The following is a 57054-nucleotide window of genomic DNA, read 5'->3' on the forward strand; positions in this document are numbered from 1 at the left end:
CCATAACGTATCGGAAATGATGAACTCTTGAGTAGTAGCCATACCCCAAATTAATCCCTATTTGGATAGCCTCTTAGCAGCCGGTAGTAGCGGGGCATCGCATCACCCAAATAGTGGCTCACCCGGATTGGATGGCTCAACCGACCAGGAACTCAACACCCAGATTGTCAGGATGAAGGGTGCCAGCAGGCAAGCCACCTGAAACACGATGAGCACCACCAGCCACAGATTGGCCGCCAGCCGGGTCCAGGAAAAATCGTGATGCTCCTCATCGTGCCGAATTATCGCCCGGCCCCCGGCCACGGCCCGCCGCCAGATGAGGACATGCACCACGCAAAACCCAACGGGTATCAGCCCAACTAAAAGACCACCTAGTGCCTGGGTCAATACATTAGTAATCAGCAGGTAGCAGAGCCACCAGGCACCCAGGCTGGCGCCCGTCCAGCAGAGGCTACTGCGCAGCCACTCGCGGGTGGTGTGGGGGCGGGCAAAAAGATTTTGCATAGGTAAAATCTTGCTAAATAGACATTTTAAAACTGCATCCAAGGCGCGCCACCAGTCGTTGGGGAGGTAATGGAGTACCACAGCAGCAGGCACACCAGCTGGAACCCCAGCAGCGCCAGCAGCCACAGCACCGCGCTTAGTAGCAGCCAAATGTCGCTGGCGTCGCCCCCCCGGTGCAGGGCCCACCCACCGCGCAGCACCTGCCACCACAGCAGTAGGTGAGTAGCTACTGCCAGCAGGGCAAGTAAGCCCAACATTATACTAGTCAAACCACTATCTTCCAACTGTTGAGCCCATGTCGAGAGCAGCAAACCATAAGCCGCTAGCGACCATAGCGCACCCAAAATCATGGTATTGGTGAAGCTGCTACCAACCCATTCACCCACGCCGTTGGGGCGCCCCAGCAACCACCGCATCAGGGCTGTAGCTGCTGATAAGCCCGCTCGGCCGCGCCCGTGCGGTTCTGCCAGTCACGCTGGGCGTATTCGGCCCGGAATTCAACCAAGCGCTGGCGCAGCTTATTGTGGGCCGCCTCGGGGGTAATAGCATGGAAATAGCCATCCGGCCCCTCTTCCACCAGCTCCTTGGCGCGGTCGAGCAGCGCCGCGCGCGCGGCCACTACCGGCAGCACACGGGGCGGCATGGTGAGCAAAAAGCCGATATCGAGGCGGGGGAAGCGGGCTTGCAGGTTGTACTCGGCAATCCAGATTTCCCAGTTGCCGGCCGCCAGCAGCAGTAGCACCGCGTAGGCCGCCCACGAGTTGAGCCGCACCAGGCTGAAAGCCGAGCGCCGCTGCCAGATTTTGAGCAGCACCGTGCCCAGCCCAAACAGCGTCAGAAAGAGAAAGCCGTAGACCCCGATGCGCTTGTAAGCCAGGCCGGTAGCCTCAATGTAGTAGTAGTTGCGCAGCCCCACCGACACGGCCAGCACCACGTTTTGCACTACCCACAGCGTAGCGCCCCAGCGCAGCGCCGGCAACCCGCGCTGATAAAAATTGAGGTTGCGCCGGAAAAACCACAGCATGATGCCGGCCGCCAGCAAGATACTGAAAATCAGCACGTACGTACCCTCGTGCACAAACTGCGTGAGGTCGAAGCCCGGCGCGGGCGCGAAGCCAAACCACAGCCAATTGATATCCACCGCGTTCACCACCAGCAGCAGGGCGTTGAGCAGGCCAAAGCTCACCACGGCCGCCAGCCACTCCTTGCGCAAGTCGAGCGGGCCGCGGTCGGAGTGCCCAAAGCGCGGCTGCCGCACCCCAAACGAAGCCACCCGGTCGCGCTGCCGCCGCACAAACTCGCCGAAGCGCGACTCGTAGTCCAGGAAAAAATGCACCGGCACCGCCACCAGCGCGCCCGCCGCCGCCACCCCGCACAGCAGCATAAACAACAGGTGCGGCACCGACACCGCCGCCAGCAGCTCACCCAGCCACTCGCCCAGCACCGCCCACAGCCGCGCGCTCAGCGCCCCGTACTGCGGGTTGGCCACCGCAAAAAGGGCTTGAAAAACGACGAGCGCTAGCAGGGGCAGCCCCAGCATTCGGCCGTAGAACCAGCCGCGCCGCAACTTGCCGTCGAGGCCCTTGGGGGCGCGCAAGCTACTGATTACCAAGGCCACCGCAGGCAGCAATCCCACTAGCCCCGTGCCCACCGCCGACCCCACCAGCCGCAGCGCCGGCTGATTCACCAGCCCCACCAGCAGCAAGCCCGATGCCAGCGCCGCCCACCCGGCCGCGCCCGAGCCATACCAGGCCACCAGCCCACCACTCACCAGGCAGCCCGCCACCGCCACCCGGAAGCCGGCCGTGCGCCGCACCGGCGCGTAGCTGGGCAGCAACACCAAGTGCGCCCCCACCATAAATACCATGTATACCAGCACGTTGAGCCCCGCCTGCTCGTGCCAGAAAAGGTAGTCGCCCAGGGCCGTGGCCACCACCAGCAGGCTCCCCAGCAGGGTGGATATTCGGTAGGCCGGCGCGGCCTCGGCCTGGTTTTTAGTGGGCCAGAAATAGGTTATGTTCATTTGTAAAGAACTTTGTGTTGCAAAGTATAAAGTACTAAAAAAAGCCGCTAGGCTTGTCGGAAGGTCATACAGTGACTGGCAACCCGGCACGCAGCGGCCCCGGCCCTACCCGCGCAGCAGCTTTTCGAGCGCCGCCAGGTGCTCCTGGAAGGCTTGCTTGCCCTCCGCCGTGGCGTTGTAGGTGGTATTAGGCTTTTTACCGATAAACTGCTTGTTAACCAGCACGTAACCCGCTTTTTCGAGTGCCGCCACGTGCGAGGCCAGGTTGCCATCAGTGAGGTCGAGGCTTTCCTTTAAGTCGTTGAAGCTCACCGACTCATTAGCCAGCAGCACGGCCATCACCCCGAGGCGCACCCGGTGGTCAAAGGCTTTGTTCAGAGTGTGGATGGCGTACTTCACGAGGCCGTAAAGTTCGGGCTACTTGCGCGCTCGTAGCGGTTATACATCAGCAGGCCGTAGCCAATGTGCCCCAGCCCAAAGCCCGCTCCGAAGAGCAGCAGGCCGTAGCCGGGCAGTAGCAAACCCACTAGCCCCAGGCCTACCATGGTCAGGCCCAAGTACTTAATCTCGTCCAGGGTATACTTGCTGCCGTTGAGCAGGGCCAGGCCGTAGAATACCAGCAGGCCCGGCACCACTAGCTCGGGCGCGCCGCTCACAAACAATTTCAGGCAAAACAGGCCGCCCGCCACCAGCGGCAGCAGCAGGGCCAGGGCCAGCCGCCGGGCCGGGGCCGTCCACAGCGAGCGCAGGCCGTCGCGCCGGGTGCGGCGCAGCGTAAAAAACGCCGCCACCAGCAGCGCAGCCAGTATCATGGCCACCGCCAGGCCCAGCAAAAAAGGCAGCGCCGCCAGCCGCTCGCCCGCTGAGGTTTCGAATAGCCGCAGGTAGCCCTGCGCGCCGAATTCCTGCTGCAAGTAGTAGTGCGCCACGGCCGTGCCCGCCAGCGCCACCACGCCCGCCCCCACCCCACTCAGCCCGCTGAGCGAGATGAAGCGCGAGCTACGCTCCATAATGGCGCGAATTTCGGTGAGCTGGGCCAGAGGGTCTTGGGCGGCGGGCTTCATGCGGCGGGGTGAAGTACTTTGTAATGCAAAGCTAATACGTAACGGTCAGAATCAAGGTTAGCCGCCTACTTTTATTTCATGGAATTATCGCCCGACTTGCCGCCGGCAATCGCGTACGCTACCAACACAGCTAGCCCGCCCCGCCCCACCCTATTGCGCAACCTTGGCTTCTGGCTGCTGGCTATGCTGTTCGGGTTGGTGCTCCTACTGCTGTGGTCGGCGCTGACAACCAACAGCACGAATGGAGGCAACTATAATGACATCTTGCCCCTGGCTGGCCTAATCACCATCTTTTCGCTGGCCGCCCTGCCGCTGTTGCTACCGCTGCTACCTTGGGCGCTCACAGCCCCTTGGGCAGGGCTGCGTTGGCTACGGGTGTTTACGCTGCAAAGCCTCTCGCTGGGCGGCCTAACGGCGCTGGCCTACCAGCTGGCCGACGGTTTCGGCGATGCGGCTCCTCCGATAGGCACCATCTACTTTGTGGCGGGGCTGCTGGCGGCGGTAGCTGTATACTGGCCTTGGCTGCGCCGTCCTTAGTAGCCTTGGTTTCGTCCCGAAACTGCGGGTGTTGGCCGATACCAAGCGAACAGTATGGTGGGTTGGTACGTCTTTTGAATCGTCAATGCTGACCGGCACTCGCGCCGGCCACCTGTTTGCACGCTCTATGAAAAATATTCTGCTTTCCGCTACCCTGCTGCTGGCTGGCTTAGCCACTACGCCCGCCCACGCCCAGTTCAAGCTGCCCAGCAGCATCGGCGGCTTCAAGCTGCCCACTAAAACGACGACGACTACCACAACAACTACCACCACCGGCGTAGCCGGCCTCACCAATACGGAAGCGGCCAACGGCCTCAAGGAGGCGCTCATCCAGGGCATTTCGAAGGGCTCGGACCAGGCTTCGCAAACCGATGGCTTCAACCTGAACCGGCTCATCCGCATTCCCTTCCCGCCCGATGCGCAAAAAATGGCTAACACCTTGCGCAGCATTGGCTTAGGTAGCCAGGTCGATAAATTTGAGTTGTCGCTGAACCGAGGTGCGGAAGATGCCGCCAAAAGTGCCAAGCCGATATTCATCAGCGCCATTAAAAGCCTGACTTTCACCGACGTGTGGAATATTCTCACCGGCCAGAAAGACGCTGCTACCCAGTACCTCAAGCGTACCACCACCTCGCAGCTCACCACGGCTTTCATGCCCATCATGCAGCAAAGCCTCGACAAGGTGGATGCTACCAAGTATTATACTTCACTGTCAACTACTTACAATAAGCTGCCGCTCGTAACGCCGGTGCAAACCGACCTCAAGCAGTATGCCACCGGCAAGGCAATTGACGGCTTGTTCACGCTCATTGCCCAGGAAGAGGCCGATATTCGGGAAAACCCGGTAGCCCGCACCACCTCCTTGCTGAAAAAGGTATTCGGCATCGGCGGCAAATAATTGTGCGGTAAGCTTTAGCTTGCCGTGTAACCCGTTATGGCAAGTGGGTGTAGGGTAAGCTTTAGCTTGCCGCCTGACCCGCTGCCTGGCTACCAACGGCAAGCTAAAGCTTACCACACATTTCTTACGTGAAGCTGCGCCTGCATTTATTCGAGTTTGAGGACCTGCCGTGGTTTCCAGCTTCCATCCGAGCCGGGATGATGGACTACCTGCGCTTCATGATTAGTTGGCTGGGCACGTACCGCCCCGTGGCCCCGCTGCTGGCCGAGGGCCTGCGCCGCACCAACCAAACCCACCTGCTGGAGCTAGGTGCGGGTGCGGGCGGCGGCACCGAAACCGTGCTGGCTGCCCTGCGCGGCCAGGGTTTGCCCACCGCCACCATCCTGCTCACCGACCTTTACCCCCAGCCCGCCGCCTGGGTGGACGTGGCCCGGCGCACCCGCGGGGCCATCCGGGGCCACGCCGCGGCCGTGGATGCGCTGGCCGTGCCGGCCGAGCTACCGGGGTTTCGGGTCATTTTTTCGGCCTTTCACCACTTTGCGCCGCCCCAGGCCGAGGCGCTGCTGCGCAATGCCGTGGCCGGCGGACAGGGCGTGGGCGTATTTGAGGGCGCGGCCAAGAGCTGGCTTGAAATCGGGCTGGCCCTCACGGTGCTGCCGGTGGCACAGCTGCTGCTCACGCCTTTTTTCCGGCCATTTCGGCTTAGCCGGCTGGTATTCACCTATTTGCTGCCCATTATTCCGCTAGCTACCATGTGGGATGGCTCGGTATCTATTCTGCGCATGTACTCGCCGGCGGCGCTGCTGGCGCTGGCCCAGCGGGCCGACCCGGCCGGGCGCTACCACTGGCAGGCCGGGCAGCTGCGCCACTGGTGGGGCCCGCGCGTGACGTACCTGGTGGGCTGGCCCGCTACCCCCACCGCCTAGCCACGCTACCTTCGCCCGATGTTGCCGCCCGCCTACCGCCGAGCCTTTGCGCTGTTGCGCCTACCGTTTTCGCTGTTCCTGATGCCTATTTTCTGGTTCGGCCTCAGTGCGTTGCGCGAGCCGTTTAGCTGGGGGCGAGCGGCGGCGGCCTTTGCCATTTTGCACCTGCTGGTGTACCCGGCCTCCAACGGCTACAACTCGTATTATGATAAGGATGAGGGCAGTATCGGGGGCCTGAAAGCGCCACCGGCCGTCACGCCCGAACTGCTGCACCTGGTTTGGCTGTTCGAAACGCTGGCGCTGCTGGCGTCGCTGCTGCTGGGCTGGCCCTTTGCGGCCATGGTGGTAGTGTATATTTTGGTTTCAAGGGCGTATAGCTATGAGGGCATTCGCCTCAAGAAATATCCGCTGCTGAGTACGGCGGTGGTGGTGATATTCCAGGGCGCATTCACGTTTTTGATGGCGCAGGTGGGGGTGGATGCTACCAAGACGCAGCTCTTTGAGCCTACCAATTTGCTGCTAGCGCTGGTGAGCACACTGTTCCTTTGCGGCTCCTACCCACTCACCCAAATATATCAGCACCAAGAAGATGCGCGGCGCGGCGACCGCACCCTGAGCTTGCGGCTGGGCATCAGGGGCACGTTTGTATTTGCGACGGGCGGCTTGCTGGCGGGCGCGCTCACCATGGGCGCGGCCTACTGGTTGCGCGGAGAAATACAAAACCTGCTCATTTTTTTGTTGGCCACGGGGCCGGTGGTGGCGCTGTTCAGCCGCTGGGCGTGGCTGGCGTGGCACAACCCGGCGCTGGCCAACTTCGAGTGGACCATGCGCATGAACAAAGTATCGTCGGTGTGCCTGAGCCTGGCTTTTGTGGCCATGCTGATACTGCGCGGCTAGCGCAAGCCCAGCCGGCCAAAGGCCATTTCTATCTCGTACTCAACATCTTGCACAATCAGCAAGCGCTCTTCCTGAATAGAGACCTGATAGGCTAGCGCGGTGGCCGTTTCGGCCGAAACCTCCCAGCGGGCCAGCGCGGTCAGGGTTTCGATGCGCTGCAAGGAGAGGTGAATGCGCGCGTTAATGGCCGCCCACAGCGCCGGGGCCTCGGCGGGCCGGGCCACCAGCTCCAGGTCGAGCAGGCGCATGGCAACGCCGGCCATGCGCTGCAATACCAGCTGCTCGTCGGCGCTAAAGGTGCGGGGCTTTTTGTCGAGCACGCACAGTGAGCCAATCGGCTGCCCATCAGCTGTTTGAATGGGGTGGCTGGCGTAAAAGGCCAAATCCTTCTGCGCTTCCAGGCTTATCCACTGGCACGGGTAAGTCTGTAAATCGGGAAAGACGGTGGTGACGCCGGGCTTGTAAACAGCCACCGCGCAAATACTGTCTTTGCGGGCCAGGCGGTCGCCCAGCTTGGGGTCGCCCACGTTGCCGGGGTAGGTCACTTCCTCGGCATCCACCAACGACACCTGGGCCATGGGAGCGGCAAAGAGTTTGGACACCAACTGAGCTATTTTCTCAAATATCTCATTATGAGCAGTTTCCAGCGCCTTATAGGGTTGTAGAGCACGCAGACGTTCGGCTTCTTGCGCCGCAGAAATAGGAAGTACAGCAACCATAGCAGAAGCGTATTAAAAAGAAACGGGCCAAATGCCACCCGGTTGCGAAGGTAGCATTTGGCCCGTCAAATCGGCCGTAAATAGCCTTACTTAGCCATTCATAGCTAGCAAGAACTCTTCATTGTCCTTGGTGCCTTTCATGCGGTCCTTCAGGAATTCCATGGCTTCGGTGGCGCTCATGTCGGTCATGAATTTGCGCAGCACCCACACGCGGCTTAGCTCGTCGCGGCTCATCAGTAGGTCTTCGCGGCGGGTGCCGGAAGCCGGAATGTCGATGGCCGGGAACACGCGCTTGTTGGCCAGCTTGCGGTCGAGCTGCAATTCCATGTTGCCGGTACCTTTGAATTCTTCAAAAATAACCTCGTCCATTTTGGAGCCGGTTTCGATAAGCGCCGTAGCGATAATCGTCAGGGAGCCAGGGCCTTCAATATTTCGGGCCGCGCCAAAAAAGCGCTTAGGCTTTTGCAGCGCCCCGGCATCGATACCACCCGAGAGGATACGCGAGCTGCTGGGCTGCACCGTGTTGTAGGCCCGCGCCAGGCGGGTAATCGAGTCGAGCAGAATCACCACGTCGTGGCCGCACTCTACCAGGCGGCGCGCCTTGTCGAGGGCCAGCTCCGCAATTTTAACGTGGCGGTCGGCCATCTCATCGAAGGTCGACGACAGCACTTCGGCCTTCACTGAGCGCGCCATATCGGTTACTTCCTCGGGGCGCTCATCAATCAGCAGGATAATGAGGTACACCTCGGGGTGATTTTCCGAAATCGCGTTGGCAATTTCCTGCAACAGCACCGTTTTACCAGTCTTGGGCTGGGCCACGATGAGGCCCCGCTGGCCCTTGCCGATGGGCGCAAACAGGTCGAGCACGCGGGTGCTCACCTGGCTAGGCTTGGTCGAAAGCTTGAGCTTTTGGTCGGCAAACAGCGGCGTTAAGTGGCTGAACGGCACGCGGTCACGTACTTCCTCCACGGTGCGGCCGTTGATGCTGTCCACGTTCACCAGGGCAAAATACTTCTCGCTTTCGCGGGGCGGGCGCATGGTGCAGCTCACCGTATCGCCGGCCTTGAGGCCAAACTGCCGCACCTGCTGCGGCGACACGTAAATGTCGTCGGGCGAGCTGAGGTAGTTGTAATAAGGTGAGCGGAGGAAGCCGTAGCCGCCATCGGCCATCAGCTCCATGGTACCCGAGCCGGGCACCACCAGGTCGAACTCGGGCGCGCGGGCGGGGCGCTGCTGCTGGCGCTGGCCTTCGTCGCGGCGCTCCTGCGTTTGGCCACTTGCCACAGCTGGCTGGCTGCCAGCAGCTTGGTCGATAGCGGCGGGCTGGCCATCGGTGCCGGTGCGCTGGCGCTCTTCGCGGCGCTGCTGGCGCTGGGCATCGCGCTGGGCGTAGCGCTCCTCGCGGCTCAGGCGGGGCTGGTCGGTGGCGCCGGAGCCATTGACGGGGCGCGCTTCGCGGGGCTGCTGGTCGTTGCTGTAGCGGGTTTGGGCGCTGCCGTCGCGCGAGTCGCGGTTTTCGGTGCGCGGCTGGTCGTTGCGGCGCTGGTTGTTGTCGCGGTTTTCGCGGGGCTCGCGGCCATCCCGGTTTTCACGGTCGAAGCGCTGCTCGCGGGTTTCGCGGCGGTCGGCGTAGGAGCCAGCGTTGGCGTCGGTTTCGGGCTGCGGGGTATCGTCGGACGAGGCCACCGACTGGGGCTCCGCGGCGGTTTCGGCGGTTTCGCTGGCGGCGGCGGCCTGGCCAGGCTCGCGGCGGGGCAGCGGGCGGCCGGCACGGTCTACGCGCTCGCGCCGCTCGCGGCGGAAGGGGGCGCTTTCGCCGGCCGAGTGCGTTTCGGCCGTGGGGTTGGTTTCGGTGGGCGGCACGGTGGCTTCTTCAGCGGCTACCGAGGCCGTGGCCAGGTTTTGCTCATCGGCCTCTACTATTTCGTAACGCGTGGGCTGTGGGTGCTCTTCGGCGGCCGGCTGGGAAGCAGCCACCTCGTTTACAACCTCTTGGGGAGCAACTACTTCAGGCGTAGCTGCGGCTACCGGGGCAGTGCTGGCCACATCGGTAAACGGCTGCTCGGCGGTGCTGGCGGCCGGCCGGCGGCGGCCGGCTCCACCCCGCGCCCCGCGGGCGGGGGCAGCTTCGGGCGCAGCGGCGCTGGTGGCGGCCGGCGCGGCAGTAGCCTCCGCAACGGGCGCGGCTTCAGCAACTGGCGCAGCTTCGGCGGCGGGCGCTTGCGGCTCGCTGGCGGGCGCGGCAGCCAGCTTTTTACCCGGAAGCTGCTCGGCGGGCAGGGTGGCCTGGTGGTCCAGGATTTTATAGATAAGGTCCTGCTTGCTCAGGCGCTTGAAGTTGCCGACGCTTAGCTGCTCGGCAATTTCCTTGAGGTCGGACAACAGCCGGTCCTTCAGCTCATTAAGGGTGTACATAAAATAGGGAGGGAGGGGAAATCAGAACGGGGCCGGCCCGCTACGCAGTGATAAGGGGCGGCCTGCAAGGCCGTGCGCCGCCAACCCGGCCCCAAGGGCTAGGAACCAACAACACGAAGCGCAAAAGCGCCACATAACCAACAAAGCGGCAGGCAACAAACAGGAAATGAGTGAGGTGTGAGAATAGTAGCCGGCAGCTCCACCAAAAGCAACCTGATTGAGCCAGCTACGCAGCGAACCAGCCCAGTAGGCTGGCCCGGCCGGCCCCGTGGGCCGGCTTGCTGCTGCAATATTAAGTCATTACGGGCAAATCGCCAATGAGTTTAGGAGAATAAGGAGTTTGAAAGGGGGAATCTGGAATAGAACTATTGAATTACCAATTCTTCCTTCTTCCTTGCAAATTCCGCATTCTTTTTTTCAAAAACTACCTTTGCCCCACTATGCTGCAAATTTCCGTATTAAAAGAGCAGACCGCCCGCGTGCTGGCCGGCCTTGCCAAGCGCAACTTCAAAACGGCCGAAGCCGATGTGCAGGCCATCCTGGACCTCGACCAGCGCCGCCGCGCCCTCCAAACCCAGCACGACGCCGCCCAGGCCGAAGCCAACGAGCTGGCCCGCCAAATCGGGGGCCTTATGAAAGCCGGCGACAAAGCCGGGGCCGAGGCGCTGAAAGTGCGCACCGGCGAGCTCAAAATTCAGGTAAAAGCCCACGCCGACGAGCTGGCCGACGCCGAAAAGCAGCAAACCCAGCTGCTCTACAAAATCCCGAACGTGCCGCACGAGAGCGTGCCCGCCGGCCGCTCGGCCGACGACAACGAGGTGGTGCGCGAGGGCGGTACCAAGCCCGCGCTGCCCGCCGGCGCGCAACCCCATTGGGAGCTGATTAAGAAGTATGATATCATTGATTTTGAGCTCGGTATCAAAATCACCGGCGCGGGCTTCCCGGTGTATAAGGGCCAGGGCGCGCGCTTGCAGCGGGCGCTGATTAACTTCTTCCTGGACCAGGCCCGCGACGCGGGCTACGTGGAGGTGCAGCCCCCCATTCTGGTGAACGAGGCCAGCGGTTACGGCACCGGCCAACTGCCTGATAAAGAGGGCCAGATGTACCACGATGCGCAGGACAACCTCTACCTGATTCCGACTTCGGAGGTACCGATTACCAACCTCTACCGCGACGATATTATTCCGGTAGAGAAGCTACCCGTGCGCAACACCGCCTACACGCCTTGCTTCCGGCGCGAGGCCGGCTCGTGGGGCGCCGACGTGCGCGGCCTCAACCGCCTGCACCAGTTCGACAAGGTGGAAATTGTGCAAATCACCCAGCCCGAAAACTCCTACGCCGCCCACGAGGCCATGGTGGCCCACGTCGAAAACCTGTTGCAGCTGCTGGGCCTCCCCTACCGCGTGCTGCGCCTGTGCGGCGGCGACATGGGTTTCACCTCGGCCCTCACCTACGACCTCGAGGTGTGGAGCGCCGCCCAGGGCCGCTGGCTCGAAGTGTCGTCGGTGTCCAACTTTGAGACGTTCCAAGCCAACCGCCTCAAATGCCGCTACCGGGGCGAGGGTGGCAAAACCCAGCTCTTGCACACGCTCAACGGCTCGGCATTGGCTTTGCCGCGCATTGTGGCCGCTTTGCTCGAAAATAACCAGACGCCCGAGGGCATTCGGTTGCCCGAGGTGCTGCACAGCTACTGCGGCTTTGAAGTTATCAAGTAGCCATTTTTTTGCACTTTTCAAGGAGAGGATATACTGATAATTCCGCTTTTGCAATTCAGTAAATTCTTTCTTAAACACAATTTTAATTCATGTATAAACACTAAAAAACCGGTTTTTTAGTGTTTATATATGAAAATTTGGTATCTTTTTTATTTTTAAGAGTAAATAGCTAGGAGTTGTATTTGTAGGGTGTAGTTTGGAATCATCAACCACTGCACTTGCACTATTATGACAAACGCTACTCGCCTCCGCACCTCTTTTCTGGCGTTTTTCGCTGGTTTGCTCTGCTGCTTCGCGGCGCAGGCCCAAAATGGGTTAAATACCGTCATTATCTCCACCGACGGGGGCATGAGCCTGGCGGCCAACACCGAACTGAACGCCAGCCCGGCTATGTCATCTAAGGTGTTGAAGATGAGCCTGCCACCAGCCCCCGAAACGAACGCGTCCTTCTACGACGATTCGCGCAAGGACCTGCACCAATCGCTGGAGTGGATGCTGGAAACCAACGCCGAATCGCCTACCTACTGGAATCTCTACACCGAGGCCCGCATTCGCCTCAAACTCAAGGATTACGCCGGGGCCCGCAGTGCAGCTGAAAAGGCTTATAGCTTGTCGCTCAAGCATATGCCAGCTAGCCAGGAGTACGTGATGCTCTGCGCGGCCGTAGTGGCCAAGGCCCACGAGCTAGCCAAGAAATAGCGGCCAGCTCAACCAGCTTCAGCACTACGGAAAAGTAAGGCAGCCCGCCCACCCGGCGGGCTGCCTTACTTTTGGGCCGGCAAACCCGCGCCGACCTTTTCCGTTTTGTGTTTATGAACAACGTTGCAATGCACTTCAGCGCCGCCCTGGCGCTTACCGCTACCCTGCTGGCCGCCCCCGCCGCGCAGGCCCAGATTGTTACCCCGCAGCCCAGCCCCAAAAGCACCGTGATGCAGCGCGTGGGCCTCACCGATGTTACCATCACCTACTCGCGGCCCAGCGTGAAGGGCCGCACCGTTTTTGGCGGCGACAAGGCCGTGGTGCCCGCCGGCAAGCGCTGGCGCACGGGGGCCAATGCCACCACCAGCATCAAGTTTTCGGACGATGTGACCGTGGAGGGCAAAAAGGTGCCGGCCGGTGAGTACGGCCTCTATACCATTCCGGGCGCTACCGAATGGACAGTAGTACTCAACAAAAGCCTCAAGCAAGGAGCTGACGTTGAAGGCTTTAAGGATGACCAAGATGTGGCCCGCTTCACCATCAAGCCCTACAAGCTGGCCAACAAGGTGGAGTCGTTCACCATCACGTTTGCGGACCTGACGCCCGCCACCGCCAGCGTGGCGATGGACTGGGAAACGACGGGCGCGAAGTTCAAAATTACGAGCGACGTGGACGGCAAAGTAATGGCCCAGATTGACGAGAAAGTAGTGAAAAGCGCCACGCCCGCAGCCAACGACCTGGCCGCCGCGGCCGTGTATTACTACGACAACAACAAGGATATGAAGCAGGCCCTAACCTGGATTCAGAAGGCCAACGCCACCGACCCCAAGTTCTGGAACGTGAACACGGAGGCTAAAATCCGCCTCAAAATGAAGGACTACAAAGGCGCGGTAACCGCCGCCGAGCAGTCGAAAAAGCTGGCCCTGGCCGCTACGCCCGCCAACAATGACTACGCTAAGATGGACGACGCGCTGATTGCTGAAGCTAAGAAGATGGGTAAGTAACCCTTTTTGTCCTTGTGAGCGCAACGAAGTGGAGCGCGGCAATCGCCCCAGAACGATACCCGAAAGAGTCGTTCTGGGGCGATTACCGCGCTCCACTTCGTTGCGCTCGCAATGACAAACGAGTATTACGTTATAACACCTTCACTACCAGTTGCGAAGCGTGGGCGGGGTTGTGGTACAGCTTGTGCGTAGCAACTTGAAAATCAGACTCATTGGCCTCGTAAATATTGGGCACGTATTTCTGCGGGTTGCGGTCTACAAGCGGAAACCAAGTGCTTTGCACCTGCACCATGAGGCGGTGGCCCTTGCGGAAGGTGTGCATCACGTCTTGCACAGTGAAGGGCACGGTGGTTACTTCATTGGCTACGAAGGGCTTGGGCGTAGTGAAGCTCTCGCGGAAACGGCCGCGCATCACCTCGGAGCGCACCATTTGCTGGTAACCGCCGAGGTGCACGCCGGGCGCGGTGCGGGGATTATCGGGCGTATCGTCGGGGTATACGTCGATGATTTTCACCACCCAGTCGGCGTCGGTACCGGTGGTGGCCACTTGCAGTTTGGCCTCGATGGGACCGGCCAGGGTCATATCCTCTTCCAGGGGCGGGGTTTGGTAGGTGAGCACGTCGGGGCGGCGGCTGGCAAAGCGCTGGTCGTCGGTCATATACTCGCGGGTCATGCCCACGTTAGTGGCCTCGGTGAAGGGCACGGGGTGGGCTGGGTCGCTAAGAAACTGGTCGAACTCGAAGTTGACGCTGGCCATGCGGCGCTCGTTGTCGCCGCTGGTGGGCGGGGTGAAGGTGAGGCCGCCGGCCTGCCGGAAGTACAGCGTTTTGGCCTGCGCCTGCTTGGGCGGCCAGGCGTCGAAGGTGCGCCAGCGGTTGGTGCCGCTCTCAAACACCGTGGCCTCGGGCAGGTCGGAGCCGGGCTTGGCGGCTTTCAGGTACGACTTGAAAAAGGGGGCCTCCACGTTTTCCTGGTACCAGAGCGAGGGCGAGGGGCCGTAGGCCACGTTGCCCACCATTTCGCCGGTGCCACGGGCCCAGCCGCCGTGCACCCAGGGGCCCATTACGAGGCGGTTGGGGAGGCCGGGGTTTTTCTGCTCAATGGTTTGGTAGGTGTTTAGCGCGCCAAACAGGTCTTCGGCGTCGTTGAAGCCGCCCACGGTGAGCACGGCCGCCTTGAGGTCGTGGAGGTGCGGGCGCAGGTTGCGGGCCTGCCAAAAGGCATCGTAATCAGGATGTTGCATGAGCTGATTCCAAAACGCCACCTTGCCGTTATAATACTGGTCGTTGGCATTTTTGAGCGGGCCCAGCTTCATAAAAAAGTCGTAGCCATCAGGGGTACCGTGCTTGATACCGGGGTTGCCCAAGGCCGTGGGCTGGGGCCGCGCCTGCCCAAAGCTGTATAAGAAGTTGAAGGCGTGGGGTAGAAAAAACGCCCCGTTATGGTGAAAATCATCCCAGAACCAGTCGGCAATCGGGGCCTGGGGCGAGGCGGCTTTCAGGGCAGGGTGGCGGCTAAGCAGGCCCGCCGAGGTGTAGAAACCGGGGTACGAAATGCCCCACTGGCCCACGCGGCCGTTGCTTTTGGGGCCGTGCTTGAGCAGGTACTCGATGGTGTCGTAGGTGTCGGTGCCCTCGTCGGTGTCGTTTTTGGTGGCGTGCTTCTCCAACTCGGGGCGCATGTCGAGGAACTCGCCCTCTGACATATACCGACCCCTAACATCTTGATAGGCAAAAATATACCCTTCGCGCATCATCTTGCTATTGGGGCCCAGGTTGAGCTTAAACCTGGCAGCCGGGTATGGCCCGATGGCGTAGGGCGTGCGGTTGAGCAGGATGGGGTAGCGCACCTTATCGGCGTCCTTGGGCGCGTACACGATGGTGTAAAGCTTCACGCCGTCGCGCATGGGCACCTGGTAGGTCGTCTTGGTATAGTGCTGCTGAATGTAGAGTGTGTCGGCGGCTAGCAGGGCTTTGTTTTCCGCGTCGGTGACGGACTGCGTGGCGGGCGGCAGGGCAAGCTGGGCGTGGGCCGCGGGCGCGGCCAGCAGGCCCAACGTGAGCAGGAAAGCAGCGGGCAGGAGTTTTTTCATGGGAGTTGAACAGCGGGGCATACCGCAAAAGAACGTCATGCAGACCGAAGGGAAGCATCTCGCCCAAATCGTTGGATTATTGACCCAACAGCGTGAGCGAGATGCTTCCCTTCGGTCTGCATGGCGTTTTTTTATAGCTACCCGCCCCCCTTACCCCAACGCTTTGTTTAGAGCGATAATGGCTTCTTTGTAATCTTCCCGGGCCAGAATAAATTGGATATTCACCTTACGCAGGGCGAAGCCCGCGCTGCGGATGTTGATGCCGGCCTCGGCTAGCGCGCCGGCGGCGCGGGCCAGCAGGCCGGGCTGGTCGATATTGGAGCCAATGAGGCAGACCATCGACGAGTTTTCGACGGTTATTTTCTCGTATTTCGCTTCCAACTCCTTAATAAGCTGGGGCTTCAAATCCTTTTGCCAGATGAGCAGCGAGATACTATTAGCGCTGGTAGCCTTGAAGATATAGCTGATATCGAGGTCAAAAAACGCCTGCATCAGGTGCAGGTCGAAGCCGGCGGTGCCCACCATGAGGGGGTCGTAGATGTCAATCATCACCACTTTGTCGGTGCCCGTGATGACTTCCACGTGCTTCTGGTCGGCCACGAAATCGCGGGTAATGAGGGTGCCGGGGTGCTCGGGGTCGAAGGTATTTTTGATGCGCAGGTCGATAGCGTTGATTTCCAAGGGCTTGGAGGCCTTGGGGTGAATCGCCTCCATGCCCACGTCTGCGAGCTGGTCGGCCACGTCGTAGTTGGTGAAGCACACGGGGTGGCACTCATCCACGCCCACCAGCATGGGGTCGGCCGAGCAGAGGTGGTATTCCTTGTGAATGATGGCCTCCTGGGGCCGCACGGCCACGGCTATCTTGCTGAAAGTCACCTCCGAATAGCCGCGGTCAAACTCGCGCATGATACCCTCGGTGCCCTTGGTGTAGCCGGTGGCAATGCAGATGGTGCTGGCAAAATCAATACCCGCAAAAGCCTGCTTGATGCGCTCGTCAATGGTGAGCGGCTGGGCATCATCGAAGCCGCTGAGGTCCACCAGCGTGGCGTGTACCCCTTTGTTTTGCAAAATGTTAACGGAGTTGAAGGCCGAGTGCGCCTCCCCGATGCTGGCCAGGATTTCGCGGGCCGCCTGCAAGATATTGTAGCTGTTGACGTAGCCCGAGGCCAGCACGTTGGTGAGGCTTTCGAGGTAGGTTTGGGCCTGGCCCAGGCGCTCATCCACGAAGGCGTCGGCCGCGGTCAGGTCGAGGCCCAGCGGGGCGTAGGTTTTATTGAGTTCCTTGAGCTTGCCGGCTACTTCTTGCAGCGCAGCCCGAAACTCCTGGTTTTCGGTGATGCGGTGGTACACGCCGGGCGCGCCGGTTTTCTTATTTTCCAGCAGCCAGTTGGTGACGCCGGCGTAGGCCGACACCACAAAAATGCGGTTGTAGAGGGCGGCACCCGCCCGGTTGTGAAAGATGATGTTCTGAAGAACATCGGCGAAGGCGGACATGGAGGTGCCGCCGATTTTTTCTACTGTGAGCACGGTACTAGGGTCGCCCTCCGCGTGGCACCCCACCCCCCGGCCCCCTCCCCTCCGGGAGAGGGGGAGCCACGGCGGCGCAGCGCTGGAAGGCTGGCTAAATGAAAAACAGGCCGCTTGCTTCTGTTAGCAAACGGCCTGCAAGGTAAAAGCTGAACCTACGAAAATGTGCTACCAACTGCGCCGCCTTGGCTCCCCCTCTCCCGGAGGGGAGGGGGCCGGGGGGTGGGGTGCTACGCGGAGGGCGACCCCTACTTCCCGCCCGACTCTACCAAATTGGCCAGCACACGGAACGCGCCGGGCACGCCCGCCGGCAGCTCCCGAAACAGCGACAAGCCGGTGTAGATGTAGCGGCCCTTGCCGTAGGGCGCCACCAAAATGGCGCTTTGCTTGTCGGCCTCGCCGGGGTCGTGACTGGCGACAACCGCTTGGTAATGAGTATCCCAGGCCGAGGGGTAGTACAGGCCCTGCTCCTGCACCCAGCCGGTGGCGAAGTCGGCGGGGGTGAGCTTGTTGGGGGTGTTGAGCACCGGGGCGCTGGGGTTGAGGAAGGTAACGGGTGTGTTCTCCACGGTTACGCGGTCGGCGGAGAGCGTGAGGGGGTATGGGCCAATCTGGGGCAGGATGGTGCCGCGGTTCACCACGTATTGTACCAGCATAGTGCCGCCGTTTTCGACGTATTTCAGCAGCTCGGGCTGCTGGGTTTTGAGGCGGTCGAGGGTGTTGTAGGCGCGCACGCCGAGTACCAAGGCGTCGTAGCGGGCGAGTTGCGCGGCGGTGAGGTCGGTAGCGGGGTCGAGCAGGGTTACGGCGTAACCGAGCTGGCGCAGGGCCTCGGGCACCTCGTCGCCGGCGCCCATGAGGTAGCCGATGGTTTTGGTGTGGCCACGCGCCACGTTCAGCTTCACCAACGGCGCGGTGGCCTCGGGGAACAGCGTTTGGGTCGGGATGTGCGGGTAGATTATCTGCTGAATGCCCCGGCTGTATTTCTCGGTGCCCACGGTAGCCACGGCGCGCAGCTCGCTCTTGCCTTCGGCCGCGCCGGCCAGCGGGCGCAGGGTGAAATTGACGGTTTGCTCGTCGTCCTTGTTCTTGAGATTGAACGCCACCGTGGCGGGCTCGGCCTGCCAGCCGCTGGGCACCTGCAAGGCCAGCGACCCGGCTATCCCAGCCTGGCCGGCACGCAGCGTCACGGGCACTTGCTTGGGCTGCTGGTCGGCAAAGACGTAGGCGCGGGCAGCGGGGATATTCACCAGCACCGGCGGCACAATTACGAGTGGTTGATAGAGTTCACCTAATGTGGGGTCTGTATGCTTGTATTGAACTGGAACGGTAAAAATTTGACTAGGCCCACCGTTGATAGAAATTGAGAATTGTGCAGAATAAATAGCAGCATTTTCCGGGGCTCCTACTGCTTGATTAAAAGGTATAACATAAGGTTCTGCAACCTTATACATTCCTATCGACCCCGCCTCACGCAGCCAGTAAGGCTGAGAAATCAGAAAGTTATTACGACCCTTGGCCATTACTTTTCCATTTGCTCGCTGGCCTTGACTTAGCTCAGTAGCTTGCGTAGCATCTGTTTCAGGGCCATCAAGCTCATTCATTGCTGGGTCACCAGGGAAGGATGGCCTACTGATGGATACCATTTTAAGCTTAATCGGATATGCTGAACGGTTTACAATTTCATAATTTACTATCGTTTCTCCTCCACTCACAGTTGTTGAATTAGCAGCAATTGCTTCGACATAAATGCCTGAGCAAATCTGCATTAAGTTAGCTATGGCCTGCATCTTCTCATCCTGCCAAAAATGGAATTTCATTCCCGCATTCAGTTGCCGAATTGCCTCGTAAGCCTTTCCTAACCCCGCCACACTAGCACTCGGATTCGCCGCGTCATACGTCCGAGTCACCTCGCTCACCATTTTCCCCACCGCCACGCCGCCCGGCACGCGATTCCACGTCTGGTCAATGCCTTCGAATAAATCGGTTTTGGCGGGCGTGCCTTTCACGAACTGGAAGTACTCGATGGCCTCGCCGCGCTGGGCGGCCGAGCCGAAGCCCTGGCTGCGGTGCTGCGAACGCGAGCGGGCCGCGATTTCGCCGTAGCTCTGGCCCAGCAGGGGGTTGTAGCCGCCGGCGTCGAGCTTGAGGTAGCCGTCCATGTTTTCGCCGGGCTTCACGAAGAAGCTACCGGTGTTCCAGTACAGGCGCTTGGGCTGCCAGGCTTGCACGTATTTGAGCTGCTCGGGGAAGCGCTTGGGGTCGCCGGCGGCGTCGAAGGCTTCGGCGGCCAGGATGGCGCTGGCCTGGTGGTGGCCGTGGCCGGCGCGGGCATCGGGCGGGAAGCGGGTGATGAGCACATCGGGCCGCCGCTGGCGGATAACCCACACCATATCGGCGAGCACCTGCTCTTTGTCCCAGATGGTAAAGGTTTCGGCCGAAGTTTTGCTGAAGCCGAAGTCGTTGGCGCGGGTGAAGTACTGGTGTGCGCCGTCGATGCGCCGCGCCGCCAGCAATTCCTGGGTGCGGATGACGCCGAGCTGCTCGCGCAACTCGGGGCCGATGAGGTCCTGGCCGCCGTCGCCGCGGGTGCAGCTGAGGTAGCTGGTTTCGAGCTGGCGGCCGTTGGCGAGGTAGGCCAGCAGGCGGGTGTTTTCGTCGTCGGGGTGGGCGGCGATGTACATCACCGAGCCCACCACGTTGAGCTTTTTCAGCCCCAGGAGTATTTCGGACGAGGTATAGGTTTTGGGGGCCTGGGCTTTTGCAAGGAGCAAGGAGCAATTAACAAGTAGCAAGGCCAAAGCCAGGCGGGCGGTGGCGCGTAGGGAAAGGGGCATAGCAGGCAAACCGGTTTGAGCCGTGAAGTTACCGGCAGCCAGCAGTTGGCCGCAGCAACGGGGCTAGTGCTGGGCAGCTGCCAGTACGTACCGGGCCATTACGGACGCATTCGCTTTCTTGAAGCCTTACAACGCGCTTTTTTACCTACTATGCAGTTAATTGATTGATATAAAGTTACTTACACCAGGGTAAGCTTGGCACTTATCCGGCAGGGGCGCTTGGCGCTGCTTAGGGTAGGGCTGGTTTCGGGGGCTACGGTGCCACGCACGGGCGGCAGCGGGGGCACGTTAGCAGGCTCGGAAGTGATACCGAGCGGGCAATTGGCCGGCACCTGCGTGCTAGCCGGAGAATAGGCGGCGCAGTAGCCGGCGGCCCAGCAGTTGCCACAGCCCCCGGTGGGGCGGGGTGGCCCGGCTGGTTTAGCAGCAGTTAGTATAGTAGAGCAGTACATGATAGCAGAAAGAAGGGGCGAGCGCACGGCTAGCCGTAGGGCAGCCAGAGCCCTACCTACTCGCACGCCCCTTAGTTGGATTTTTAGCATCCTTCGCTTTAGACCAATACTAGCTTTTCGTAGCCGAACCAAAGTATTTTCTTTGCCTACGCGCAATGAGATGCACTAACTTGGCTCGACTAGCCAGGTTAGCCGAGCTGAATAAATGTTTATTTTATTGTATTATTACCATAAATTAAGTAACCATATAAAGCAAAAAACCGTGGTGCCACCCATAGGCAGCACCACGGTTTTTAGAAAAGGCCAGGCCTTTGGGGCGCTGGCCTAGCGGCGGCCGGCATGCCGGGAGCCCGCGCCAGGCGTGAGCGGGCAGGCGGGTGGCGGCTGCACAAAACTGTTGGGCGCAAAGCCGGCGCAGTAGCCGGCCGCCCAGCAGCCCGTGCAGCCCCCGGCTAGAAAGGGAGTTTCCAGCTGGCCTTCCGCTCGCGGAGCGGTGGTGGTTGTGTAGTTCATAGCGGTCAGAATATAGAGAGGGTGAATGCTGCCTGCCGGGCAGAACCAGCGCCCGATGAAGCTTCGGGCGGCCGGGCCTGCGCAAGCGGGCAACGGTTAAAGGTCACCGCTGCCGCCACGCTTTGCCCCAGGCGCTAGGTAGACGACCATTCTGGCTTACCGGATGAATGGCTTGGCTTGCCGGGCAAAAACGGCCGTTCGTCGCCAAGCGCGGTCCTGGCTGGGGGGGTACGGGCTGTATCTTTGAGTGGTATGCTGCCCTCTCCCCTACCGGCCGCGCCCCCGCGGGCGGCCCCGGTTTCGACCCTCTCTTTTTTGGCCGACGTGGCCCGCGAGCTGCTGGCCACCCACGACGCCGAGGCCCTGGCCGACCTCGTGGTGATTGTGCCCACGCGCCGCGCCGTGGTGTACCTCAAAAACGAGCTGGCCCTGGCCACGCCCGAGGGCCAAGCGCTATGGTCGCCGCGCATTGCAGCCATGGAAGACTACCTGGTGGAGCGCGCCAGCGTGCAGGTGGAGGAGCCCATTGCCTTGCAGCTGTTGCTGTTTGACATCTTTAAGGCCATTGACCCCGACTTGCAGTTTGACCACTTTGTGGGTTGGGGGGGGCTGCTGCTGCAAGACTTTTCGGCCCTCGACCAGCACCTGGCCGATACCAAGGCCATTTTTACCTACCTGGCCGAGGCCAAGGCGTTAGAGCGCTGGCAGCTCGACCCCGAGCTGAAAACCACGGGGCTCGACCGCTACTTCGGCTTCTGGGGGCAGCTGCACCGGGTATATCTGCGCTTCAAGAAACTCCTTAAGCAGCAGCACCTTGCTTACCCCGGCCTGGCTTACCGCCGCGCCGTGCAGCGCCTGCGCGCCGAGCTGGCCGACGTGAAACGGCCCCTGCCCGCCCACCACGTATTTGTGGGCCTGGGCGGCCTCAGCCAAGCCGAGGAAACGTTTATTACGCTGCTGCGCAAGGTGGGCCGGGCCGACGTTTATTTCGACGGCGACCCCTTTTACCTCGAAGCCGACACGCCCAACCGCGCCGGGCAGGCCCTGCGCGGCTACTGGAAAAAGTGGGACCTGCCCCGCGACACCTTCACCTACCAGGAGCACCTGCGCGAGCGCCCCCACCACCTGCGCATGCTGGGCGTGGCCAACGCCAGCATGCAGGGCAAGCTGGCCGGCCAGCTCCTGGCCGAGGCCCGGCAGCTAAACCCCACCGCCACCGTGGCCGTGGTGCTGCCCGACGAAACCCTGCTGCTGCCCGTGCTGCACGGCCTGCCGCCCGCCGAGCTGGTACCCGACTTCAACGTGACGATGGGCCTCAGCTTCCAGAGCACGGCCTTGTTCAACCTCGTCGATTTGCTGTTTGAGGTGCACCTTACCGGCATTCGGGAGGGCGAGCCGGGGCCCGACTACGGCGTGCCCAAGTACCACCACCTGGCCGTGAGCAAGCTGCTGGCCCACCCGTTTTTGCGCCGCTACCAGCAGTGGCAGGATGCGCAGCCCGAGCAGCCGCAGTACCACAAGCTGCTCGACAACATTTGCAGCGAGATTGTGAAGCGCCACCTGGTGCTGCTGCCCGCCACCGACCTGCTGCGCCTGGGCCACGGCCACCCGCTCATTGAGGCGTTGTTCAAAACCTGGGACAATTGCGACCAGATTATCACGGCCTGCTACACGCTCATTGAGCTGCTCAAGCAAGTGTACGGCCACGCCCACGAGGGCATGGAAACCGAATACCTCTACCTGTTTTATACCTTGGTGCGGCAACTCGACTCGGCGTTTAGCAGCCGGGCGCAGCGGCTGAGCGTGCGCTCGTTTCGGCGCTTCTTGTACGACCAGATGCGGCGCACGCGCCTGCCCTTTGCCGGCGAGCCGCTGGCCCAGGTGCAGCTCATGGGTTTGCTCGAAACCCGGGCTCTGGACTTCGACCACGTTATCATCCTGAGCTGCAACGAGAACACGCTGCCGCCGCCCAAGCGCCAAAACTCGCTGTTTCCCTACGATGTGCTGGCCGAGTTTCGGCTGCCCACCTACGCCGACGCGGAGGCCAACGCAGCCTACAACTTCTGGCGGCTGTTGCAGCGCGCCGGGCGCGTCGATTTGGTGCACGTGCTGCCGGGCGCCGAGGGCGTGCGCACCGGCGAGCGCAGCCGGTTTTTGCGCCAGCTGGAATTCGACCTGGCCCCCCAAAACCCGCGGCTGGTGCTGGAAGACCAAACGGTGGAAGTGCTTATTAATGAGGAGTTAAGGATTTCGAATGAAGAATTAGCCAACGACGGCGATAATCCCTCACTCTTCACACCTAATTCTCATTTAACCAGCGACTTGTCCTTAATAAAGGATGAGGCCATGCTCACCGGCCTGCGCGGGGTGCTGGAGCGCGGCCTCTCGCCCTCGGCCCTCAATGAATACCTGGGCTGCTCACTCAAGTTTTACTTCTCGCGCCTGGCCAAGTTTCAGGAAAACGACGAGGTAGAGGAGGCGCTCGGGGCCGATGGCTTTGGCACCGTGGTGCACGATGCGCTGGAGCAGCTGCTCAAGCCGTTTGAACTGGAAAACCGCGACCTCACGGCCGCCGACCTGCCCGAAATCATCCAAAAGGTGCCCGCCGAAGTAACGCGCCAACTGCGCCAGGAAGGCGAAGAGCGCCAGGCCCGCCCCGACGATGGCCTCAACCACGTGCTGGGCCAGGTGGCTACCCGCCTCATTCGCAAGTACTTGGAAAGCCTGCCCGGCCAGCCGGGCTTGCTGCCGCTGCGCATTGCGGGCCAGGAAAAAGACCTGGTGGCCACCGTGTTTGTGGACCTGCCGGGCCGCGCCACCCGGCTGCCCGTGCGCCTGCGGGGCCGCGCCGACCGCATCGACGCGCTGCCCGACGGCCGCCGCCGGGTGGTGGACTACAAAACCGGCCTCGTGGAGCGCCGCGAGCTCAACCTGCGCGGCACCCAAAAGCCCCTCAACGCCCCCGACACCGTGGAGCGCCTGCTCACCGAATCGAGCAGCGGGGCCGACAAGGTGCGCCAGCTCTGGCTCTACCGCTTCATGCTGGAAAGCGACGAAACCCACCCCGCGCCGCCCGGCTCGGAGGCGGCGATTATGTCGCTGCGCAAAATCGACGAAGGCCTGCTCAGCGCCCCCCTCGACTTCATCACCGAAGGCACCGGCGAGCCCAACTTCTTGCAAGCCAGCGCTGTGCTTATCAGCCGCCTGGCCCTGCGCATGCTGGACCCCGCCGAGCCCATCCGCAAAACCGACGACCTGGCCAAGTGCGAGTACTGCCCCTACCGGGGAATTTGCGCGCGGTAAGGTTTTTGCGGGGGCGCTATGCCTAGTGTTAAACTCGTCTGTCATTGCGAGCCTGCGAAGCAATCGCACCCGCCCGATACCCGAACAATGCAGCGCGACGTAAATCGTTCAGGTGCGGCTGCTTCGCAGGCTCGCAATGACAATGCCGGGTAAGGCATTCCCCTATTATTATGCAGAAGAGCCTCGTCCACCGCTTGCTCAACCCCTTGCTATTGTGGCGCTTGCGCCACGTGAGCGAGCGCGTGTACGTGGTGGTGCTGGCGGGGTTGGTGGGCGTGCTGGCCGGCCTGGCGGCGGTGGCCCTCAAAACGGCGGTGCACTGGCAGCAGGCCCGCCTGGCCTCGGCCGTAACGGAGCCCAACCGGGTATTTGCGCTCTCCATTTACCCCATCATCGGCATTACGCTTACCGTGCTGGTAACCAAGTACTTGCTGGGTGGAAATTTGGGACGGGGCATTGGCCCCATCATTTATAATACGGCGCGCGAAAACGCCATTGTACCACGCTCCAAAATTTATTCGCAGCTGGTTACGGCGTTTCTTACGGTGTCGTTCGGGGGGTCGGCGGGCACGGAGGCCCCGATTTCGGTGACGGGCGCGGCCATTGGCTCCAACGCGGCGCGGGTGCTGCGGGCGGGCCGGCGGCGGCGGCGGCTGCTCACGGGTTGCGGGGCGGCGGCGGGGGTAGCGGCCATCTTCAACGCGCCCATTGCGGGGGTGCTGTTTGCAGTAGAGGCCATTTTGCTGGAGCTGCCGGCGCAGTATTTTATTCCGCTACTTATTTCGTCGGCCACGGCCACGGTGGTGTCGAAAGCTCTTTATGCCGGCCAGCCTTTTGCGCTCATTACCAACTCGTGGGTGCTCAATACGGTGCCGTTTTACTTGTTGCTGGGGCTACTCACGGCGATGCTCTCGGTGTACATGATTCGTACGTACCACTGGTTCGACCACTTTTGGGAGCGCTGGCCGGGGCTGCGCTGGCAGAAAGTGCTCACGGGCGGCGCGGCGCTGGGGCTGCTCATTTTCCTGTTTCCGCCGCTCTACGGCGAGGGCTACACTACGGTGGTGGAGAAGCTACTGGCCGGCAACGCCCAGGACCTCACCGACGGCAGCCTGTTCTCGGTATATGGCGATAGCAACGTGTGGCTGCTCCTTATCCTGGTGTTTTTCACCATGTTAATGAAAGTGGTGGCCACTAGCGTCACGGTGGGCGCGGGCGGCAACGGCGGCATGTTTGGCTCGTCGCTGGTGGCGGGCGCGCTGGCCGGCTTCCTGTTTGCGCGGCTTGTAAATATGACCGGGCTGGTGGCCATTCCGGAGGTGCATTTTGTAGTACTGGGCATGGCGGGGGTGCTGGCGGGCGTGGTGCACGCGCCGCTCACAGCCATCTTTCTCATTGCCGAAATCACGGGCGGCTACGCGCTATTTGTGCCGCTGATGTTCGTCACGAGCTTCTCGTACCTCATTACCAAGCACTTCGAGCCCTACTCGGTATACACGCGCAAGCTCACGCTGAAGGGCGTGGACGTGTACGCCAACCGCGACCGCGACCTGCTTTCACGCCTCGACCTGCACCGCCTGCTCGATACCGATTTCCTGACCCTGCGCCCCAGCGCCACCCTCGGCGAACTGGTGGACGTGTTTCGCCACGCCCGCCGCAACGTGTTCCCGGTGGTGAGTAAAACCGGGCTGCTGCGCGGCGTCATCAGCCTCGATATGGTGCGCGACACGCTCTTCGACGACGCGCACTACACCACCATCAAGCTCAGCGAACTGATGCAAAAGCCCGTGGCCGTCATCAACGCTACCGACAGCGTAGAGCACTGCCTAGACCTGCTGGAACGCACCGATAGTACCTCGCTGCCCGTGTGTGACGACGAGGGCCAGTACCTGGGATTTATTGTAAAGTCCACTATACTAGCCCGTTATCGCCGAGAGCTGATTGAGGAAGGCCAGGTGTAGAATAATCGTTTGTCATTGCGAGCGCAACGCAGTGGAGCGCGGCAATCGCACCAGAACGATGCCCACGCCAGTTGTTCGTCAATAATTCTGGTGCGATTGCCGCGCTCCACTGCGTTGCGCTCGCAATGACAAATGACAACTTACAAACGATTACTGACGGACGGTCAATGACAGCCAAAAACCGTCAAAACTCAATAGCCGCCGTTTGGCGCTGGTGGCTGACTATCAGCCCCACCATCATCAACACACTGGTGAGCAGGATGACCACGAACAGAATATTCTCGCTCACATCGCCGAGGATGTGCTGGGTTGGGATGCTGTAGAAAAGCAGCACCGTAATCAGGCCTTTGGGAGCGATGAAAAGCTCGGGCATGAGGTCAGTTTTGGCCACGAAGCGCAGGTATAGAAAGCGCAGCGCGGTGAGCACTGCTACTATCAGCAGGCCCTGCTCCAGCAACTGCCAGCTCATGAGGTTGGCCAGGGTGATGGAGTAGCCGAAGAGCAGGAAGAAGAACGTGCGGATAAGGAACGCCGACTCGGCCGTAATGCTCTTGAGCTGGTGCAGGTCGGGGGCTAGGTCCTCGACCGTGATGCCGCGCCAGCCGGTGCGCAGCCGCAGCCAGCCCAGCAGTAGGTCGGCGTTGTTCACGGCCAGGCCGAAGGCCAGCACCAGCAGCAGCGATGAGAGATGCAGCTTTTTAGCCAGGCTGTACATCAAAATCAAGAAGGCAAAGAGCAGGAAGAACTTGACGTGTTCGCGCAGCCGGCCTAGTAAGAAGCTCAGCACCACAGTACTTACAACGGCCACCAGCAGAATCAATAGAACGCCCCGGCCGAAGGTGAGCAAGCCCTGGCCCTGGTAAAAGTCTTCCTGGTCCACGAAATTGAAGAGCATAATGCCCAGGATGTCGGAAAACGTGCTTTCGTAGACGATAAACTCCTGCTTGTCGCCGGTGAGGCCGGCCACGCTCGGAATGGCGATGGCGCTGCTGATAACCACCAGCGGCACGGCGTTGAGCAGGCAGGTTTGCCAGCTGGCCCCCAGCCACAGATGCAGCAGCCCGCCAATGGCGGCGGCCTGAGCCATTAGCATCACGAGCGCCGCCAGAAATGAGCGCCGGATGAGCGGTATCTTGTCGCGGCTCAAGCGCAGGTCGAGCGCACCCTCCAACACAATCATTATCAGGCCGATAATGCCGAATATCTCCAACAGTGTTTTGGGCACCCGGAAGTCAATGCCCTGGTATTCGGCCCACTGCCGCAGGCCGATGCCGGTGAGCAACAGCAGCAGTACAGAGGGCACCCGCGTGGCCCGCGAAGCCAGGTTAAATAGATAGGATAGAATAACGGCCAGACTCAGGCCAATCAGGATACTGTAAGAACTCATGGCCCCAAAATACGGGCGGCCCCGGCAAGCTGTTGCCCAGGTAACCTGGAGGGGTTGGCCGTGCAGTGGCCCAAGCAGCCACCTCCCGCCTCGAACTAGAGACGCGTATTTTTGCCCCATGCCCTCCCTTGTTTCCGCTCATTTGGCCAGTGCTACGGCCCCGTTGGTAGCTGTGGTGGGCGGTGGTCCGGCCGGCCTATTGGCCGCCCAGCGCTTGGCCGAGGCCGGCTACCGGGTGCGGGTATTTGAGCAAAAAACCACCGTGGGCCGCAAGTTTTTGGTGGCGGGCCACGGTGGTTTCAACCTCACTAATGGGGAGGATACGGCTGCCTTTGCAGCGCGCTACGGCGCACAGGGCGACTTCTTTGGCCAGTTATTGGCAGGTTTTTCGCCCGCCGACCTGCGCAGTTGGGCCGCCGACTTGGGCATTACCACCTTCGTGGGCAGCAGCGGGCGCGTGTTTCCAGAGGCGCAGCACACGCCTGCCGACCTGCTGCGCTCCTGGCTGCGCCGCCTGAGCGAACTGGGCGTTGCGCTGCACACCCGCCACCGTTGGCTGGGCTTCGCGGGCGAAAACGGCTTGCGCTTTGCAGACGAGAAAACCGGCCGAGAATTTACTCTGGAGCCCGCTGTCACCGTGCTGGCGCTGGGCGGCGCCAGCTGGCCCCAAACTGGCTCCGACGGCCACTGGACGCCGCTTTTGGCCGCAGTTGGCGTGCCCAGCCAGCCCTGGCAGCCCGCCAACTGCGGGGCCGAAGTGGCGTGGTCGGCCTTTTTCAAGGAGAAAGTGGGCCGCGCCCCGCTCAAAAACATTGCCCTCAGCTGCGGCGGCCACACGGTGCGCGGCGAAATCATGCTCACCGACTACGGCCTGGAGGGCACGCCCGTGTACGCGCTCACGCCCGCCGTGCGGGCGGCGCTGGCCGCCGGCGGCCCCGCCACGCTGCACCTCAACCTGAAGCCCGACTTGCCCCCCGCTGAGCTGGCGCGCCGCCTGGCGCAGCGGCGGGCGGGCACTTCGCTACCGGCCTTCTTAGCCAGTGCCTTGCACCTCAAGCCGCCCGTGCCCACGCTGCTGCGCGAGCTGGCGCCCGCGCCGGGCGAGCTGCTGGCGGCCCTCACGGCGCTGCCGATTCCGGTAGCGGGCCTGCGGTCCCTGGCGGAGGCTATTTCATCAGCGGGCGGCGTGCCGTTTGAAGAGGTTGATGAGCACCTAATGCTGCGCCGCCGCCCCGGCACCTTCGTAGCGGGCGAAATGCTGGACTGGGAAGCCCCCACCGGCGGCTACCTCCTGCAAGGCTGCTTCAGTACCGGGGCCTGGGTGGCGGCTTCAATAATTCGTCAGCTGACGTTAGGGGCTTAGCGTGCCTAGCCTTAATTGTACTGGCACATCATACTACCATAGCTATGAATAGAGCACTCCTCCCCACTACGGAAGCGACTAGCAACTCTACTCATAGGCCAGCAAATTGCACCATTTGGCAATTGCAAGCCGATATTTTCGTTTTGTAACAGCTCACCATCTTCAACCTGCCACTTCGTGCCCACTATATTTCGCAACAGCGTTTCACCGACATAGGCGCCAATCGCGAATAGAATACTACGCGGATAGGCTCGCAGCCAAGCTGTTGCACGGCCATCAATTGAGTGCTCTGCAAAAAGACGGTCTAACTCTGCAAAGCTTTGAATAGTGAAATTTAGTGCATACCCTTGGGACGACAGCGTCTGAACTACCCACGCTGCCTGAGTCTCAATTATTTCTCTATTATTCAAAAGTGTTCATAAGTTAATATTTCCTAGTCATTGACTACGCACCTCTTTCTTCTCGGCCTCTTTCAAAATCTGCTGAGCGTCGCGCAGCAGCTGGCGGCCGGGGTCGAGCTCATCGCGGGCGATGAGGGCAAACAGCAGCAGGAAAGACACGATGGGCAGCAGCCAGCCCAACGCAAACCAGAGCCAGAACGAGCGGCCGCGCGAGGCGGCGCAGTAGCCCGTCATGATGGGGATGAACGAGAGCGCGACCACCATCACCAAAAGCATGTCGATGAAGAGCATAGGCGGAGCTGGGGAGAAGGTGAAGGCTTGGTGGCACGCGCGTTGGCCACCCGAAGGTACAAACAGGGATACGTAAAATGTGACGCCTTTGGCGCGAAAACGTTACTATTAGCCGGTTTTCTACGTATGGGCAAAAAGCCAGTGTCGCCTGCGTATGCGTGGGTGGCCCTTCCGGCCCTGGCGGCCATCGCCCCATCGCCCCCCGACTGCCACCTATGTGGGAACACCAAAGCCTTTTTCGCGTCTCGGCCCAGCTATTTGCCGAGGGTATTTTTAATTTACTCGACCGCAACTTGCGGCCCGAGGTTTTTTTGCTGGGCCTGGCATCAGGCCGCGAGGAAGACGACCCGGCGAGCGTAGTGGTTGAGCCCACTAGCCTGCGCTACGGCCCGGCCGAGTTTGGCAACATCAAAACGCTGGCCGCCGCCTTCGAAGCTGCCGACATGAGCCCGCGCGACAACGTGTACCACCTGCACCCGCAGGACCACGACCGCATGGAAAAGCAGCACTGGTACGAGCTGGTGTGCAAGGCCACCGACCAGGTGCTGCAAGAAATGGTAGCCCGGCGCGGTGAAAAGCGCCGCTGCTTTTGCTCCACGCCCCTCAGCCTCAATGGCTACCTGGTGGTGGTGGTGATGCAGCTGTCGTCCGATACCTACGACTCGTATTATACGCTGCCTGGCAAGCCGGGGCCCAACCGGCCCTCGTCGCTGCCCCACGCGGCGGTGCTGGAATTCTTGCATGAGTGCACCCGCGCCCTGCGCGAGGCCGACACCGCCGACAACGAGCAGCCGGTGCTGGACCGCGACTACAACGAAGTGCTGCGCGGCGCGGGCCGCCGCCTGATGCTGCGCATCTCGCCCGGCAACGCCCACGGCCTGTATGATGCCTGCCTGGGCGTGGCTGCCCTGCGCCACGAGGGCGACGAAGGCCGCGGCACCATGCTGCTGGGCCGCCGCCAGCACGCGGCCATCACGCCGGTGCTCACCCTGGAAACTCCCGTGCCCCTGCGCGACCACCGCTCCATTCGCAAGCTACTGGAGCTTACGGAGGGGGCCACGGGCCTGGTATCGGATGCGGCGCACGTGTTTGGCCTGGGCCACCCGGTGGCCGAGAATTCGCCGCAGTACGAGCCCCTGGCCACGGTGCATTTTACCAACCACTACGGCTGGGAGCTGCGCCACGCCGGCCACACCCTGATGCGAGTGGTGAGCAACACGCCACGCCTGCCCCAGGGCAAGGTGCAGGCCGACAACTTTGCCCGCGTTATCCGCCAGGTATTTCCCGAAATATCGCCCGAGGGCGGCGAGTACCTCTGGGAGTTGGCCTTGGAGGCTTCCAACCAGAGCCACGGCACCATGCTGTGCATTACGGCGGGGGCCAAGCCTGAAGCCGAGCGCCTGCGCCGCCAGTGCTTCCGGGTGGTGCCCCGGCCTATGACGGCCCCCATCCTGCGCCAAGCTAGTAGTATCGACGGGGCAGTGCTTATTGAGCCCAGTGGGGTGTGCCACGCCATTGGGGTTATTCTAGATGGGCAGGCTACCGAGAAGGGTGATAGCAGCCGCGGGGCGCGCTACAACTCAGCCGTGCGTTACGTCAGCTCGTCGCCCTACCCATGCCTGGCCATCGTGGTGAGCGAAGATGGCTGGATTGACTTGCTGCCCTCTACCACGGCCAGCACCGTGCCCAACGTGGCCGGCCGCTAGGAATAACTGGGCCGCTAGGCGCTATTTTCGCGGCCCATTACTCCTCGCTTTTCCTACTGCCATGATATTAATTGCCGACGGCGGCTCGACCAAAACCAGCTGGTGCCAGCTCTCCGACGCGGGCCAGCGCGTGTATTTCAACACGGAAGGCTACAACCCGGATTTTGTCAACACCCAGGATATCGTTAGTTCGCTGACGAAAAACCTGCCCGACACGCTGCCCCGCGCCGAAGTGCGCGAGATTTATTTCTACGGCGCGGGCGTGTCGAGCCCTGCCAAGGCGGAGGTGATTGCCGCCGCCATGCGCCAGATTTTTACGGGCGCCAACAAGATTGAGGTAACCGAAGACCTGCTGGCCGCCGCCCGCGCGCTGCTGGGCCACGGGCCGGGCTTCGCGGCCATCTTGGGCACGGGTACCAACTCGTGCATTTATGATGGCCAGAAAATCACGTACAACGTGGATTCGCTGGGCTACTTCCTCGGCGACGAGGGCAGCGGCTCGTTTCTGGGCAAGCGCCTGCTGCGCGACTACCTGCGCGGCCTGCTGCCCGATGGCTTGCAGGAGGCGCTAAAGGAGGAATACCACCTGGGCACGCGCAACGACATCATCGACCGGCTTTACAACCAGCCACTGCCCAACCGCTTTCTGGCCAGCTTCGCCAAGTTTGCCTACGACCACAACAACGTGAGCTACTGCCGCCAGATTGTGGTGGAAGCCTTCGAGGCATTCTTCCAGAATATTGTGCTGCACTACCCTGATTACCAGAAGTATACCTTCAACTGCATTGGCTCGGTGGGGTATAATTTTCGCGATGCGCTCACGCAGGTAGCCAATGGCCACGGCATGCAGGTGGGCAAGATTATCCGCTCCCCTATCGATGACTTGGTGAGCTTCCACGAGGGCTAGGCTCTTTCTTTTGTTGAGGCAAAAAGAACGTCATGCTGAGCTTGCCGAAGCATCTCTACCACGCCGCTAGGGTCACTAATCCCAACGGTGCGAACGAGATGCTTCGGCAAGCTCAGCATGACGTTCTTTTTTCCTCATTTACAGTTAATTACGTTATAATGCTGCGCTGCTACCTTCTTCTATTAACCACCCTACTCACCCTCTCAGCCAGCGCCCAAACCCCCGAAAAGCCGCCCCAAGGCGACGTGTTTGTGGATGCCAAGGGCGTGCTGCGCTGGCAAAAAACCAAGCGCGAAGTGGCGCTGTTTGGCGTGAACTACACCGCGCCGTTTGCCTACTCATACCGGGCGCTGGGTGTGGTGGGGGCCGACCGCGAAAAGGCCATCGACCAGGACGTGTACCACCTGAGCCGCCTGGGGCTCGATGCGTTTCGGCTGCACGTGTGGGACATTGAGATTACCGACACGCTGGGCAACTTGCAGCAAAACGACCACCTGCGGCTGCTCGACTACCTGATTACCAAGCTCAAAGCGCGGGGCATCAAGATTATTCTCACGCCCATTGCCTACTGGGGCAACGCCTACCCCGAGCCCAAAAACACCGGGCCGGGCTTTTCGAGCATCTACAATAAGGGGCAGGCCTACACCAACCCGCGCGCCATCAAGGCCCAGGAAAACTACCTGGGGCAGTTTCTCAACCACCGCAACCAGTACACCGGCCTGCTCAACCGGCAGGACCCCGACATCATTGCCTACGAGGTGTGCAACGAGCCCAACTACCACCCGCCGCTGGCCCCGGTGCTCAGCTTTGCCAACCGCATGGTGGCCGCCATGCGCGCCACGGGCTACGCGAAACCCATTTTCTACAACATTGCCGAAAGCCCGGCGGTGAAAGATGCCATTCTGGATGCTAACGTGCAAGGCTTCAGCTTTCAGTGGTACCCCGAAAATCTGGTGAGCGGCCACGAATTAAAGGGCAATTTCCTGCCCTACGTGGACCAATACCCGCTGCCCTACGTCGGCGACAAGCGCTTCGATACCCGCGCCAAAATGGTGTACGAGTTTGAGTCGGCCGACGTGTTGCAGCCCATCATGTACCCCAGCATGGCGCGCAGCTTCCGGGCCGCGGGCTTCCAGTGGGCCACCCAGTTTGCCTACGACCCGCTGGGCATCGCCTTTGCCAATACCGAGTATCAGACGCATTACCTTAACCTGGCCTACACGCCGGCCAAGGCGCTTAGTATGCTGGTAGCCAGCAAGGTATTTCACGGCATGGCGCGCGGGCAGGCGGTGCCGCGCTACCCCGCCGACTCGGTGGTGGGCCCGGCGCTAGTGAGCTACCGCCGGCAGCTGAGTGAGTGGAACACGCCGGCCGAATTTTATTACACCAGTAACACAAACGATAATCCAGTGCGACCGGCCGCGCTACGCCACGTGGCGGGCGTGGGCTCGTCGCGGGTGGTGCAGTACGGCGGCAGCGGCGCGTACTTCCTCGACCAGCTCGCGCCCGGCGTGTGGCGGCTGGAAGTGATGCCCGACGCCGTGCACGTGAGCGACCCATTCGCCACCGCCTCGTTGCGCAAAGCCGTGACCCGCATCGAGTGGAATGCCCAGCCCCTGACCATCGCGCTGGCCGACTTAGGCGCTGACTTTCAAGTGAAAGGCCTCAACGAAGGCAACGCCGTGCAAAACCAGGCTAGCGCCGGGGGCCTCACCGTGCGGCCCGGGGCCTACCTGCTCACCCAAGCCGGCCGCGACGCCCGCGCCTACACCGCCCAAACCCTGGACGGCCCGCGCCGCCTGGGCGAATTTGTGGCCCCGCCCGCCACGGCCGGTCCGCCGCAGGTGCGCCACCAGCCGGTAGCCCAGGCCACGGCCGGGCAGCCGCTTACCGTCGCGGCCACGGTGGCCGGCGCGGGCCCTCAGGACAGCGTGCTGCTGGTGGCCCAGCATTACTACGGCCCCACCCGCACGCTGCTCATGCAGCCATTGGGCGCTAATACCTTGATGGCCAGCGTACCGGCCGCTCTCACTTATCCCGGCCTGCTGCGCTACTGGGTGGTGCTGAAACGGGCGGGCCAGCCGGCGCTAACCTTCCCCGGTGGCCAGCCGGGCGCGCCCCGCGACTGGGATTTCTACGCCGGGGCCGCACCCTGGCAGGTGCCGCTGGTGGCTGCCACCGCGCCGCTGCCCCTCTTCACCGCCGCCCTCGACCACGACGCCGTGGAGGCCAAGGGCATTGCCGATGGGGCCTACACCGACTACGCCACCACCACCAGCGGCGCGCTGGCCCTGCGCCTGGTAGTGACCCCACCCAAAGCGGGAAAGCCTGCCCCCCCGGCTGGCCCCGCCGCCGCCGTGCGCGCTTACCTGGGCGATAAGACGGCCGGTCGCGTGGCCGACCTAAGCAACTTTAAGGAATTGGTTATCAAGGTTAGCAGCAATCAACCAGCTGCTACCCAGCTGCGCGTAGTGCTGGTGACCCGCGATGCCGTGGCCTACGAAGCCGCCGTGCCGCTGGTGGCGGGCGCTACCGAGGCGCGGGTGCCGCTGAGCACCCTGCGGCCCGCGCCGCTGCTGCTCACGCCCCGCCCCTACCCCGGCTTTTTACCGCTTACTTATACTGCTGCCAGTAGCCCGGCTTTCCGGCTGGCCGATGTGGAGGTGGTGCAAGTAATTGTTGCGCAACCACTTACTCTCAGCGAGCCGTTACGGGTGGACCTGGAATCGGTGGTAGTGCAGTAGCATAGAAACCGGTTTTTTGATTCCGCAATTGTTAAGCAATGGGACACAAAAGAACGTCATGCTGAGCTTGCCGAAGCATCTCGCTCGCATTGTTGGGATTAGTCGTGCAATGATGCGAGCGAGATGCTTCGGCAAGCTCAGCATGACGTTCTTTTAACATTCATAATTTTCAATTCAATATTTTTTACTTTTTCCCACCCTATTTTTCATGACCACTTTTACCCGTTTGGCGGCCTTTGTGCTGCTACTGGCTAGCTGGCACTCCGCCGCTGCCCAAACCACCCCGGCTTTTGCCAAAGGAGCCGACATCAGCTGGCTGACCGAGATGGAGGCCGCCAACTACAAATTCGTCAATAAGGCCGGCGCGCAGCAGGACCTGTTGGCGTTGCTCAAGAACGACTACGCCTTGAACACCATCCGGCTGCGGGTATGGGTGAACCCACCCGGCGGCTACAACAACGCGGCCGACGTGCTGGCCAAGGCCAAGCGTGCCCAAGCCTTGAGCCAACGCCTGCTCATCGATTTTCACTACAGCGACGAGTTTGCTGACCCCGGCCGGCAAACCAAGCCCGTGGCTTGGCAGGGCTACACCGTGGCCCAGCTCAAGCAGGCCGTGTACGACCACACCGCTAGCGTGCTCAACTTATTGAAAACCAATAACATCACCCCAGAGTGGGTGCAGGTGGGCAACGAAACCAACGACGGTATGCTGTGGCCCGAAGGCCGCCTCACCGTGAACGGCTTCACCAACTTTGCGCAGTTTGTGGACCAGGGCTACGCGGCCGTGAAGGCGGTGAGTCCCACCAGCAAGGTCATTGCGCACTTTGCCAATGGCCAAGACAACGGGGCCTTCCGCTACTACTTCGATGGCCTGCAAGCCAACGGCGCGCGCTGGGACGTGATGGGCCTCTCGCTGTACCCCAACGGGGACACCTGGCCCACCTTCACCGCCCAGGCCCAGGCTAACATGAACGACCTGGTGGCCCGCTACCCCGGCAAGGAAGTGATGGTGGTGGAAGTCGGCCTCGACAACTACATTCCCATCGCCACCCGCCAGATGCTGCTCGACCTCATTGCCAGAACGCAGGCCGTGCCCGGCAACAAGGGCCTCGGCGTAGTATACTGGGAGCCACAGGTTTACAACTGGCAGAATTACAACAAAGGCGCCTGGGGCGCCGACAACCGCGCCACCGTAGCCCTCGATGGCTTCCTGCCCGCGCCGGCCGCACCGCTGGTAAATAACCCCAGCTTCGAGTACACGGCCGCCACCCAAACGCCGCTGGGCTGGGCCACCACCTCCACCACCGGCGACGCCGATGCCGACAAAACCGAAACGGGCGGCCACAGCAGCCAGTTTCGCCTCACGCACTACAAGGCCACGGCCTACCAGGTGCGTACCTCGCAGGCAATCAGCAACCTCCCCAACGGCACCTACACGCTGCGCGCCTGGGTGCAGAGCGGCGGCGGCCAGCGCACTTGCCAGCTTTACGCCCAAGCCGGTGGCGCGGCCACTGAGCAAAACCTGACCCTGCCCACCGCCACTACCTGGACCCAGGTGCAGGTGCCCGGCGTAGTCGTCACCAACGGCCAGTGCGAAATCGGCCTGCGCTCCGATGCCGCCGCCGGCAACTATTGCAGCCTCGACGACGTGGAGCTGGTGCCCACCGGGGCCCTGGCTACCACCGCCGCCACCCCGGCCAGCACCGGTATGCAATTGTTTCCGAACCCCGCCACGGCCGGGCCCCTCACCCTGAGCTACTCGCTGGCGCAGCCCGCGGCCGTGCGCGTGGCCCTGTATGGCCCCACCGGCCAGCGCCTGCGCACCCTGGCCGACGTACCACTAGCCCCGGCCGGCCCCCACACGTTGGCGCTGGGCCCGCTGGGCAGCCTGCCCGCCGGCGTGTACCTGGTGCAGCTCACGGCAGGCGGCGTCACGAGCAGCCAGCGCTTGGTTGTTCCTTAAATCGACTCCACCTTCTTTCTCAACACAAAAAGGGTCCCCGCTGCACTGGCAGCGGGGACCCTTTTCTTTTGGCAATAAGCTGATTTACAGTACCGACACCTTACTGGTCGATACCTTATCGCCCACCTGCACGCGCACCAAGTAAGTGCCGGCGGCCAGCGAGGCGGCACTTACCGCCGCAGTTTGGGTACCCACTGGCTTTAGCCCGCTCTCCACGGTGCGCACGGTGCGGCCCAGCAGGTCGGTGAGCACGATGTTCACGTCGGAGGCGCGCTCGGTTACCTGGTAGGTAACGGTCGAGGCGTTTTGCACGGGGTTGGGGTACACACCCAGGGCAAGGGCGGCGGCATCGGCCACGCGGGTACCAAGCACGGTTACGCCCGTGGCAGCACCCACGCTAATGGCGGCCGACTGCGTGCCCGGCACCAGCCGAAAATCGGGGTTCGCCCCCAGGTTTGGAGTCGCCGTGAAGGAAGCGGGCAGCGCCGCCGTGTTTTGCGGAATAAAATCGCTCGACACATAGTCGCCGCCAGGGTTGTTTTGCAAAGCAAAAATCCGCACGGTGCCGCCGGTGGCGGGCAGGCCAATGGAGGCGCGGCTAACCGCGATTTCCAGACCGTAGGCGGGTACGGCGCCCGCGCCGGCCGTGCCGTAGCCGGGGTTAGTATTGAGGCTGGTGGCCGTGCGATAGGCTACCTGCGCCCCGTTGAACACCGTGAGCGCGCCGGTTTGGCCGGTAACGGTGGCGGCTGCGCCGGTAACGGCTACCCCAGTGGTACCGCTGAGCACGGCGGCCGTGGCTGTGGTAGCGTTGCCGTACACAATGCCATCGACCTGCACCTGCGCGGCCGTGCCATTGCCTTTAATGGCAATGCCCATGTCGCCCACCTGGTCCAAGAAGGGCGCGAAGTTTTGGAACGAGGTGTTGACTGCCGTGCCCGTAGCCGCGGCGGGCTTAGGCAAGGCCGTACCTACGGGCACGCCCGCTATGCCGGGGCGCGCCACCAGCAGCTGCAGCGAGTTGGAAATAGTGGCGGGCGACCCGTCGTTTTGCAGCGTAGCTACCAAAAAGAAGTACACGTTGTTGGCATCAGCCGCCGAGTACAGGGCAATCAGGCCGGCGTCGTTGGTAGCCGAGGGGGCAAAGCCGCGGGGACCGGTATCGCGGCCCACCAGCGTGTAGCCGGTGGAGCTTACTTCGGCCGCCGTGAGCTGGCCATCAACCGTTATGGACTGCGCCTGGGCGCCAAACGAAGCGGCCGCCAACGTACCGGCAGCAGCAAGAGTAAATAGTTTTTTCATGGGTATGAAAAAGAGGGTGGGGAAATGGGAAAAACGCTGGCCGGCACCAGCCGACCAGCAAAAACAAACATAGTGGTAAATTAATGATAATCAAATAATTATCATTAATTTACCTTCTTATCATCCTAAAGTAGTACGGGCCGCGGCGGCCCCCGAAGCGGGGCCTGGCTTTGGGGGCCGCAGCGGCCGAGCGCTGGCTATTGCACCAGCAGGCGAGCCGTTTGGGCCTGGTCGCCGGCTTGCAGGCGCACCAGGTACACGCCGGACGCGAGGCCTTGCAGCGACAAGGTTTGCGACTGCCCACCGGCAGCCTGGCGGGCGGGGGCCAGCTGGCGCACGGTTTGGCCCAGCAGGTTTTGCACGGCCAGGGTGGCCGTGGTGGCCGCGGGCAGCTCATACACGATGGTGGTGGTACCGCTGGCCGGGTTGGGGGCCACGCTCAGCTTGAAGGCGGCCGTTTCCTGGGGCCGGGTGGCCAGGGTGCCGGCGGGCACGGTCAGCTTACGGCTCGTGTACACGGCGTACTGGCCGGGCTGCAGGGCCATGCTCATGCTGGTGTTAGTCACGGCCAACTGCTGACCGGTGAGGTAGTTATACCAGGTGCCCGTGGCCGGGAACGTGATGGTGGCCGTTTGGGCCACCACGTCGAAATTGCCCAGCGTTACCACGCTCAGGTCGCTGCCAGCTAGGCTGATGGTTTTCACGGCGCCGGTCAGGTTCTGCACGTACGCGGTGGGCGCGGCCACGGCCGGCTGCTGCTTGAGGGCGGCCAGGGCGCGGTAGGTGTCGTAGAGGTGGCGGCGGTTGGCATCCTGGTAGTAGTTCCAGAGAATCGGCTTGTTGCCGGTGCGCCCGTTTTGGTCGATGCTGATGTCGTAGCCCAGCTCCTCAAACTGCCAGATGAGGCGCGGGCCGGGCTGGGCAAAGAACAGCGCGGCGGCCATTTCCTCGCGCTTGAGGGCGGTGGGCAGGTCCTTAGTTGAGTAGCCGCTGGTGGCATCCACGTTGCCAAAGCTCAGGTCCTTAAATACCGTGCGCTCCTCGTCGTGGCTTTCCATGTAGGTTACCAGGTTGGGGGCGGGCCAGTTGCGGCCACCCTGGTTGCCGTAGTAGCCATAGCTGAAATCCCAGCCCGAGTTGTAGCCCATGCCGGCCTGCTGGTAGTTGTAGCTCATATTGCCCCAGGGCATGAAGCCGATGTTGGAGAGCACCAGCTCCTCCGAGTTGTCGGCGAAGTGCTCCAGAATGGGATACATAGTGGGGTCGGTGGCCACCATGGTATTGTAGTAGTCCTGCCAGATGTTGATGCGCGACTGGTCGTACTGGCCCCACAAACCCACGTCGGTACCCGAATTTCTCTGGGTGAAGCCCTTGCTCAGGTCAAAGCGGTAGCCGTCGATGTGGTACTCCTGGAGCCAAAATTTCATCACGTTCTTGGCAAAGTACTTGGTGTATAAGCTCTCGTGGTTCAGGTCGTTATACACGTTGAACGGGTGGGTGGCCGTCACGTTAAACCACGGGTTATCGGCGGTGGGGCCGGTGGTTACGTTGCCGTAGAGCTGCACCATCGGGCTGTTGCCGGTCGAGTGGTTGAGCACCACATCCACAATAATGGCAATGCCGCGCTTGTGGCACTCGTCGATAAAAGCTTTCAGGTTGGCCTTGGTGCCATAGTATTTGTCAGGCGCGAAGTAGAAAGCGGGGCTGTAGCCCCAGTTCTCGTTGCCGTCAAACTCGTTGATGGGCATCAGCTCAATGGCGTTCACGCCCAGGCGCTGGATGTAGTTAAGGGTGTCGCGCAGGGTCTGGTAGTCGTGGCGGGTCACAAAGTCGCGCACCAGCAACTCGTAGATTACCAGGTTGGTACGCGCCGGGCGCTTAAAGCTCGTGTTCTGCCACACGTAGGGCGTTTGGCCGGTTTGCAGCACCGACACCAGGCCGGTGGTGCTGCCCGCGGGGTAGGCTTTCAGGTTGGGATACGTGGCGGCCGGGATGAACTTGTCATTGTCCTGGTCGAGGATTTTCTCGCAGTACGGGTCGGCAATGCGCAGCTGCCCATCCACCAAAAACTGGTAGGCGTACTCCTGGCCCGGCGTGAGGCCGTCAATCTGCACCCACCAGCGGCCGGTGGCCGGGTCGGTGTCCACGGTGGCCGTCTTTTTCAGCAGGCCGGCGGCGGTCGTCTGCCAGTTGTTGAATTCGCCGAGCACGTACACGTAGCTCTTCTTTGGGGCCGTGAGACTCAGGATAACCGACGTGCCGTTGGCCAGGTACGTGATGCCGTCGGGCTTGGCCCCGGCCGGCAGCTCGGCCGTGGTTACGGCGGGCGGCACGACAACCGTAGTGGTGGCCGTGGCCGAGGTAGTGCCATCGTTGCCGGTGAGCACGAGCGTGTTCACGCCGGGCTGGGTCACGGTTACGTTGGCCGTCAGCGCCGTGGCGTTGGTCTGCTGCGCCACCTGGGTGCCGTTGAGCGTGAGGGTGAGGGTGGCCGGGGCCGTAGCCGTGGCGGCCACCGCTACTGACGAGCCCGCGGCTACCAGGGTGCCGCTAGTGGGGCTGGTGAAGGCTACTTGCAAGCCCAAGCCCACAAATATGTCGCTGTTGCCCACGCCTTTACCCTCGGGCGTACCGTTGGCCCCGCGAAATACCATGGCTAGCTTTTGCACGGTTTCGCTCGAAGCCGCCAGGCCGGGGTAGTAGGTACGCGGCGTAAAGCTGATGCTGTACTTATGGTTGCCCAGCGCCGTCATTTTTTCGGCCGCGATGGGGTTGCTGAAGCCGTTGGCGGCGGGGTTCACCACGTGCTTCCAGTCGCTGGGCGTAGTGCTCAGGTTGGTGATAACGCCGGTATAGATGTACACGTCGCCCGTGTAGGTGGCCAGGCCCGCGTTACCCAGCGTGGCATCGAAGGTGAGCGTAATGGGCGTATTATCAGTGAAATAAGCCGGGCTAACGGTCACTGGCGACTGAGCCCAGGCCGCCGGGGCCAGGCCCGCCAGCAGCAAAACAGCCAGCAGCAAACGCCCCAAGAGTTGAGGTTTTTTCATAAAATGGGTGGGAAAAGATTCGGGAGTCGAGTGAGTGAGTACTACCTCATTTGCCCATGTTCGGCTAAGATAGTACACACTCAGGGCCATTACCAGCAGTTTCATGCCTATTTCATGCGTCAGTCCCACAAACGTTTGCGCTCCAAAAAGCCAGTTTGCGCGCCTGGTTTTTACCCCCGCTTGCCCGCCCGGCCTACCTTTACCCCGTAGTTCGCGTATTCCCTGGTAAGCCGGCAGTGGCCGGCCGCAGGTAGGCCCGCGATTACCTTGTGAAACAGCGCCTTGCGCTAACCTCAGGCGCCCCCCTGCCTGCCCACCAGACGGGCAGCGCCTTGGCAACCCACCCCAATTGTGATTTTTATGAACGTAGGAGATAGAGTACGGCTGCTCATGGGCACCGAAGAAGGCATCATTACCCGCGTGCTCGACAGCGAGCTGGTAGAGGTGGCCATCGACAACGACTTTACCATTCCGGTGCTGCTGCGCGAGCTCGTGCCCGTGGCCGCCGAGGAAGGCCAGGCCTTCCGCCGGCCCGCCCCCGAAATAGCGCGCCCCACCACCGGCAGCAAAAAAAACAAGCCCGCTGGCGGCCAGCCCAAGGCCCTGCGCCTGGGCAGCCCGGCGGCCCCGGCCGGGCCCGCTGCTGGCCCGGCCAAGGCGCAGCCCGCCGGCCCCAGCGCCGGCATGCCGGCTGCGCACCCGGCCAGCGCCACCCCGCCCCCACCCGCCGCCAAAGGCCTTTTTCTGGCCCTGGTGCACCAAGCGCCCGAGCTGCTGGCCCTGCACCTACTCAATAATACCGAGGCCGAAGTGGTGTTTACCTACGGCGAAGAGCGCCAGGGTAAGTACCGCGCCCTGGCCACCGATAAGCTCAAGACCAAGGCCGCCAGCGCCCCGCTGGCCCACCTGCACCTCAAGGATTTTGAGGAGTGGCCCGCCGTGGTGTTTCAGCTACTCAGCTTTAAGCTCAACGCCGACACGGCCTACGACCTGCTTACTAAGCGCCAGTCGTTCAAGGCCAGCACGTTTTACACCAGCCGCCGGCCCGCTCCGGTTATTGGCAAGGAAGCCTACCTGTTTCAGCTCGACGAGCGCCCCGCGCCCGCCCTCAACCCCGAGAAGCTGGCCCAGGCCGAGGCGTCGCTCGAAGCCGCGTTTGAAGCCGCTGCCAACCCCACGCCCAAGCTCGATACCAAGCAGGCCAACGTGCTCCAGCAGGCTTTGGGCGGCGATAAGCCCCTGACCGTGCCGGCCGCCATTGCGCCCGCCCCGCCCAAGCCCGCCGCCGCCCTGGTGGCCCCGCCCCACGAGTTCGACCTGCACCTCGAAGCCCTGCGCCCCGAGGGGGCCGAGGGCATGAGCAACACGGCCATGCTGCGCCTCCAGCTCGATGCCTTTGAGGATGCGCTCAGCCGCGCCCTGGCCACCAACATGCACGAAATCATCTTCATCCACGGGGCCGGCAACGGCGTGCTACGCAAGGAAATTCACCGCCAGCTGAGCCGCAACAAGGACATCAAATTCTTCGAAGAGGCGCAGAAAGAGAAGTTTGGCTACGGTGCTACGCTGGTGCGCCTGAAGTAGGCCCCACGCAAAAATATTCAAACGGAAAATGGACCAGGCATTAATCGACCGAATCTTGGCTGCTGGCTTGGCTATGGCAACCCAGCTGAATATTCCTGCCACTATTACTATTGTAGATAGTGGCGGGCATCTACGGGCCGTCATGCGCCAAGCAGAATGCAGTTATTTTTCCTTGGAAAGCAGCCGAAAAAAGGCACTGACTGCTTCGCAATTAAAAATTCCGTCTGCCGTGGTTGGCACCGTTGGCCAGCAGTTTCCGCTACTTCAGGCTGCCTTTGCCGCCAATGCGGACATCACCGGCCTACCCGGTGGCGTGCCGATTCGGCTAAATGGGCAGGTGGTAGGTGGCCTGGGCGCGGCCGGCGGTGATTTCAACCAAGACCAGCAAATTGCCGACGCAGCGCTCGCGGCTATGGCCACCACCTAATTCTGCATTTTAGTTACGTATGTACGACCTCATCGGCGACATTCACGGCCACGCCGATGAGCTGCGCGCCCTGCTCCACCACCTCGACTACCGGCCCGACGCGGCGGGCGTGCCGCGCCACCCGGCGGGCCGGCAGGTGATTTTCCTGGGCGATTACATCGACCGGGGCCCCAAAATCCGCGAGACGCTGCAGCTGGTGCGCCGCATGGTAGACGGCGGCGCGGCGCTGGCCATCCTGGGTAACCACGAGTACAATGCGCTGGCCTTTTGGCAGTTCCACCCCGAAGGTGGGCACCTGCGGCCCCACAAGCCGCAGCACATTTTGCAGCATCTCGAAACCATTAAGGAGTTTAGAAGTGAGGAGCGGTTTGCCGAGTGGCTCGATTACCTGGCGTGGTTTCGCACGCTGCCGCTGGCCCTGGAGCTGCCCGGCCTGCGGGCCGTGCACGCCTGCTGGGAGCCCCGCCACCTCGCCTACCTGCGGCAGGAGCTGCCCGGCCTGCGCCTCACGCCCGAGTTTATGCTGCGGGCCAGCCGGCGCAACAGCCCCGAGTACGAGGCCACCGAAGTAACGCTGAAAGGCCGCGAAGTGACTCTGCCTGAAGGCATTAGCTTTCACGACAAGGATGGCCACCAGCGCCACCTCATGCGCGTGCGCTGGTGGCAAAACCCCGCCACCGCCGCCGCCTACCGCGACTATTACCTCGAAGACCTGCCCGAGCTCCACGGCCAGCCCGTGGATGCCGCCAGCCTCGACCCCTGGCATTACCAGGACGAAAAGCCGGTGTTTTTTGGCCACTACTGGCTGCGCGGCGAGCCCCAGCTGCTCCAGCCCTACGCCGTGTGCCTCGACTACAGCGTGGCCAAGGGCGGCCAGCTTATCGGCTACCGCTGGGATGGCGAGCAGGTGCTCAGTGCTGAAAAACTAGTGTGGGCACCTAAAAATAGCTAATTGGTATGAAGCACTTTACCAATGCCTTTCGCCCCGCCACCGACTTGCGCTGGGAGGCAATGGCGCCCGGCGTGCGCCGCACGCTGGTGGCTTACAACGATGACCTGCTGCTGGTCAAAGTCGCGTTTGAAACCGGGGCCGTGGGCGCGCTGCACCACCACGTGCACAGCCAGATAACGTACGTGGAGAGCGGCGAGTTTGAGGCCACGGTGGGCGGCGAAACGCGGCTGCTGAGGGCCGGCGACTCGTTCTACGCGGCCCCCAACGTGCCGCATAGTGTGGTGGCCCGGCAGGCCGGCGTACTGCTCGACTCGTTCAGCCCTGTGCGCGCGGACTTTTTGTAGCACGTTCTTCAGCGGCGTAGGAGCACGGTCGCACGCGCCCGCCCCGTCATCCAAACTGCTGCACATCAGCCAGCCACAGGGCCAGTAATTCCAGCTCCTGCGGAGTCACTAGGCCCTCACCAGCCAGCCTCGCTAATGCGCCTTTTAATGCTCCTAACGCACGTGGGAACCCCTATTTAATGAACACCACCCTAGTTGCTTCATGCACCTAAAGTAAGTAGGTATGTTGAGCTACTCGTTTTTTAACTGTCTAAACCAGTCCAACAAGCCTAGCACCGGTGCCCACGGCGCGGGCCTTACCTTTGCCCGCGTAGTGAGCCACCCCACCGCCGCGCCCAACGCAAATGCGGGCGGGGAGGAAAGTCCGGGCCACGCAGGGCGCCCTGCTACCTAACGGGTAGGACTGGCCAATCGGGCCAGGACAGCCAGTGCCACAGAAAATAACCGCCTTCAGCAGTGAGTAATGAGCAATGAGTAATGAGCAGTATCGGCAAACGACACTGTTCATTGCTCATTGTTCATTACTCACTGCCTACGGGTAAGGGTGAAAAGGTGCGGTAAGAGCGCACCAGCGGCTGGGTAACCACGCCGGCTGGGTAAACCTCAGGGGTTGCAAGACCAAATAAGCGAACACGTCGGCCGCCCTCGGGCGGGCGGCACCGGGCGGCCCGCCCGGGTTCGCGGGTAGGTCGCTGGAGCCCGTCGGCGACGACGGGCCTAGATAAATGGTGGGGCCGCCCTGGGGGAAACTTCGGGGCGGACAGAACCCGGCTTATCGGCTCACTGCGTAATTTAGGCGGCTGCTTTCGCAAGAAGGCAGCCGCTTTTTTTGACGTAAAGTATAACCTTGTCATTGCGAGGAGGAACGACGAAGCAATCTTTCCTTATCGCCTGCCCTCTCACGCTGTTACTTGCTACCGGAAGGAAAGATTGCTTCGTCGTTCCTCCTCGCAATGACACCCGAATTTTCCGCTCATGCCCCGCATTCTCATCATCGACGACGAAAAGTCTATCCGCCACACCCTCAAGGAGATACTAGAGTTTGAGGACTACACCGTGGACCAGGCGGAGGATGGCCCGGCGGGGCTCGACCTGCTCATTCAGCAGAAATACGACGTGGTGCTCTGCGACATCAAAATGCCCAAGATGGACGGCCTTGAAGTGCTGGAGCGCGCCCGCACCCTGGCCCCCGACGCGGCCTTCATCATGGTGTCGGCCCACGGCAACATCGAAACTGCCGTGGAGGCCACCAAGAAGGGCGCGTTCGACTTCCTGCCCAAGCCACCCGACCTCAACCGCCTGCTCGTGACGGTGCGCAATGCCCTGGACCGCAGCAAGTTAGTGACCGAAACCAAGACACTTAAAAAGAAGCTCGCCACGGCCGGCAAAACCGGCTCCGACATGGTGGGCGCGTCGGCCACGTTGGGCGCCGTGCGCAAGGCCATCGAAAAAGTGGCCCCCACCGATGCCCGCGTGCTCATCACCGGCCCCAACGGCGCGGGCAAGGAAATGGTGGCCCGGCAGCTGCACCAGCTCAGCCCTCGCGCCAATGGCCCCATGGTGGAGGTAAACTGCGCCGCCATTCCTTCTGAACTGATTGAAAGCGAGCTATTTGGCCACGAGAAAGGCTCATTCACTTCGGCCGTGAAGCAGCGCATCGGCAAGTTTGAGCAGGCCGACGGCGGCACGCTTTTCCTGGATGAAATCGGCGACATGAGCCTTTCGGCCCAGGCCAAGGTGTTGCGCGCCTTACAGGAAAGTAAAATCACTCGCGTGGGCGGCGAAAAAGAGATTTCGGTGAACGTGCGCGTGGTGGCCGCTACCAACAAAAACCTGTTGCAGGAAATTGCCGACAAGAATTTTCGGGAGGACTTGTACCACCGCCTTTCCGTCATCCTCATCCAGGTGCCCTCGCTCAACGAGCGCCGCGAAGACATCCCCGAGCTGGTGCAGAAATTCTTGCAGGACATCGCCGCCGACTACGGCAATAAGCCCAAGAAAATCTCGGCCGACGCCCTCAAGTACCTGCAAGGCCTCGACTGGCGCGGCAACATCCGCGAGCTGCGCAACGTGGTCGAGCGCCTCGTTATTATGAGCGATGCTACCATTGAAGAAGCTGACGCCAAGGCGTTTGCGGGTAAATAAATAGCTTCATTCGAAATAAAAAAGGCAGCGCCAGAATCAATTGATTCTGGCGCTGCCTTTTTTAGGTGCTAAGCATTTTTTTCTATCAGAAAGGCCGTCCTACATTTCTCTTAAATAACAAGCAGAATGCTTCGCCAGCTTGTCCATAGAGCTTTTCATAGCCATATAAACCGTTGATGTAGGTATCAAGCCGCTCATTTTTCAATGTTGTTTTCAACTGTAAGTCAAATACTTTAAACGGAAACTGACTGTTATTTGGATTTGGCGTATGCAAGAATAGCGCATCACTTGAACTGTCAAAATCAAGTAAAACGGCGTAGAGTTGAAAGTCTGTTCCTAATTTCTTTGTCTTATCAACAAGCATATCAAAATGCCTAAACAACTTATCTAAGTGTGGTTTCCTGCTTTTGAAACTATCGTTACCATAACCTTTCCAATCGAAATGCAGGTGCCACTTATCGAACCACGTTTTGGAATTGCCAAAGTCAAGCCAAGTCGCCTTATCAAGGTCATTTTTGACTGCAAGATTTTTATAGTACCGCTTAAGCCCCCTGTGTTTTTTTATCCGGTTCATGCGTTAGATAGGTCTATACCACAAGGTATCGCAAAAGCTATATGCTAAAACTCACACCAGCTGGCTACACCCCCGAATATCCGAATTATCCAGCCGGCCCAGCACCTCAAATGCGCCACCAGGGTGCCGCCGGGCCAGGTCTTTGGTTTCGATAAAGGCGCAGCTGTCCACGTTGGCTAGGTCGATGACGTTGATGGCCCCCTCGGCGCGGGTGGCCAATACGGAGAACGGGTCGGCGGCGTCGCGCAGCAGCACCCGCATTTGGGGCGGGCAGTAGAACAGGCCCTCGCCCGGCGAGTAGGCCTGGCTCAGCAGCTCGGTCATGCCGTACTCGGAGTGGATGGGCGCGGGACCGAAAGCGGCTTGCAATTCCTGGTGCAGCTCCTCCCGAATCATCTCGCGGCGGCGGCCCTTCATGCCGCCCGTTTCGAGCACGGTGAGTCCGTGCAGCTCGGGCGCGCCGGGGTACTCGGCGGCCAGGTCGAGCAGGGCGTAGGTGACGCCGAAGAGCATGACGCGGCGGCCGGGCTGGCGCTTGGCTTCGGCCAGGGCTCGCAGCAGGCCAGCGTGGTCGCGCAGGAAAAACGCCGGCTGCGCCTGCCCCGAGCGCTGGGCAAAATCGGCCACCATGGCCACCAGCGATGACTCGCCCTGCTCCAAATACGAGGGCAGCAGGGCCAGGAATATCCAGTCGGTAAGCGGCCCGTAGACGGCCGCGAAAATGTTGGCCGCGTTGGCACGGTACAGTGCCGGGTCGCGTACGAGGTGCTGGCTGCGCTGCTGCAAGGTGGTGCCGCTGCTGCGGAATATTTCCAGCGGCTGCCAGTCGGCGGGCTCGGTGCGCACTTCCTGGGTTTTAAAGAATTCGATGGGCAGAAAGGGAATATCCTCTAGCCGGTGCACCGCGCTCAGGTCGCGGCCCAGGCCCGCCAGGTAGGCACGGTAGGGCGGGCAATGCGCCGCCTGGTGCCGAAATAAATGCAGCGCGGCCGCTTCAAACGCCGGGGGCGTGAGCGTAGTGAGGGCCTGGTAGTCAGGGCCGAGAAAAGTAGTGCGGAAACTCATAACAAGCGGCGGGGGTTGGGCAAAAAGCGGGCTGGAGCAGCGGGCCGCTTACATTTACGGCTCACAACAAACCAAGCACCTGCGCGTTGGCGGGGCAGGTGCTTGGTTTGCAGGGTGAGCCAGGCATCTTTTTTTGCGTTTGCGTATGAATTTGTTTCGACTAACAACGGTAATCGGCGGGTTGGGGCTGCTGGCGGGCGGCCTGAGTAGCTGTCTGAAAGCGCCGGAATATCCGACCACGCCCTCCATCAGCTTCAATCGCGTGGAGGTGCGGCGCACCAACTTTGCCAATCCACAGCAGCAACCCATTGATTCGATGTTCATTACCATCAATTTTCAGGATGGCGACGGCGACCTGGGTTTGACGGAAGCAGAGAGCAAAGTAGCGCCCTACGCCTTCCCGTCGCTGTTCAACAACAACTACTTCATCGAGCCAGTTGTGAAGGACCCGAAGTCGGGTAAATTCTTTACTCCTATAGACCCAGCCACGGGCAAACCGCTGCTAATGGGCTCATATAATGGCCGCTTCGACCATCCTTCTACCCTCACCGATGGCAAGGCCGCGCCCCTTAAAGGCACGCTTACCCGCACCATCGGCTTTGGCTATGGCGACGTGTTTACGGCGGGCCAAGTGGTGCGCTTCGACGTGAGCATTGCCGACCGCGCGCTGCACCTGAGCAACGTTATCCGCACCGATAGCATCGTAATCGCCAAACGGTAAGGCAGTTGCAAGCTATTTAATACAGAACAACCAGAACGTCATGCTGAGCTTGTCGAAGCATCTCTACCACGCCGTGAGGATTATTAACCCCGGCGGCGTGGTAGAGATGCTTCGACAAGCTCAGCATGACGTTCTTTTTGGCTCTTATTAAGCTGTGGCTTACAGAATTAATAAATAGCCGGAAACTTGGCTGGGTCGGTTTCGCGCAATAGCTCATACACCGTGTCGAACACGTCCTCCACGTTGGGCTTGGAAAAGTAGTCGCCGTCGGAGCCGTAGGGCGGGCGGTGCGGATGGGCAGCCAGGCAGCGCGGGGCCGAATCGAGCAATTTGTAGGCCTGCTGGCCATCAAGCACCTGCTGCATCATGTAGGCGGTGGCGCCGCCGGGCACGTCCTCATCAGCGAAGAGCACGCGGCCGGTTTTGCGCAGGCTGTCGGCAATCAGCTGGTCGGTATCGAAGGGCAGAAGGGTCTGCACGTCAATCACTTCGGCCGAGATGCCAACTTCCGCCAGCTGCTTGGCCGCTTCCAGCACAATGCGGCACATCGAGCCGTAGGTGACGATGGTGATATCGTCGCCGGCGCGCAGCACCTCGGGCTGGCCCAGCGGCAGCGTGAACTCACCCACGTTGGCCGGCAGCTTTTCCTTGAGGCGGTAGCCGTTCAAGCATTCGATTACGATGGCCGGCTCGTCGCTGCGCAGCAGCGTATTGTAGAAGCCCGCCGCCTGCGTCATGTCGCGCGGCACGCACAGGTGCATGCCCCGGATGGCCCCCAGTATCATCTGGATGGGCGAGCCCGAGTGCCAGATGCCCTCCAGGCGATGCCCGCGGGTGCGCACAATGAGGGGCGACTTCTGCCCGCCCTTGGTACGGTATTGCAGGCACGCCACGTCATCGCTCAATATCTGGATGGCATAGAGCAGGTAATCAAGGTATTGAATCTCGGTAATCGGCCGCAGTCCGCGCAGCGCCGCCCCAATTCCTTGCCCAATGATGGTGCACTCGCGGATGCCGGTATCGGTCACGCGCAACGCACCAAACTTCTCCTGCAAGCCTGCAAAGGCCTGGTTCACGTCGCCAATATGCCCCACGTCCTCCCCGATGGCGAAAATGCGCGGGTCGCGCTCGAAGTTGGCCGTGAAGCAGGCTTGCAGCACCTCGCGGCCGTCCACCATTGGCGCATCGCTGGCAAACTCGACGGGCACTTCCTCAATATTGCCCACGGCCTCCTCGCTTTGGCTGAAGAGGTAAGAGTTGTAGCGGTCGGCGTTTTCAGCCTCGCACTGCTCCAGCAGGCTTTGGGCGGCGCGGCGGCCAGCGCTCTGGCGGTTGCCGCGCACCTGGCGCAGGGCCCGGCGCAGCGTGCGCACAATATCCGCCCGAATGGGTGTCACGTTGGTTTTCAGCGCGTTAACCAGCTCGGTCAACTGGTTTTCGGCGCCGGCCTCGGCCACCATTTTGTTGAGAATTACCAAGGCCTCTTCGCGCTCCTGCTGAATGGGGTCAAAAAACGCCGACCACGCCGTGGTGCGCGCCAGCTTGACGGTAGCGGCGGCCGTTTTCTCAATTTGCGCCAGTTCGTCTTCGCTGGCCGCGCCCTCGGTGAGCAGGTGCTCGCGGAACTTGGTGAGGCAGTCGTGCTCCTCTTCCCAGCTGAGGCGGGTTTTGGGCTTGTAGCGCTCGTGCGAGCCGCTGGTGCTGTGGCCCTGCGGCTGCGTCACCTCCGTCACGTGGATGAGCACGGGCACGTGCTGCGCCCGGCACACGGCGGCAGCGCGCTGGTAGGTATCTACCAGGGCCGGGTAGTCCCAGCCGCGCACCACAAAAATCTCGAAGCCGTCCTGGCCCTCGCCTTCGCGCTGAAAACCCGCCAGGATAGCCGAAATACTCTGCTTAGTGGTCTGGTATTCAGCCGGAACCGAAATGCCGTAGTGGTCGTCCCACACCGACATTAGCAGCGGAATCTGCAACACGCCGGCGGCATTAATGGCTTCAAAAAATACGCCCTCCGAGGTGCTGGCGTTGCCAATGGTGCCGAAAGCCACTTCATTGCCATTTACCGAAAAATCGCTAAACTGGTGCAGCTCAGGGTTTTGGCGGTAGAGCTTGCTAGCGTAGGCCAGGCCCACGAGGCGCGGCATCTGGCCGCCGGTGGGCGAGATGTCGGCCGACGAGTTTTTGGTTGACGTCTGGGGCTTGAACTGGCCGTCGTCATCAAGCAGGCGGGTGCCGAAGTGGCCATTCATGGCGCGGCCGGCGGTGCTAGGCTCGGCCTCGGGGTCGGCGTGGGCGTAGAGCTGGGCGAAGTACTGCTGCCAGGTTAGCTCGCCGATGGCCACCATAAAGGTTTGGTCGCGGTAGTAACCCGAGCGAAAGTCGCCGGCCTTAAAGGCGCGGGCCATGGCGAGCTGCGGCAACTCCTTGCCATCGCCGAAGATGCCAAACTTGGCCTTGCCCATAAACACCTCGCGGCGGCCGGCCAGCGAGGCGTGGCGGCTTTCCCAGGCCAGGCGGTAGTCGTCGAGCAGCTCGGCTTTGGTGAGGGGGGGGTGCACCGAAGCATCGGCGGGGGCCAGCAGCGTATCAGACATAAGAGCGGGATAAGTAGTGGAGGGGGTGGGAATAAGGGAGGGCGATGCCGCAAATTTACGAAAGCGGGCGGGGGCGGGCTGTATATTTGCCTATCCGGGCGGCGGCCGGGGGTTAACTTATTGTTAGTCTATACTTTTACCCAGGTTTTTTCCTGGCTTTTTCTCCTATGCGCCTCCTATCTACTCTCGCCCTGAGTCTCACCCTGGGCCTCGCCACCCTGGCCGCCCACGCGCAGGGCGTGCTCACCTTCGAGCACACCGACCACGACTTCGGCAAGGTGCCCGAGGGCACGATGGCCACCTACGAGTTCAAGTTTAAGAATACTGGTAATCAGCCCATTGTGATTGCCAACGCCCAGGCCAGCTGCGGCTGCACCACCCCCGAGTGGACCAAGGCCCCGGTGCTGCCCGGCAAGTCGGGTGTCATCAAGGCGGTGTATAACAGCGCGGGCCGTCCCGGCATCTTCGCCAAGACCGTGAGCGTGATGAGCAATGCCACCGAAGGCAGCAAAGTCCTCAGCCTCAAAGGTTCGGTATTGACCAAAGAGGAGCTGCGGGCTACTCTCACGCCGGGCCAGCTGGCCGCCTCGCCCCGCCTGGCCCTGGAAAAGCCCAGCTACGACTTTGGCCGCATCGAGGCGGGCACGCAGCCGGTAGCGCGCATCGGGGTGCGCAACACGGGGGCCAAAGACCTGGTACTAAGCACTATCTCTTCCAATTGCTACTGCGTAGGCTACCGCACGGCCCCGGCCCCCATAAAGCCCGGCCAAAGCGCCGTAGTGGAGCTGGTGTATGCGCAGCGCACCGTGGGCCTGGCCGCCGAGGTGGTCACGCTGGCCTCCAACGACCTGCACGGCGATACCAAGCTCACGCTGAAGGCCAACGTGGTGAAGGACCTGGTGCCCACCAGCATGGTGAAGGAAAGCGGCTCGTTGGTGCCGTTTAAGTAGTTTTTAGTGAAAGCATTAGTCCGTGTTACTTTCTGCTGTAAAGGCAATTATGCAAGTTAGCTCAGCGCTGGAAGCAGCGCTGACGGCGGCTACGCAGCGCGAGCAGCTGCCGGCCCGCGAGTGGCTGTTGCGGCCGGGGCAGGTGGCGCAGCGGCTCTATTTTATTGAGGAAGGTTTGGTGCGCGGCTACGCTTTGCACGCGGGCCAGGAGGTTTCGTCCTGGTTTATGCGCGAGGGCGATTTCGTTATCTCGATTGTCAGCTTTCTGACCCAGCAGCCTTCTACTGAGTACCTGGAGCTGCTGGAGCCCAGCGTATTGTACTCCATCGGCTACGCGCAGCTGGCGGAGCTTTACCGCGCGTTTCCGGAGTTCAACTACGTGGGCCGGGTGCTGACGGAGCGCTACTACGTGCAGAGCGAGCAGCGGGCCCATCAGTTACGTACCCTCCCGGCCGCCGAGCGCTACGCCCGGCTGGTAAAGGATTATCCGAATTTGCTGCAGCGCGTGCCCCTCAAACAGCTGGCCTCGCACCTGGGCATCAGCCCCGAAACCCTGAGCCGCCTGCGGGCCAAGCGAACTTGACATTTGTCAAGAGGGCTACAAGTAGAAGCAGGTTAGTTTTGCCCCCCAACGCAACTCAACCAGCAACCCTTCCGCAGCCCATGAAGCCACTACTTATTCTCTGCCTGTTTCTGGCACTGGCGCCCCAGGCTTTCGCGCAGGACAGCCATATGACCAAAAGCCAGAGGAAGTCCTATAAACTAATGCAATCCCTTTGCAACTATTACGATGGCGAAAAATATGACACCTTACAAAGAGGGGCAGTGTTTCAACGGTTTGTTTATTTCGACAACATATTAGTTGACAGCTCTACTACCAGGAAGAGGAAAAGAATTCAGTCCTTTGATTGGTTATTCGCACGAGTAATTCATTTTATCGACTCGGTAGGAGTAGTCAATTTAGATGCTAAACCAACATTATACTTTAAAAATAATACTTCCTATTTTTATCCTTTTGCTAAAAAGAGTTTTGGAGGCTTACACAAATTCCTTCCGCAAACGCTGACTTACTTCGACAAGCGGAATCCTACTAAACCAATCGGCACATTATTTTTTGAGTCTCGCACGCATAAGCTGGTGTCTTGGGTAATAATAAATCAGGGAGGCCATTATTATCCGCTTTCCTTCAACTTGCTTTAATTTTATTTCCTTAATATTTTGATTCTGTGGCCACGCGACCAAAATGGTTTTGTGGGTGCAGAATGGGCGTATTCTTTTGCTTGTGGTGTCGTATCTGTGGGGCGCGGCGCATTTCCTTAGTTATCGCTCTGGCCCACCATGAGGCTACAGCGGAAGTTTTTTGGTCGGTGCGCCTGCCATTTGATGTAGGTACACTATTTTTGCATACTATACCTCCCTATCCAAATGCCCTCTGTTACCCCTACCCCCTATACCGTGCCCGCCGGCACGAGTATCGGCCACATTCACTTGCAGGTCACCGACATGCCGCAGGCGCTGGCTTTTTACCACGGTCTGCTGGGCTTCGAAGTAATGGTGAATATGGGTTCGGCTGCTTTCCTCTCGGCCGATGGCTACCACCACCACATTGGGCTCAAGCATCTGGCTTCTCACTTGGGTATTGCCCCGGAAACCCTGAGCCGGCTGCGGGCCAAGCGAACTTGACATTTGTCAAGTGCCGGCCGGGGCTGGCGGCGGAAGTTTGTGGCAGGAAGCACGTGCTGCTTGCCGCAAACTACCACTGTTGCATGGAAACCAAGCTCCCCCTAGCCACGCAGGGCATTCAAGGGTTATTGCTCTGCCTGATTACGTTGCTGTTCTTTATTCTGGAGCGAAAATTTCCCGGCCGGGAATTGCCCGAAGCCAAAAACTGGTACCTGCGGGCCGTGGCTATAAATGCCGCGCAGGTACTACTGATTGGCCTGGGCGGCCTCACCTGGAACACGTATTTCCGGCAGTATTCCCTGCTACACGTTGGCCACTGGCACACGCCGCTCACGGAGGGACTGGCCTACTGGTTTGGCGGCACCTTCGTGTTTTATTGGTGGCACCGGCTGCGGCACGCCAACGGCTTCTGGCTGGTATTTCATCAATTGCACCACAGCCCCGCGCGCATCGAGCTGCTCACTTCCTTCTATAAGCACCCGGTAGAGATACTCGCCGATGCGCTCCTCACCAGCTTCTGCCTATTCTTCGTGCTGGGCGGCACCGCCGAAGCCGCCGCCTGGACTTCCCTTTTCGGGGCCACCGGCGAATATTTCTACCACTCTAACATCGCTACCCCCAAGTGGCTAGGCTACTTTTTGCAGCGGCCCGAGCACCACTCCGTGCATCATCAGCTTGGCGTGCACCGCTACAATTACGGCGACATCACGTGGTGGGACCGGCTGTTTGGCACATTTAAGGAAGCCGACGACTTTGCGCCCGCCTGCGGGTTTCCGCGCCACAACGAGCGGCGGATTTGGGAAATCCTCACGTTCCGCGACGTGTACGACAAGCCGTAGCGCCCACTCGGGCCGGACCCTGGGTTTGCCAGGGCCGGCTGCGCGCCCTGCCCGCTGGGCAGGGCTTTTTTTAGGCTCAATTATTGATTAGTGTAGGTACATTGCTTTGGCATTTTCTTACTTTTTCCGTTTATGAATTCTACTCCTTCGACCACCGCGCCTTACACCGTGCCCGCTGGCACCAGCATCGGCCACATTCACTTGCAGGTTACCGACATACCGCGGGCGCTGGCTTTTTACCACGGCCTGCTGGGCTTTGAGGTGATGCTCGACATGGGCTCGGCCGCCTTTTTATCGGCCGATGGCTACCACCACCATATTGGGCTCAATACCTGGCACAGCCAGGGCGGGCGGCCGGCGCAGCACGAGGGCGCGGCCGGCCTCTACCACGCCGCCATTCTGTACCGCGACCGGGCCGGGCTGGCAGCCGTGGTGAAGCGCTTGCTGGCGGGCGGCTACCCCTTAAGCGGGGCTTCCGACCACGGCGTGAGCGAAGCCATTTACCTCAACGACCCCGACGGCAACGGCCTGGAGCTGTACTGGGACCGCCCCCGCGCCGAATGGCCCACCACGCCCGACGGCAAGCTTACCATGTACACCCGCGCGCTCGACATGCAGGGGCTGTTGCAGTTGGCGAACTAAAACCGGGCCCGCAGTGTAGCAGCGGCCTTATCTTTACGGTACGTTTTCTCTCCTTCATCTCCCCCTCCCCTGCCCCATGATTATCGGCGTTCCCAAGGAAATTAAAAACAACGAAAACCGCGTGGGCCTCACGCCCGCCGGCGTAGCCGAGTTGCGCAAGCACGGCCATTCGCTGCTGGTGCAGGTGAGCGCGGGCGAAGGCTCGGGCTTCTCCGATGCCGAGTATGAGCAGGCCGGGGCGCTGCTGCTGCCCACCATTGCCGACGTGTATGGCCAGGCCGAGATGATTATCAAGGTGAAGGAGCCGATTGCCGAGGAGTATCCGCTCATCAAGGAGAACCAGCTGCTGTTCACCTACTTCCACTTTGCCAGCGGCGAGGAGTTGACCCACGCCATGATTGAGCGCAAGGCGGTTTGCCTGGCTTACGAGACGGTGGAGCTGCCCTCGCGGGCGCTGCCGCTGCTCATTCCAATGAGCGAAGTGGCTGGCCGCATGGCCCCGCAGGAAGGTGCCAAGTACCTGGAGAAACCTCTCAAAGGCCGCGGCATTCTGCTGGGTGGCGTACCCGGCGTGAAGCCCGCGCACGTGCTCGTGCTGGGCGCGGGCATTGTGGGCACGCAGGCCGCCAAGGTGGCCGCCGGCCTCGGCGCGCAGGTTACTATCATGGACATCAGCCTGAACCGCTTGCGTGAACTGGATGATTTCATGCCCAAAAACGTGGTGACGCAGTACTCCAACGAGTACAACATCCGCGAAGCCATCAAAACGGCCGACCTCGTGGTGGGTGCCGTACTGATTCCGGGCGCGAAGGCCCCGCACCTCATCACCCGCGACATGCTCAAAACCATGCGCCCCGGCACCGTGCTCGTCGACGTGGCCGTGGACCAGGGTGGCTGCATCGAAACCTGCCGCCCCACCACCCACGAAGACCCCACTTTCATCATCGACGACGTGGTGCACTACTGCGTGGCCAACATGCCGGGTGCCGTGCCCTACACCAGCACCCTGGCCCTCACCAACGCCACCCTACCCTACGCCGTGAAGCTAGCCAACCTGGGCTGGCAGGAAGCCTGCCGCCGCGACTCGGCCCTGCGCCTCGGCCTCAACGTGGTGCACGGCGAAGTGGTGTACCAAGGCGTGGCCGAAGCCTGGAACCTGCCCCTCGTGGACGTGGCTTCCGTGCTGGAAAGCGTAGCCGTATAGTGAAGTAGCGAGGACTCTGCGAGTCCGCGTTCATACCGCCAAACGCGGACTACAAGGTCCGCACTACATTTTAAAAGCCTGCCGGATGTAACACCCGGCAGGCTTTTTTATGCCTCAACTACCTGTCCCA

General features: G+C 61.3%; 48 protein-coding genes and 1 other RNA gene (1 of these 49 only partly in view). 28 read left to right on the plus strand and 21 right to left on the minus strand.

Translation table 11 applies throughout. The features are described from left to right. Positions 1–102 precede the first annotated feature (102 nt). From ACYVGC_RS20715 to ACYVGC_RS20735, 5 genes are all read right to left on the minus strand, one after another. Complete coding sequence (locus ACYVGC_RS20715; protein WP_460585771.1) at positions 103–504, minus strand: hypothetical protein; 402 nt, start codon at positions 502–504, stop codon at positions 103–105. 26 nt (positions 505–530) lie between these two features. Then, the gene (locus ACYVGC_RS20720) at positions 531–761 is read right to left on the minus strand and encodes a hypothetical protein (protein ID WP_460585772.1); all 231 of its coding nucleotides are present in this window, start codon (positions 759–761) and stop codon (positions 531–533) included. Between the two features lie 158 nt (positions 762–919). Continuing rightward, complete coding sequence (locus tag ACYVGC_RS20725) at positions 920–2527, minus strand: DUF4153 domain-containing protein (RefSeq protein WP_460585773.1); 1608 nt, start codon at positions 2525–2527, stop codon at positions 920–922. 105 nt (positions 2528–2632) lie between these two features. Then, positions 2633–2926 (minus strand): winged helix-turn-helix domain-containing protein, encoded by a 294-nt coding sequence (locus ACYVGC_RS20730; protein WP_460585774.1) that lies wholly within the window; start codon positions 2924–2926, stop codon positions 2633–2635. Continuing rightward, positions 2923–3591 carry a hypothetical protein gene (locus tag ACYVGC_RS20735; RefSeq protein WP_460585775.1) on the minus strand — a complete coding sequence of 223 codons (669 nt, stop codon included), beginning with the start codon at positions 3589–3591 and terminating at the stop codon, positions 2923–2925. The genes ACYVGC_RS20730 and ACYVGC_RS20735 overlap by 4 nt, the downstream gene beginning before the upstream one ends. Before the next feature lie 78 nt (positions 3592–3669). Between ACYVGC_RS20735 and ACYVGC_RS20740 the strand changes: the two genes are divergently transcribed. The 4 genes from ACYVGC_RS20740 (at position 3670) to ACYVGC_RS20755 (ending at position 6849) form a co-directional block, all read left to right on the plus strand. Next, positions 3670–4128 carry a hypothetical protein gene (locus ACYVGC_RS20740; protein ID WP_460585776.1) on the plus strand — a complete coding sequence of 153 codons (459 nt, stop codon included), beginning with the start codon at positions 3670–3672 and terminating at the stop codon, positions 4126–4128. A 127-nt stretch (positions 4129–4255) separates the two neighbouring features. Beyond that, positions 4256–5026, plus strand: a complete 771-nt coding sequence (locus ACYVGC_RS20745; RefSeq protein ID WP_460585777.1) for a DUF4197 domain-containing protein — start codon at positions 4256–4258, stop codon at positions 5024–5026. A gap of 128 nt (positions 5027–5154) precedes the next feature. Then, positions 5155–5952: a class I SAM-dependent methyltransferase gene (locus ACYVGC_RS20750; RefSeq protein WP_460585778.1), complete on the plus strand. Its 798-nt coding sequence runs from the start codon at positions 5155–5157 to the stop codon at positions 5950–5952. Positions 5953–5970: 18 nt separating this feature from the next. Continuing rightward, a complete protein-coding gene (locus ACYVGC_RS20755; protein WP_460585779.1) occupies positions 5971–6849 on the plus strand; it encodes a UbiA family prenyltransferase in 879 nt (292 codons plus the stop codon). Here ACYVGC_RS20755 and ACYVGC_RS20760 read toward each other — a convergent pair. Then, complete coding sequence (locus tag ACYVGC_RS20760) at positions 6846–7568, minus strand: GAF domain-containing protein (protein WP_460585780.1); 723 nt, start codon at positions 7566–7568, stop codon at positions 6846–6848. The two genes, ACYVGC_RS20755 and ACYVGC_RS20760, sit on opposite strands and share 4 nt — an antisense overlap. Before the next feature lie 90 nt (positions 7569–7658). Further along, positions 7659–9983, minus strand: a complete 2325-nt coding sequence (gene rho, locus ACYVGC_RS20765) for a transcription termination factor Rho (RefSeq protein WP_460585781.1) — start codon at positions 9981–9983, stop codon at positions 7659–7661. Positions 9984–10423: 440 nt separating this feature from the next. Between rho and serS the strand changes: the two genes are divergently transcribed. The 3 genes from serS to ACYVGC_RS20780 all read left to right on the plus strand — a co-directional run bounded on the left by serS (position 10424) and on the right by ACYVGC_RS20780 (position 13401). Continuing rightward, complete coding sequence (gene serS, locus ACYVGC_RS20770; RefSeq protein ID WP_460585782.1) at positions 10424–11698, plus strand: serine--tRNA ligase; 1275 nt, start codon at positions 10424–10426, stop codon at positions 11696–11698. Positions 11699–11926: 228 nt separating this feature from the next. Next, on the plus strand, positions 11927–12397 hold the full coding sequence (locus ACYVGC_RS20775) for a hypothetical protein (protein ID WP_460585783.1): 471 nt from the start codon (positions 11927–11929) through the stop codon (positions 12395–12397). 113 nt (positions 12398–12510) lie between these two features. Then, positions 12511–13401 carry a DUF2911 domain-containing protein gene (locus ACYVGC_RS20780; protein ID WP_460585784.1) on the plus strand — a complete coding sequence of 297 codons (891 nt, stop codon included), beginning with the start codon at positions 12511–12513 and terminating at the stop codon, positions 13399–13401. 130 nt (positions 13402–13531) lie between these two features. On the opposite strand, the gene ACYVGC_RS20785 is transcribed toward ACYVGC_RS20780, so the two are convergent. The 5 genes from ACYVGC_RS20785 to ACYVGC_RS20805 all read right to left on the minus strand — a co-directional run bounded on the left by ACYVGC_RS20785 (position 13532) and on the right by ACYVGC_RS20805 (position 20822). After that, the gene (locus ACYVGC_RS20785; RefSeq protein ID WP_460585785.1) at positions 13532–15493 is read right to left on the minus strand and encodes a CocE/NonD family hydrolase; all 1962 of its coding nucleotides are present in this window, start codon (positions 15491–15493) and stop codon (positions 13532–13534) included. Between the two features lie 150 nt (positions 15494–15643). After that, positions 15644–17020: an aspartate kinase gene (locus ACYVGC_RS20790; protein WP_460585786.1), complete on the minus strand. Its 1377-nt coding sequence runs from the start codon at positions 17018–17020 to the stop codon at positions 15644–15646. A gap of 248 nt (positions 17021–17268) precedes the next feature. Further along, positions 17269–19857, minus strand: coding sequence for a PIG-L family deacetylase (locus ACYVGC_RS20795; RefSeq protein WP_460585787.1), 2589 nt, complete (start codon positions 19855–19857; stop codon positions 17269–17271). Between the two features lie 179 nt (positions 19858–20036). After that, on the minus strand, positions 20037–20309 hold the full coding sequence (locus tag ACYVGC_RS20800; protein ID WP_460585788.1) for a hypothetical protein: 273 nt from the start codon (positions 20307–20309) through the stop codon (positions 20037–20039). Between the two features lie 324 nt (positions 20310–20633). After that, entirely contained in the window at positions 20634–20822 is a 189-nt protein-coding gene (locus ACYVGC_RS20805) for a hypothetical protein (RefSeq protein WP_460585789.1), read from the minus strand. A gap of 252 nt (positions 20823–21074) precedes the next feature. Between ACYVGC_RS20805 and ACYVGC_RS20810 the strand changes: the two genes are divergently transcribed. After that, positions 21075–24125 carry a PD-(D/E)XK nuclease family protein gene (locus tag ACYVGC_RS20810; RefSeq protein WP_460585790.1) on the plus strand — a complete coding sequence of 1017 codons (3051 nt, stop codon included), beginning with the start codon at positions 21075–21077 and terminating at the stop codon, positions 24123–24125. Positions 24126–24295: 170 nt separating this feature from the next. Then, positions 24296–26086 carry a chloride channel protein gene (locus tag ACYVGC_RS20815; RefSeq protein ID WP_460585791.1) on the plus strand — a complete coding sequence of 597 codons (1791 nt, stop codon included), beginning with the start codon at positions 24296–24298 and terminating at the stop codon, positions 26084–26086. Between the two features lie 184 nt (positions 26087–26270). Here ACYVGC_RS20815 and ACYVGC_RS20820 read toward each other — a convergent pair whose 3' ends face one another. Further along, entirely contained in the window at positions 26271–27473 is a 1203-nt protein-coding gene (locus tag ACYVGC_RS20820; RefSeq protein WP_460585792.1) for a cation:proton antiporter, read from the minus strand. A 118-nt stretch (positions 27474–27591) separates the two neighbouring features. On the opposite strand from ACYVGC_RS20820, the gene ACYVGC_RS20825 reads away from it, so the two are divergent. Next, positions 27592–28836, plus strand: a complete 1245-nt coding sequence (locus ACYVGC_RS20825) for a BaiN/RdsA family NAD(P)/FAD-dependent oxidoreductase (protein WP_460585793.1) — start codon at positions 27592–27594, stop codon at positions 28834–28836. An 11-nt stretch (positions 28837–28847) separates the two neighbouring features. Here ACYVGC_RS20825 and ACYVGC_RS20830 read toward each other — a convergent pair whose 3' ends face one another. Both ACYVGC_RS20830 and ACYVGC_RS20835 read right to left on the minus strand, forming a co-directional pair. After that, positions 28848–29246, minus strand: coding sequence for a hypothetical protein (locus ACYVGC_RS20830; protein ID WP_460585794.1), 399 nt, complete (start codon positions 29244–29246; stop codon positions 28848–28850). A 27-nt stretch (positions 29247–29273) separates the two neighbouring features. Beyond that, entirely contained in the window at positions 29274–29528 is a 255-nt protein-coding gene (locus ACYVGC_RS20835; protein ID WP_460585795.1) for a hypothetical protein, read from the minus strand. 215 nt (positions 29529–29743) lie between these two features. Between ACYVGC_RS20835 and ACYVGC_RS20840 the strand changes: the two genes are divergently transcribed. From ACYVGC_RS20840 to ACYVGC_RS20855, 4 genes are all read left to right on the plus strand, one after another. Next, positions 29744–31234, plus strand: a complete 1491-nt coding sequence (locus tag ACYVGC_RS20840) for a diadenylate cyclase (RefSeq protein WP_460585796.1) — start codon at positions 29744–29746, stop codon at positions 31232–31234. Between the two features lie 61 nt (positions 31235–31295). Next, positions 31296–32141, plus strand: coding sequence for an N-acetylglucosamine kinase (locus ACYVGC_RS20845; RefSeq protein ID WP_460585797.1), 846 nt, complete (start codon positions 31296–31298; stop codon positions 32139–32141). A gap of 158 nt (positions 32142–32299) precedes the next feature. After that, positions 32300–34885, plus strand: coding sequence for a membrane or secreted protein (locus ACYVGC_RS20850; protein ID WP_460585798.1), 2586 nt, complete (start codon positions 32300–32302; stop codon positions 34883–34885). A gap of 208 nt (positions 34886–35093) precedes the next feature. Next, a complete protein-coding gene (locus tag ACYVGC_RS20855; protein WP_460585799.1) occupies positions 35094–36848 on the plus strand; it encodes a glycosyl hydrolase 53 family protein in 1755 nt (584 codons plus the stop codon). An 84-nt stretch (positions 36849–36932) separates the two neighbouring features. Here the strand turns inward: ACYVGC_RS20855 and ACYVGC_RS20860 are convergent, their stop codons facing one another. Then, the gene (locus ACYVGC_RS20860; RefSeq protein ID WP_460585800.1) at positions 36933–38150 is read right to left on the minus strand and encodes a T9SS type A sorting domain-containing protein; all 1218 of its coding nucleotides are present in this window, start codon (positions 38148–38150) and stop codon (positions 36933–36935) included. Positions 38151–38347: 197 nt separating this feature from the next. Beyond that, positions 38348–41200, minus strand: a complete 2853-nt coding sequence (locus tag ACYVGC_RS20865) for an alpha-amylase family glycosyl hydrolase (RefSeq protein WP_460585801.1) — start codon at positions 41198–41200, stop codon at positions 38348–38350. A 360-nt stretch (positions 41201–41560) separates the two neighbouring features. Between ACYVGC_RS20865 and ACYVGC_RS20870 the strand changes: the two genes are divergently transcribed. From ACYVGC_RS20870 to ACYVGC_RS20895, 6 genes are all read left to right on the plus strand, one after another. Further along, positions 41561–42784 carry a Smr/MutS family protein gene (locus ACYVGC_RS20870; protein WP_460585802.1) on the plus strand — a complete coding sequence of 408 codons (1224 nt, stop codon included), beginning with the start codon at positions 41561–41563 and terminating at the stop codon, positions 42782–42784. A 28-nt stretch (positions 42785–42812) separates the two neighbouring features. Next, positions 42813–43211: a GlcG/HbpS family heme-binding protein gene (locus tag ACYVGC_RS20875; protein WP_460585803.1), complete on the plus strand. Its 399-nt coding sequence runs from the start codon at positions 42813–42815 to the stop codon at positions 43209–43211. 19 nt (positions 43212–43230) lie between these two features. Next, complete coding sequence (locus tag ACYVGC_RS20880; RefSeq protein WP_460585804.1) at positions 43231–44163, plus strand: metallophosphoesterase family protein; 933 nt, start codon at positions 43231–43233, stop codon at positions 44161–44163. Between the two features lie 5 nt (positions 44164–44168). Next, positions 44169–44507, plus strand: coding sequence for a cupin domain-containing protein (locus ACYVGC_RS20885; RefSeq protein ID WP_460585805.1), 339 nt, complete (start codon positions 44169–44171; stop codon positions 44505–44507). A 310-nt stretch (positions 44508–44817) separates the two neighbouring features. Then, positions 44818–45298: RNase P RNA component class A (rnpB, locus tag ACYVGC_RS20890), an RNA gene on the plus strand. Positions 45299–45482: 184 nt separating this feature from the next. Continuing rightward, positions 45483–46652: a sigma-54-dependent transcriptional regulator gene (locus tag ACYVGC_RS20895; protein ID WP_460585806.1), complete on the plus strand. Its 1170-nt coding sequence runs from the start codon at positions 45483–45485 to the stop codon at positions 46650–46652. Between the two features lie 85 nt (positions 46653–46737). Here ACYVGC_RS20895 and ACYVGC_RS20900 read toward each other — a convergent pair whose 3' ends face one another. Together ACYVGC_RS20900 and ACYVGC_RS20905 are read right to left on the minus strand one after the other, a co-directional pair. After that, positions 46738–47226, minus strand: a complete 489-nt coding sequence (locus tag ACYVGC_RS20900; RefSeq protein WP_460585807.1) for a hypothetical protein — start codon at positions 47224–47226, stop codon at positions 46738–46740. Between the two features lie 51 nt (positions 47227–47277). Beyond that, positions 47278–48291: an acyl-CoA synthetase family protein gene (locus ACYVGC_RS20905; protein ID WP_460585808.1), complete on the minus strand. Its 1014-nt coding sequence runs from the start codon at positions 48289–48291 to the stop codon at positions 47278–47280. A 145-nt stretch (positions 48292–48436) separates the two neighbouring features. Between ACYVGC_RS20905 and ACYVGC_RS20910 the strand changes: the two genes are divergently transcribed. Continuing rightward, the gene (locus ACYVGC_RS20910) at positions 48437–49012 is read left to right on the plus strand and encodes a hypothetical protein (RefSeq protein WP_460585809.1); all 576 of its coding nucleotides are present in this window, start codon (positions 48437–48439) and stop codon (positions 49010–49012) included. A gap of 167 nt (positions 49013–49179) precedes the next feature. Here the strand turns inward: ACYVGC_RS20910 and ACYVGC_RS20915 are convergent, their stop codons facing one another. Beyond that, complete coding sequence (locus ACYVGC_RS20915) at positions 49180–51606, minus strand: alpha-ketoacid dehydrogenase subunit alpha/beta (protein ID WP_460585810.1); 2427 nt, start codon at positions 51604–51606, stop codon at positions 49180–49182. A gap of 167 nt (positions 51607–51773) precedes the next feature. Between ACYVGC_RS20915 and ACYVGC_RS20920 the strand changes: the two genes are divergently transcribed. The 7 genes from ACYVGC_RS20920 (at position 51774) to ald (ending at position 56924) form a co-directional block, all read left to right on the plus strand. After that, positions 51774–52556, plus strand: coding sequence for a DUF1573 domain-containing protein (locus tag ACYVGC_RS20920; RefSeq protein ID WP_460585811.1), 783 nt, complete (start codon positions 51774–51776; stop codon positions 52554–52556). Between the two features lie 49 nt (positions 52557–52605). Then, the gene (locus tag ACYVGC_RS20925; RefSeq protein ID WP_460585812.1) at positions 52606–53139 is read left to right on the plus strand and encodes a Crp/Fnr family transcriptional regulator; all 534 of its coding nucleotides are present in this window, start codon (positions 52606–52608) and stop codon (positions 53137–53139) included. Positions 53140–53219: 80 nt separating this feature from the next. Continuing rightward, the gene (locus ACYVGC_RS20930) at positions 53220–53756 is read left to right on the plus strand and encodes a hypothetical protein (protein ID WP_460585813.1); all 537 of its coding nucleotides are present in this window, start codon (positions 53220–53222) and stop codon (positions 53754–53756) included. Positions 53757–53981: 225 nt separating this feature from the next. Then, entirely contained in the window at positions 53982–54239 is a 258-nt protein-coding gene (locus ACYVGC_RS20935; RefSeq protein WP_460585814.1) for a VOC family protein, read from the plus strand. 83 nt (positions 54240–54322) lie between these two features. Beyond that, entirely contained in the window at positions 54323–55078 is a 756-nt protein-coding gene (locus tag ACYVGC_RS20940; RefSeq protein WP_460585815.1) for a sterol desaturase family protein, read from the plus strand. A 132-nt stretch (positions 55079–55210) separates the two neighbouring features. After that, a complete protein-coding gene (locus tag ACYVGC_RS20945; RefSeq protein ID WP_460585816.1) occupies positions 55211–55720 on the plus strand; it encodes a VOC family protein in 510 nt (169 codons plus the stop codon). A 76-nt stretch (positions 55721–55796) separates the two neighbouring features. Next, positions 55797–56924: an alanine dehydrogenase gene (ald, locus tag ACYVGC_RS20950; protein ID WP_460585817.1), complete on the plus strand. Its 1128-nt coding sequence runs from the start codon at positions 55797–55799 to the stop codon at positions 56922–56924. A gap of 107 nt (positions 56925–57031) precedes the next feature. Here the strand turns inward: ald and ACYVGC_RS20955 are convergent, their stop codons facing one another. Then, positions 57032–57054, minus strand: the final stretch of a protein-coding gene (locus ACYVGC_RS20955) for a winged helix-turn-helix transcriptional regulator (RefSeq protein ID WP_460585818.1). The gene runs 385 nt beyond the window's last position; the window shows 23 of its 408 coding nt (coding positions 386–408); the start codon falls outside the window, past its right edge; it ends in the stop codon at positions 57032–57034.

The organism is Hymenobacter arcticus, assembly GCF_054779975.1.

What these genes read in the sequence shown, in the direction of transcription:
- ACYVGC_RS20835 (WP_460585795.1), bottom strand. Translation starts at nt 29,528, where the DNA reads ATGCTCTTCATCGACATGCTTTTGGTGATGGTGGTCGCGCTCTCGTTC.
- ACYVGC_RS20945 (WP_460585816.1), top strand. Translation starts at nt 55,211, where the DNA reads ATGAATTCTACTCCTTCGACCACCGCGCCTTACACCGTGCCCGCTGGC.
- ACYVGC_RS20905 (WP_460585808.1), bottom strand. Translation starts at nt 48,291, where the DNA reads ATGAGTTTCCGCACTACTTTTCTCGGCCCTGACTACCAGGCCCTCACT.
- ACYVGC_RS20920 (WP_460585811.1), top strand. Translation starts at nt 51,774, where the DNA reads ATGCGCCTCCTATCTACTCTCGCCCTGAGTCTCACCCTGGGCCTCGCC.
- ACYVGC_RS20845 (WP_460585797.1), top strand. Translation starts at nt 31,296, where the DNA reads ATGATATTAATTGCCGACGGCGGCTCGACCAAAACCAGCTGGTGCCAG.
- ald (WP_460585817.1), top strand. Translation starts at nt 55,797, where the DNA reads ATGATTATCGGCGTTCCCAAGGAAATTAAAAACAACGAAAACCGCGTG.
- ACYVGC_RS20740 (WP_460585776.1), top strand. Translation starts at nt 3,670, where the DNA reads ATGGAATTATCGCCCGACTTGCCGCCGGCAATCGCGTACGCTACCAAC.
- ACYVGC_RS20840 (WP_460585796.1), top strand. Translation starts at nt 29,744, where the DNA reads ATGTGGGAACACCAAAGCCTTTTTCGCGTCTCGGCCCAGCTATTTGCC.
- ACYVGC_RS20810 (WP_460585790.1), top strand. Translation starts at nt 21,075, where the DNA reads ATGCTGCCCTCTCCCCTACCGGCCGCGCCCCCGCGGGCGGCCCCGGTT.
- ACYVGC_RS20855 (WP_460585799.1), top strand. Translation starts at nt 35,094, where the DNA reads ATGACCACTTTTACCCGTTTGGCGGCCTTTGTGCTGCTACTGGCTAGC.
- ACYVGC_RS20760 (WP_460585780.1), bottom strand. Translation starts at nt 7,568, where the DNA reads ATGGTTGCTGTACTTCCTATTTCTGCGGCGCAAGAAGCCGAACGTCTG.
- ACYVGC_RS20925 (WP_460585812.1), top strand. Translation starts at nt 52,606, where the DNA reads ATGCAAGTTAGCTCAGCGCTGGAAGCAGCGCTGACGGCGGCTACGCAG.
- ACYVGC_RS20895 (WP_460585806.1), top strand. Translation starts at nt 45,483, where the DNA reads ATGCCCCGCATTCTCATCATCGACGACGAAAAGTCTATCCGCCACACC.
- ACYVGC_RS20715 (WP_460585771.1), bottom strand. Translation starts at nt 504, where the DNA reads ATGCAAAATCTTTTTGCCCGCCCCCACACCACCCGCGAGTGGCTGCGC.
- ACYVGC_RS20940 (WP_460585815.1), top strand. Translation starts at nt 54,323, where the DNA reads ATGGAAACCAAGCTCCCCCTAGCCACGCAGGGCATTCAAGGGTTATTG.
- ACYVGC_RS20780 (WP_460585784.1), top strand. Translation starts at nt 12,511, where the DNA reads ATGAACAACGTTGCAATGCACTTCAGCGCCGCCCTGGCGCTTACCGCT.
- ACYVGC_RS20885 (WP_460585805.1), top strand. Translation starts at nt 44,169, where the DNA reads ATGAAGCACTTTACCAATGCCTTTCGCCCCGCCACCGACTTGCGCTGG.
- ACYVGC_RS20800 (WP_460585788.1), bottom strand. Translation starts at nt 20,309, where the DNA reads ATGTACTGCTCTACTATACTAACTGCTGCTAAACCAGCCGGGCCACCC.
- rho (WP_460585781.1), bottom strand. Translation starts at nt 9,983, where the DNA reads ATGTACACCCTTAATGAGCTGAAGGACCGGCTGTTGTCCGACCTCAAG.
- ACYVGC_RS20735 (WP_460585775.1), bottom strand. Translation starts at nt 3,591, where the DNA reads ATGAAGCCCGCCGCCCAAGACCCTCTGGCCCAGCTCACCGAAATTCGC.
- ACYVGC_RS20930 (WP_460585813.1), top strand. Translation starts at nt 53,220, where the DNA reads ATGAAGCCACTACTTATTCTCTGCCTGTTTCTGGCACTGGCGCCCCAG.
- ACYVGC_RS20935 (WP_460585814.1), top strand. Translation starts at nt 53,982, where the DNA reads ATGCCCTCTGTTACCCCTACCCCCTATACCGTGCCCGCCGGCACGAGT.
- ACYVGC_RS20805 (WP_460585789.1), bottom strand. Translation starts at nt 20,822, where the DNA reads ATGAACTACACAACCACCACCGCTCCGCGAGCGGAAGGCCAGCTGGAA.
- ACYVGC_RS20795 (WP_460585787.1), bottom strand. Translation starts at nt 19,857, where the DNA reads ATGCCCCTTTCCCTACGCGCCACCGCCCGCCTGGCTTTGGCCTTGCTA.
- ACYVGC_RS20775 (WP_460585783.1), top strand. Translation starts at nt 11,927, where the DNA reads ATGACAAACGCTACTCGCCTCCGCACCTCTTTTCTGGCGTTTTTCGCT.
- ACYVGC_RS20815 (WP_460585791.1), top strand. Translation starts at nt 24,296, where the DNA reads ATGCAGAAGAGCCTCGTCCACCGCTTGCTCAACCCCTTGCTATTGTGG.
- ACYVGC_RS20745 (WP_460585777.1), top strand. Translation starts at nt 4,256, where the DNA reads ATGAAAAATATTCTGCTTTCCGCTACCCTGCTGCTGGCTGGCTTAGCC.
- ACYVGC_RS20755 (WP_460585779.1), top strand. Translation starts at nt 5,971, where the DNA reads ATGTTGCCGCCCGCCTACCGCCGAGCCTTTGCGCTGTTGCGCCTACCG.
- ACYVGC_RS20900 (WP_460585807.1), bottom strand. Translation starts at nt 47,226, where the DNA reads ATGAACCGGATAAAAAAACACAGGGGGCTTAAGCGGTACTATAAAAAT.
- ACYVGC_RS20880 (WP_460585804.1), top strand. Translation starts at nt 43,231, where the DNA reads ATGTACGACCTCATCGGCGACATTCACGGCCACGCCGATGAGCTGCGC.
- ACYVGC_RS20825 (WP_460585793.1), top strand. Translation starts at nt 27,592, where the DNA reads ATGCCCTCCCTTGTTTCCGCTCATTTGGCCAGTGCTACGGCCCCGTTG.
- ACYVGC_RS20870 (WP_460585802.1), top strand. Translation starts at nt 41,561, where the DNA reads ATGAACGTAGGAGATAGAGTACGGCTGCTCATGGGCACCGAAGAAGGC.
- ACYVGC_RS20720 (WP_460585772.1), bottom strand. Translation starts at nt 761, where the DNA reads ATGTTGGGCTTACTTGCCCTGCTGGCAGTAGCTACTCACCTACTGCTG.
- ACYVGC_RS20875 (WP_460585803.1), top strand. Translation starts at nt 42,813, where the DNA reads ATGGACCAGGCATTAATCGACCGAATCTTGGCTGCTGGCTTGGCTATG.
- ACYVGC_RS20850 (WP_460585798.1), top strand. Translation starts at nt 32,300, where the DNA reads ATGCTGCGCTGCTACCTTCTTCTATTAACCACCCTACTCACCCTCTCA.
- ACYVGC_RS20865 (WP_460585801.1), bottom strand. Translation starts at nt 41,200, where the DNA reads ATGAAAAAACCTCAACTCTTGGGGCGTTTGCTGCTGGCTGTTTTGCTG.
- ACYVGC_RS20725 (WP_460585773.1), bottom strand. Translation starts at nt 2,527, where the DNA reads ATGAACATAACCTATTTCTGGCCCACTAAAAACCAGGCCGAGGCCGCG.
- ACYVGC_RS20910 (WP_460585809.1), top strand. Translation starts at nt 48,437, where the DNA reads ATGAATTTGTTTCGACTAACAACGGTAATCGGCGGGTTGGGGCTGCTG.
- ACYVGC_RS20820 (WP_460585792.1), bottom strand. Translation starts at nt 27,473, where the DNA reads ATGAGTTCTTACAGTATCCTGATTGGCCTGAGTCTGGCCGTTATTCTA.
- ACYVGC_RS20860 (WP_460585800.1), bottom strand. Translation starts at nt 38,150, where the DNA reads ATGAAAAAACTATTTACTCTTGCTGCTGCCGGTACGTTGGCGGCCGCT.
- serS (WP_460585782.1), top strand. Translation starts at nt 10,424, where the DNA reads ATGCTGCAAATTTCCGTATTAAAAGAGCAGACCGCCCGCGTGCTGGCC.
- ACYVGC_RS20785 (WP_460585785.1), bottom strand. Translation starts at nt 15,493, where the DNA reads ATGAAAAAACTCCTGCCCGCTGCTTTCCTGCTCACGTTGGGCCTGCTG.
- ACYVGC_RS20915 (WP_460585810.1), bottom strand. Translation starts at nt 51,606, where the DNA reads ATGTCTGATACGCTGCTGGCCCCCGCCGATGCTTCGGTGCACCCCCCC.